The 56,619-nt window shown below is 56.0% G+C and carries 58 protein-coding genes and 3 pseudogenes; 39 read left to right on the plus strand and 22 right to left on the minus strand.

The window, feature by feature from the left end:
- Together LCF40_RS15570 and LCF40_RS15575 are read left to right on the plus strand one after the other, a co-directional pair.
- On the plus strand, positions 1-1,004 hold a 1,004-nt coding region (locus LCF40_RS15570; protein ID WP_224829154.1), incomplete at its 5' end, for an RNA-guided endonuclease TnpB family protein.
- 241 nt (positions 1,005-1,245) lie between these two features.
- Positions 1,246-2,085 (plus strand): hypothetical protein, encoded by an 840-nt coding sequence (locus LCF40_RS15575; protein WP_224829155.1) that lies wholly within the window; start codon positions 1,246-1,248, stop codon positions 2,083-2,085.
- A gap of 407 nt (positions 2,086-2,492) precedes the next feature.
- Here the strand turns inward: LCF40_RS15575 and LCF40_RS15580 are convergent, their stop codons facing one another.
- Positions 2,493-3,179 (minus strand): DUF7509 family protein, encoded by a 687-nt coding sequence (locus LCF40_RS15580; RefSeq protein WP_224829156.1) that lies wholly within the window; start codon positions 3,177-3,179, stop codon positions 2,493-2,495.
- Positions 3,180-3,358: 179 nt separating this feature from the next.
- Here LCF40_RS15580 and LCF40_RS15585 point away from each other — a divergent pair, with 179 nt between their 5' ends.
- Positions 3,359-3,715 carry a winged helix-turn-helix domain-containing protein gene (locus LCF40_RS15585; protein WP_224829157.1) on the plus strand — a complete coding sequence of 119 codons (357 nt, stop codon included), beginning with the start codon at positions 3,359-3,361 and terminating at the stop codon, positions 3,713-3,715.
- A gap of 325 nt (positions 3,716-4,040) precedes the next feature.
- Here LCF40_RS15585 and LCF40_RS15590 read toward each other — a convergent pair whose 3' ends face one another.
- Entirely contained in the window at positions 4,041-4,982 is a 942-nt protein-coding gene (locus LCF40_RS15590; protein WP_224829158.1) for a glycerophosphodiester phosphodiesterase, read from the minus strand.
- 388 nt (positions 4,983-5,370) lie between these two features.
- Positions 5,371-5,691 (minus strand): hypothetical protein, encoded by a 321-nt coding sequence (locus LCF40_RS15595; RefSeq protein WP_224829159.1) that lies wholly within the window; start codon positions 5,689-5,691, stop codon positions 5,371-5,373.
- Between LCF40_RS15595 and phnD the strand changes: the two are divergent.
- The 6 genes and pseudogenes from phnD to LCF40_RS15625 form a co-directional block, all read left to right on the plus strand.
- Positions 5,581-6,714: pseudogene (phnD, locus tag LCF40_RS15600) on the plus strand (phosphate/phosphite/phosphonate ABC transporter substrate-binding protein); the annotation flags it as partial. The gene LCF40_RS15595 and the pseudogene phnD overlap by 111 nt on opposite strands.
- 73 nt (positions 6,715-6,787) lie before the next feature.
- Entirely contained in the window at positions 6,788-7,621 is an 834-nt protein-coding gene (gene phnC, locus LCF40_RS15605; protein ID WP_224829161.1) for a phosphonate ABC transporter ATP-binding protein, read from the plus strand.
- A 1-nt stretch (position 7,622) separates the two neighbouring features.
- On the plus strand, positions 7,623-8,432 hold the full coding sequence (gene phnE, locus LCF40_RS15610) for a phosphonate ABC transporter, permease protein PhnE (RefSeq protein WP_224829162.1): 810 nt from the start codon (positions 7,623-7,625) through the stop codon (positions 8,430-8,432).
- The gene (phnE, locus tag LCF40_RS15615) at positions 8,429-9,220 is read left to right on the plus strand and encodes a phosphonate ABC transporter, permease protein PhnE (RefSeq protein WP_224829163.1); all 792 of its coding nucleotides are present in this window, start codon (positions 8,429-8,431) and stop codon (positions 9,218-9,220) included. The genes phnE (LCF40_RS15610) and phnE (LCF40_RS15615) overlap by 4 nt, the downstream gene beginning before the upstream one ends.
- 322 nt (positions 9,221-9,542) lie before the next feature.
- Complete coding sequence (locus LCF40_RS15620; RefSeq protein WP_224829164.1) at positions 9,543-10,331, plus strand: HAD-IIA family hydrolase; 789 nt, start codon at positions 9,543-9,545, stop codon at positions 10,329-10,331.
- Between the two features lie 139 nt (positions 10,332-10,470).
- Complete coding sequence (locus LCF40_RS15625; protein WP_224829165.1) at positions 10,471-10,962, plus strand: hypothetical protein; 492 nt, start codon at positions 10,471-10,473, stop codon at positions 10,960-10,962.
- A gap of 468 nt (positions 10,963-11,430) precedes the next feature.
- Here the strand turns inward: LCF40_RS15625 and LCF40_RS15630 are convergent, their stop codons facing one another.
- From LCF40_RS15630 to LCF40_RS15640, 3 genes are all read right to left on the minus strand, one after another.
- Positions 11,431-11,874 (minus strand): toxin-antitoxin system TumE family protein, encoded by a 444-nt coding sequence (locus LCF40_RS15630; protein ID WP_224829166.1) that lies wholly within the window; start codon positions 11,872-11,874, stop codon positions 11,431-11,433.
- Positions 11,871-12,443, minus strand: a complete 573-nt coding sequence (locus LCF40_RS15635; RefSeq protein WP_224829167.1) for a DUF7342 family protein — start codon at positions 12,441-12,443, stop codon at positions 11,871-11,873. Before LCF40_RS15635 ends, LCF40_RS15630 begins: the two co-directional genes overlap by 4 nt.
- A gap of 90 nt (positions 12,444-12,533) precedes the next feature.
- On the minus strand, positions 12,534-13,451 hold the full coding sequence (locus LCF40_RS15640; protein WP_224829168.1) for a glycosyltransferase family 2 protein: 918 nt from the start codon (positions 13,449-13,451) through the stop codon (positions 12,534-12,536).
- Between the two features lie 159 nt (positions 13,452-13,610).
- Here LCF40_RS15640 and LCF40_RS15645 point away from each other — a divergent pair, with 159 nt between their 5' ends.
- Complete coding sequence (locus tag LCF40_RS15645; RefSeq protein ID WP_224829169.1) at positions 13,611-14,003, plus strand: metallophosphoesterase family protein; 393 nt, start codon at positions 13,611-13,613, stop codon at positions 14,001-14,003.
- A gap of 304 nt (positions 14,004-14,307) precedes the next feature.
- On the opposite strand, the gene LCF40_RS15650 is transcribed toward LCF40_RS15645, so the two are convergent.
- Positions 14,308-14,775 carry a helix-turn-helix domain-containing protein gene (locus tag LCF40_RS15650; RefSeq protein WP_224829170.1) on the minus strand — a complete coding sequence of 156 codons (468 nt, stop codon included), beginning with the start codon at positions 14,773-14,775 and terminating at the stop codon, positions 14,308-14,310.
- A gap of 358 nt (positions 14,776-15,133) precedes the next feature.
- Between LCF40_RS15650 and LCF40_RS15655 the strand changes: the two genes are divergently transcribed.
- The 3 genes and pseudogenes from LCF40_RS15655 to LCF40_RS15665 form a co-directional block, all read left to right on the plus strand.
- Positions 15,134-15,934: a helix-turn-helix transcriptional regulator gene (locus LCF40_RS15655; protein ID WP_224829171.1), complete on the plus strand. Its 801-nt coding sequence runs from the start codon at positions 15,134-15,136 to the stop codon at positions 15,932-15,934.
- A 259-nt stretch (positions 15,935-16,193) separates the two neighbouring features.
- The gene (locus tag LCF40_RS15660; protein WP_224829172.1) at positions 16,194-16,748 is read left to right on the plus strand and encodes an OsmC family protein; all 555 of its coding nucleotides are present in this window, start codon (positions 16,194-16,196) and stop codon (positions 16,746-16,748) included.
- 10 nt (positions 16,749-16,758) lie between these two features.
- A pseudogene (locus LCF40_RS15665) lies at positions 16,759-16,881 on the plus strand (methyltransferase domain-containing protein); the annotation flags it as partial.
- Positions 16,882-17,087: 206 nt separating this feature from the next.
- Here the strand turns inward: LCF40_RS15665 and LCF40_RS15670 are convergent.
- Positions 17,088-18,410: a hypothetical protein gene (locus LCF40_RS15670; RefSeq protein WP_224829173.1), complete on the minus strand. Its 1,323-nt coding sequence runs from the start codon at positions 18,408-18,410 to the stop codon at positions 17,088-17,090.
- A gap of 448 nt (positions 18,411-18,858) precedes the next feature.
- Here LCF40_RS15670 and LCF40_RS15675 point away from each other — a divergent pair, with 448 nt between their 5' ends.
- Positions 18,859-20,652 carry a CHRD domain-containing protein gene (locus LCF40_RS15675; RefSeq protein ID WP_224829174.1) on the plus strand — a complete coding sequence of 598 codons (1,794 nt, stop codon included), beginning with the start codon at positions 18,859-18,861 and terminating at the stop codon, positions 20,650-20,652.
- A 565-nt stretch (positions 20,653-21,217) separates the two neighbouring features.
- Positions 21,218-22,018, plus strand: a complete 801-nt coding sequence (locus LCF40_RS15680; protein ID WP_425504249.1) for a DUF7260 family protein — start codon at positions 21,218-21,220, stop codon at positions 22,016-22,018.
- Positions 22,019-22,201: 183 nt separating this feature from the next.
- Here the strand turns inward: LCF40_RS15680 and LCF40_RS15685 are convergent, their stop codons facing one another.
- The gene (locus tag LCF40_RS15685; RefSeq protein ID WP_224829176.1) at positions 22,202-23,527 is read right to left on the minus strand and encodes a dicarboxylate/amino acid:cation symporter; all 1,326 of its coding nucleotides are present in this window, start codon (positions 23,525-23,527) and stop codon (positions 22,202-22,204) included.
- Positions 23,528-23,822: 295 nt separating this feature from the next.
- Between LCF40_RS15685 and LCF40_RS15690 the strand changes: the two genes are divergently transcribed.
- Entirely contained in the window at positions 23,823-23,987 is a 165-nt protein-coding gene (locus tag LCF40_RS15690) for a DUF7837 family putative zinc-binding protein (protein ID WP_224829177.1), read from the plus strand.
- Positions 23,988-24,331: 344 nt separating this feature from the next.
- Here LCF40_RS15690 and LCF40_RS15695 read toward each other — a convergent pair whose 3' ends face one another.
- Together LCF40_RS15695 and lrp are read right to left on the minus strand one after the other, a co-directional pair.
- Positions 24,332-24,934 (minus strand): DUF7344 domain-containing protein, encoded by a 603-nt coding sequence (locus LCF40_RS15695; RefSeq protein WP_114578389.1) that lies wholly within the window; start codon positions 24,932-24,934, stop codon positions 24,332-24,334.
- A 253-nt stretch (positions 24,935-25,187) separates the two neighbouring features.
- Positions 25,188-25,649: an HTH-type transcriptional regulator Lrp gene (gene lrp / locus LCF40_RS15700; protein ID WP_224829178.1), complete on the minus strand. Its 462-nt coding sequence runs from the start codon at positions 25,647-25,649 to the stop codon at positions 25,188-25,190.
- 436 nt (positions 25,650-26,085) lie between these two features.
- On the opposite strand from lrp, the gene LCF40_RS15705 reads away from it, so the two are divergent.
- A complete protein-coding gene (locus tag LCF40_RS15705; RefSeq protein WP_114578387.1) occupies positions 26,086-26,508 on the plus strand; it encodes an EamA family transporter in 423 nt (140 codons plus the stop codon).
- A gap of 114 nt (positions 26,509-26,622) precedes the next feature.
- On the opposite strand, the gene LCF40_RS15710 is transcribed toward LCF40_RS15705, so the two are convergent.
- Entirely contained in the window at positions 26,623-27,273 is a 651-nt protein-coding gene (locus LCF40_RS15710) for a hypothetical protein (RefSeq protein ID WP_224829179.1), read from the minus strand.
- Positions 27,274-27,523: 250 nt separating this feature from the next.
- Between LCF40_RS15710 and LCF40_RS23735 the strand changes: the two are divergent.
- Both LCF40_RS23735 and LCF40_RS23740 read left to right on the plus strand, forming a co-directional pair.
- Positions 27,524-27,663 (plus strand): annotated as a pseudogene (locus LCF40_RS23735) (DUF7386 family protein); the annotation flags it as partial.
- 183 nt (positions 27,664-27,846) lie between these two features.
- On the plus strand, positions 27,847-28,041 hold the full coding sequence (locus tag LCF40_RS23740; protein WP_425504251.1) for a DUF7386 family protein: 195 nt from the start codon (positions 27,847-27,849) through the stop codon (positions 28,039-28,041).
- Between the two features lie 188 nt (positions 28,042-28,229).
- On the opposite strand, the gene LCF40_RS15715 is transcribed toward LCF40_RS23740, so the two are convergent.
- On the minus strand, positions 28,230-29,204 hold the full coding sequence (locus tag LCF40_RS15715; RefSeq protein WP_224829180.1) for a DUF8137 family protein: 975 nt from the start codon (positions 29,202-29,204) through the stop codon (positions 28,230-28,232).
- Between the two features lie 205 nt (positions 29,205-29,409).
- Between LCF40_RS15715 and LCF40_RS15720 the strand changes: the two genes are divergently transcribed.
- Positions 29,410-29,673, plus strand: coding sequence for a hypothetical protein (locus tag LCF40_RS15720; protein WP_224829181.1), 264 nt, complete (start codon positions 29,410-29,412; stop codon positions 29,671-29,673).
- A gap of 514 nt (positions 29,674-30,187) precedes the next feature.
- On the opposite strand, the gene LCF40_RS15725 is transcribed toward LCF40_RS15720, so the two are convergent.
- The 3 genes from LCF40_RS15725 to LCF40_RS15735 form a co-directional block, all read right to left on the minus strand.
- Positions 30,188-30,853 carry a hypothetical protein gene (locus LCF40_RS15725; protein ID WP_224829182.1) on the minus strand — a complete coding sequence of 222 codons (666 nt, stop codon included), beginning with the start codon at positions 30,851-30,853 and terminating at the stop codon, positions 30,188-30,190.
- Between the two features lie 98 nt (positions 30,854-30,951).
- Positions 30,952-31,236: a hypothetical protein gene (locus LCF40_RS15730; RefSeq protein ID WP_224829183.1), complete on the minus strand. Its 285-nt coding sequence runs from the start codon at positions 31,234-31,236 to the stop codon at positions 30,952-30,954.
- A gap of 55 nt (positions 31,237-31,291) precedes the next feature.
- On the minus strand, positions 31,292-31,780 hold the full coding sequence (locus LCF40_RS15735) for a DUF8045 domain-containing protein (protein ID WP_224829184.1): 489 nt from the start codon (positions 31,778-31,780) through the stop codon (positions 31,292-31,294).
- 372 nt (positions 31,781-32,152) lie between these two features.
- Between LCF40_RS15735 and LCF40_RS23745 the strand changes: the two genes are divergently transcribed.
- The 4 genes from LCF40_RS23745 (at position 32,153) to LCF40_RS23750 (ending at position 35,189) form a co-directional block, all read left to right on the plus strand.
- The gene (locus LCF40_RS23745) at positions 32,153-32,392 is read left to right on the plus strand and encodes a DUF6176 family protein (RefSeq protein WP_224829223.1); all 240 of its coding nucleotides are present in this window, start codon (positions 32,153-32,155) and stop codon (positions 32,390-32,392) included.
- A 3-nt stretch (positions 32,393-32,395) separates the two neighbouring features.
- Positions 32,396-32,539, plus strand: coding sequence for a hypothetical protein (locus LCF40_RS15745; RefSeq protein WP_224829185.1), 144 nt, complete (start codon positions 32,396-32,398; stop codon positions 32,537-32,539).
- A gap of 478 nt (positions 32,540-33,017) precedes the next feature.
- A complete protein-coding gene (locus LCF40_RS15750) occupies positions 33,018-33,374 on the plus strand; it encodes a DUF6788 family protein (protein ID WP_224829186.1) in 357 nt (118 codons plus the stop codon).
- A 3-nt stretch (positions 33,375-33,377) separates the two neighbouring features.
- Positions 33,378-35,189 (plus strand): MBL fold metallo-hydrolase, encoded by a 1,812-nt coding sequence (locus LCF40_RS23750; protein WP_224829187.1) that lies wholly within the window; start codon positions 33,378-33,380, stop codon positions 35,187-35,189.
- A gap of 7 nt (positions 35,190-35,196) precedes the next feature.
- Here the strand turns inward: LCF40_RS23750 and LCF40_RS15760 are convergent, their stop codons facing one another.
- Positions 35,197-37,839, minus strand: a complete 2,643-nt coding sequence (locus tag LCF40_RS15760; RefSeq protein WP_224829188.1) for a hypothetical protein — start codon at positions 37,837-37,839, stop codon at positions 35,197-35,199.
- 1,304 nt (positions 37,840-39,143) lie between these two features.
- On the opposite strand from LCF40_RS15760, the gene LCF40_RS15765 reads away from it, so the two are divergent.
- A complete protein-coding gene (locus tag LCF40_RS15765) occupies positions 39,144-39,437 on the plus strand; it encodes a MarR family transcriptional regulator (protein ID WP_224829189.1) in 294 nt (97 codons plus the stop codon).
- A gap of 181 nt (positions 39,438-39,618) precedes the next feature.
- On the opposite strand, the gene LCF40_RS15770 is transcribed toward LCF40_RS15765, so the two are convergent.
- Positions 39,619-40,281: an NAD-dependent epimerase/dehydratase family protein gene (locus tag LCF40_RS15770; protein WP_224829190.1), complete on the minus strand. Its 663-nt coding sequence runs from the start codon at positions 40,279-40,281 to the stop codon at positions 39,619-39,621.
- Between the two features lie 225 nt (positions 40,282-40,506).
- Here LCF40_RS15770 and LCF40_RS15775 point away from each other — a divergent pair, with 225 nt between their 5' ends.
- Together LCF40_RS15775 and LCF40_RS15780 are read left to right on the plus strand one after the other, a co-directional pair.
- Positions 40,507-41,289, plus strand: coding sequence for a helix-turn-helix transcriptional regulator (locus LCF40_RS15775; RefSeq protein WP_224829191.1), 783 nt, complete (start codon positions 40,507-40,509; stop codon positions 41,287-41,289).
- A 258-nt stretch (positions 41,290-41,547) separates the two neighbouring features.
- On the plus strand, positions 41,548-41,823 hold the full coding sequence (locus LCF40_RS15780) for a PadR family transcriptional regulator (protein ID WP_224829192.1): 276 nt from the start codon (positions 41,548-41,550) through the stop codon (positions 41,821-41,823).
- 60 nt (positions 41,824-41,883) lie between these two features.
- On the opposite strand, the gene LCF40_RS15785 is transcribed toward LCF40_RS15780, so the two are convergent.
- Both LCF40_RS15785 and LCF40_RS15790 read right to left on the minus strand, forming a co-directional pair.
- Positions 41,884-43,137, minus strand: a complete 1,254-nt coding sequence (locus LCF40_RS15785) for an orc1/cdc6 family replication initiation protein (protein WP_224829193.1) — start codon at positions 43,135-43,137, stop codon at positions 41,884-41,886.
- 584 nt (positions 43,138-43,721) lie between these two features.
- The gene (locus tag LCF40_RS15790; protein ID WP_224829194.1) at positions 43,722-44,018 is read right to left on the minus strand and encodes a hypothetical protein; all 297 of its coding nucleotides are present in this window, start codon (positions 44,016-44,018) and stop codon (positions 43,722-43,724) included.
- A 203-nt stretch (positions 44,019-44,221) separates the two neighbouring features.
- Between LCF40_RS15790 and LCF40_RS15795 the strand changes: the two genes are divergently transcribed.
- From LCF40_RS15795 to LCF40_RS15820, 6 genes are all read left to right on the plus strand, one after another.
- Positions 44,222-44,557, plus strand: coding sequence for a DeoR family transcriptional regulator (locus LCF40_RS15795; RefSeq protein ID WP_224829195.1), 336 nt, complete (start codon positions 44,222-44,224; stop codon positions 44,555-44,557).
- Positions 44,558-44,890 carry a type II toxin-antitoxin system PemK/MazF family toxin gene (locus LCF40_RS15800; RefSeq protein ID WP_224829196.1) on the plus strand — a complete coding sequence of 111 codons (333 nt, stop codon included), beginning with the start codon at positions 44,558-44,560 and terminating at the stop codon, positions 44,888-44,890.
- 145 nt (positions 44,891-45,035) lie between these two features.
- On the plus strand, positions 45,036-46,469 hold the full coding sequence (locus LCF40_RS15805) for a DEAD/DEAH box helicase (protein ID WP_224829197.1): 1,434 nt from the start codon (positions 45,036-45,038) through the stop codon (positions 46,467-46,469).
- A complete protein-coding gene (locus tag LCF40_RS15810) occupies positions 46,456-47,829 on the plus strand; it encodes a DUF790 family protein (protein WP_224829198.1) in 1,374 nt (457 codons plus the stop codon). Before LCF40_RS15805 ends, LCF40_RS15810 begins: the two co-directional genes overlap by 14 nt.
- A 189-nt stretch (positions 47,830-48,018) precedes the next feature.
- The gene (locus LCF40_RS15815; RefSeq protein WP_224829199.1) at positions 48,019-48,501 is read left to right on the plus strand and encodes a hypothetical protein; all 483 of its coding nucleotides are present in this window, start codon (positions 48,019-48,021) and stop codon (positions 48,499-48,501) included.
- A gap of 199 nt (positions 48,502-48,700) precedes the next feature.
- Entirely contained in the window at positions 48,701-49,108 is a 408-nt protein-coding gene (locus LCF40_RS15820) for a Fic family protein (RefSeq protein WP_224829200.1), read from the plus strand.
- Positions 49,109-49,384: 276 nt separating this feature from the next.
- Here LCF40_RS15820 and LCF40_RS15825 read toward each other — a convergent pair whose 3' ends face one another.
- Positions 49,385-49,573 (minus strand): hypothetical protein, encoded by a 189-nt coding sequence (locus LCF40_RS15825; protein WP_224829201.1) that lies wholly within the window; start codon positions 49,571-49,573, stop codon positions 49,385-49,387.
- A gap of 322 nt (positions 49,574-49,895) precedes the next feature.
- On the opposite strand from LCF40_RS15825, the gene LCF40_RS15830 reads away from it, so the two are divergent.
- The 6 genes from LCF40_RS15830 (at position 49,896) to LCF40_RS15855 (ending at position 56,001) form a co-directional block, all read left to right on the plus strand.
- A complete protein-coding gene (locus LCF40_RS15830; protein ID WP_224829202.1) occupies positions 49,896-50,924 on the plus strand; it encodes a Cdc6/Cdc18 family protein in 1,029 nt (342 codons plus the stop codon).
- 112 nt (positions 50,925-51,036) lie between these two features.
- Positions 51,037-51,747 carry a P-loop NTPase family protein gene (locus LCF40_RS15835; protein WP_224829203.1) on the plus strand — a complete coding sequence of 237 codons (711 nt, stop codon included), beginning with the start codon at positions 51,037-51,039 and terminating at the stop codon, positions 51,745-51,747.
- Positions 51,734-52,021, plus strand: coding sequence for a DUF8156 family protein (locus tag LCF40_RS15840; RefSeq protein WP_224829204.1), 288 nt, complete (start codon positions 51,734-51,736; stop codon positions 52,019-52,021). Before LCF40_RS15835 ends, LCF40_RS15840 begins: the two co-directional genes overlap by 14 nt.
- Positions 52,022-52,028: 7 nt before the next feature.
- Positions 52,029-54,128, plus strand: a complete 2,100-nt coding sequence (locus LCF40_RS15845) for a type B DNA-directed DNA polymerase (RefSeq protein WP_224829205.1) — start codon at positions 52,029-52,031, stop codon at positions 54,126-54,128.
- Positions 54,129-54,268: 140 nt separating this feature from the next.
- Positions 54,269-54,550 (plus strand): helix-turn-helix transcriptional regulator, encoded by a 282-nt coding sequence (locus LCF40_RS15850; protein WP_224829206.1) that lies wholly within the window; start codon positions 54,269-54,271, stop codon positions 54,548-54,550.
- Between the two features lie 362 nt (positions 54,551-54,912).
- On the plus strand, positions 54,913-56,001 hold the full coding sequence (locus LCF40_RS15855) for a mechanosensitive ion channel family protein (protein WP_224829207.1): 1,089 nt from the start codon (positions 54,913-54,915) through the stop codon (positions 55,999-56,001).
- Between the two features lie 289 nt (positions 56,002-56,290).
- On the opposite strand, the gene LCF40_RS15860 is transcribed toward LCF40_RS15855, so the two are convergent.
- Positions 56,291-56,515, minus strand: coding sequence for a hypothetical protein (locus LCF40_RS15860; RefSeq protein WP_224829208.1), 225 nt, complete (start codon positions 56,513-56,515; stop codon positions 56,291-56,293).
- Between the last annotated feature and the right edge of the window lie 104 nt (positions 56,516-56,619).

Consider the following 56,619-nt stretch of genomic DNA (forward strand, 5'->3'; position numbering starts at 1 on the left):
GCGAGAAGTGTTCCCCACCCGGCTACTGGGGCAACGAGGACGACGGTCGAACGTTGCGGACCTACGTTCGAAACGACCAGTACACACTGGAAATGGGCGACCGCTCTCGACTCGAGATTCCCGTCGGGAAGGAACTCAAGGAGAAGTACGGCCTCGGACACACCGAGCGTCTTCGCCTCGAAGTTGCGGGCGATCCGAAGTGGGACGGCAAACAGGGCCGGTTGGAACTGTACTACGACGAATCTTCGGGCCAATTCAGGGCCTTTCAGCCAGTCACCGTCGTCAATTCTCGACTGGATTCACCACTGGCGGACGAAACCGCCGCGCTGGATATCGGTGCGAACAACATCGTCGCCTGTACGACCACGACCGGCAAGCAGTACCTGTACAAGGGCCGCGACCTGTTCGAACGATTCCGCGAGACGACTCGGGAGATTTCCCGGCTTCAGTCGAAGCTTCGGGACGGTCGGTACTCGTCGAACCGGATTCGCCGGCTGTACCGACGCCGGACACGACGGCGCGACCATGCGATGGACGCGCTTGCCCGCGACTTGATCGAACGACTGTACGACGAAGGTGTCTCGACGGTGTACGTCGGCGATCTCACCGACGTTCTCGAGACCCACTGGTCGGTGCGGACGAACGCGAAGACGCACAACTTCTGGGCGTTCCGCACGTTCATCGACCGGCTCGCGTGTACTGCCGAAGAGTACGGAATCACGGTCGAAGTCCGCACGGAAGCGTGGACAAGCCAGACGTGTCCAAACTGCGGTTCGACCACGGACACTACTCGGCACCAGGACACGCTGACCTGTCAGTGTGGCTTCGAGGGCCACGCGGATCTTTCGGCAAGCGAGACGTTCCTGAGACGGCACGAAACAGACGTACCACGGCCGATGGCACGGCCCGTGCGATTCGAGTGGGACGACCACGACTGGTCGGAGATACCACACTCTCACGAACGTCCCAAAGAAGCGCGCACGAACCGGAGTATCCACGGGTAGGAGAAAGTCGCTCGCGTGGTGGTTCGGCATGAGCCGAGACCCCCAACGTGAGGATTCCCGCGCCTGTAGGCGCGGTGAGGATGTCAATTCCAGCGACATCGGTAAAGATCCGAGCCGTATCGACGACGAACAGCCCGACGACGAGACGGTCGCCGACGCACTGGGCTTCGAGCTCACCGACAGCGATGAACAGCCCGATTCGACCGCGCACGCGGTGAACGGAGATGTAGCCAGTTCAGCCATGAGCATGGATTCGGAGAGTCTGGACGGTGGCCCCGAGAGCGATGGAATCGACGAGATCAACGAGATCGACGATCTGACTGATCTCATCGGCGTCGTTCGCTCCCAACAGGAGCTGATCGCCCGCCTCGGAACTCGGGTTGCCTCCCAACAGGAAACGATCGACGAGCTCACTGACGACATGGAGGAGGTTACTGATGACGTCGAAGCGGTCACCGACGAGGTTGACGACCTCGAGGAGCGCGTCGACGACGTCGAGGAGACGGCCGATCAGTCCGTCGCCACCAGCAAGGAGATCGCCGCCACCGTCAACGGCGCCCTGGAAGAACGCGACACAGACACCGACGAGACCGAGGGCGACTCAAAGAGTACCGACACCGCTGGGCCAGGCGAAGCATCGTCGCCAATGGACTTCTTCCTCAACTGCCAGCAGTACCACGTCAACCAGAGTCTCTCCGCGAATCGTGCTAGAGCCGTCGAGATCGTCCGCAGACGCGCAGAGTTCGCCAAACGCCGGAACGGCGACGGACGGCTCTTCTTCGATTCTGCGGCCCTCAAGGAAGCGCTGTTGGCGATCATGGGCGAACAGCCCCATCGCGAGACCCGACAGCGGGTCTGGAGATACATTCGCGAGATGGGCGGGCCCGATATCACCGAGAAACAGTCGATGGTCGATCCGACTAACCAGCAATCGAAGAAGGTCGTCCTCGAGATCGACGATGACGCCGATGACCGCTTCGACGAGGGACGATACGTCGGGCTAAACCTACTCGCCGATATGAACAGCCGCGACGTGGCTCAGGGCGGCGTCACACCTGTTGTGACCGGGGTGAACGCCTAAGGGAGGCTCAGAACGGATCCCAGAGGAGGAACTCCTCAGGATCCACCCGAACCCACGAATCGATCCATCCCAGACCACACGGGAATGCCCCATGCAGTAGCAACAGCTAGGGAGGAGCGGCCTTTTGTTCAGAGGGAGCGGAAGAGTGAGTAACACTCTGGAGCGACTGGGACTCGCACCCCCGTCACAACGCCTGTGACGATCGTGACGGTCTGGAGAGCCTCACCTCTTTGCCTTGTGCAACACTTCCGCGATCACCCATCGTCGCTGTTGCACAAGGCACGCTGTCACTCCTCATCGGCGGCCCACTCTAAACACCCGTCGCGGTCAGCTACGGCAACACCTAGAGATCTGCACGAGAGTCGTCGTACCGTTCACATCTGACTCAATCTGAGGCAACCACTCGATCACTCGCTATTATCATTCCGTTCGAACCCGTCATCAATCGGGAAGTCGCCTCGACGCTCCGAACGAATAACGCCGGCGAGAAACCGTGCGAGCTGATCGTGAAGCTCGGATCGTGTCCCATACTCAGTGAGTGCGACCTCGTACTCGAAGGGCACTGCATCAAGGGTTGCACTCGAGACGCTGTGCTCGCGGAAGACATGGAATCGCTGTGGTGGCTTCCTTGGCGTGCCTTCGGCATGACCGAGATCAAATCCTGAGAGCACAGCACCGATCTCGATATCAACGCCGTCACGAACGCCCGCTTTGGGAAGAACGAACACAACAGCGTTGCTCGCCCCAGCGTAGGCTTTCGACTGGCTGATAACGTTCATCCGCTCCTGGTCTGTTTCAGTCGGGACAGTCTCTGTCGGGATATCGGCATCGACGGCGAGAAACGCGTTCACACCAATATCGGTCCGCATCCACTCAACGATCTCCCGAAGATCATCGATAAGGTCGGTATCGGGATCACCAAACGCACCTAACTCGGCGTCAGTGTCGTCGATATCGACCTCCTCCTGCAGAACATAGTCGAGGCTGAACATCGTATACGGGCCCATCACATACACCAGAAACTCGCTATGCGCGGTCGGCTCCAGACGCTCAAGAAGCACTTCCCGCATCGTCCTCCCAGCGTACGTTCGCATTGGAAGAGAGTGATTCCGCTCAGATTATAAACGCACCTGTTCAGCGACATACCTCTACGTCCGATTCAAGGTTAACAGCCGTTAACCTGATATAGGGCGACGGTCTATTAGTACCCAAGATGTCAGACAGTCCCTCCACACGGCGCTCGAATACGACCGACAACACCGACGGAGAGATGATGTCCGTACTCGCAGCCGACCTACTCGACGACAGCAATATCCTCGGCCTCAGAGAGTACCTGGAGTTATTCGAGGAGATTGCCGAGCCCACCCGGTTCGCGATGTGCTATATGCTCCAGACGAACGGGACGATGAGCGCATCGGAACTGGGCGACGCTCTCGGCCGAACTGAGAACGGCCTGCACTATCATCTGGATCGGTTACAGGATGCTGGACTCGTCGAAAACCGAAAGCGGTCGAAGCCGAACGCAGACGGACTTTACTCATATTATGAGCTATCGGGTCTTGGCTCCGACCTCACTGATGCCGCGATCGACTTCATCCAACAAGAGAAACGGGCACTCGACGAATACTGACTTCGGCACGAAGAAAGAGGCGGACTGTCGCTCATCGAGAAACGCTGCCTCGTCGATGTCGTCGCGCTCGAACCATGTCTCATTGCTGGCTGTAAACGACAACGAGTCTGCTTCTATCCGTTCTGTGCACAAGGCAGCACTCGATATCAAACAACGATTCCAGCATTCTGTCCGCCACTTGCAAGAGTCCGCTGTAGAAGAGAAGGGAGGTTCAGTGACGGTCTCGGCTACTCCCCGTCATCGTACCGATCCCTCCGCGGGTCAGTCAGTGGGCTACGCGAGTGAACGCCCGTTGCGCGGAACGACTGACAGGTGTTCCCCGCGATCACTTGTCACCACCCGAACGACCGCGGTTACCTCGGCCTGGCTTATCGTGGTGTGATTTCGTCAGTGCAAAGGTCGCCATGTTTGGGTAGTCGGCGATCAGCCCATCGACACCCAGTTCAAGGGGCTCGCTGGCTTCCCGCCAGCTGTCGATCGTCCAGACGTTGACGTCTCGCCCTTCGCCATGGGCAGTCTCGACAAGGTCACGGTCAAGGGCACCAGTCGAGACGTTCACCGCTTCGGCGTCGAGTTCGCGTGCGATTTGAAGATTCTCGTCGACGTTGCCGCCGAAGATAGGCGCGACGGCGACACTCGAGTCGACCTCACGCACAGCGCGAATCGCGTCAGGATCGAACGAGGACGCGTAATAGTCGCCAGGGTAGCTGGATGCAATGTTGAGTGTTCGTTCGGCGAATTCCCTCCACGAAAGCGGACCCGACTCCTTGAATTCGAGGTTCATCATCACCGGCGGCCGGACCGCTTCGAGGGTCTCCTCGAGAGTCGGAATCGTCTCGCCAGACGAGAGCACTTCGGCCTCAAGAACCGTTTCAGCCGGCGTCTCGCCGACGAGTCCCGATTTGTCGGTAAGGTCGTCCAGCGCCGCGTCGTGGAAGACGACGATCTCCCCATCACTTGTTGCGACGAGATCGATCTCAATCCGATCCGCTTTGAGCCGGGTCGAACCGGCGACGGCAGCGACCGTGTTCTGTGGAAAAACGTCTCGGTACCCACGGTGGGCGGTGATTCGGACGCCTTCATTGCGGTCCCAACCCCAGCCGTCCGCTTCGTCTCTGTCTTCTTCATCTTCCCTATGGTCGTCTTTCCAGTCCGGCCATGCGGTGCCAGTACCACTGAGGCCGACAACACCGAGTGCTGCACCGCCTGCTTTGACGAGGTTTCTTCGCGATACGACATTCCTGATGCCCTGATTTTCTGAAGACATCATCACGCTCGAAGAAGACTGGTAAGATAAATTTTTATGATTTTTGTAATACTTTTATGAAAGTCTATTTAGAACCTGTGGGAGATATTGTGAACTATTCCATCCTCTGTAGATCCATGCGATAACAGGGGGAGGGTTCAGTCGAGAGACCTACGAGACGACTGAATCTTCTGTCGGCGGACTCAGGATATTATGGCATTTGTTCTTGTGGAGTTCGTGGCTGTCCTGGCTTTCTCATGGGTCACATGTGCGGTAACGGCACCTATCCGATGTATACCGAGCGACCATTGGTTTTCTTGATATCGTTGTGGATAGAGTAAAAGAATGGTAATTTAATAGCTTCTGAGAAAGCTGATCCGAAGAATTAAGACACCCCCACTATTGATCATTAGATATGCGTAATATAGATAGACGAACGTTCGTTAGTGGAGTAGGTGCCACTGCAATTAGTGGGATAGCTGGTTGTATCGGTAATGGGAACGGGAACGGCAATGGTGGCAACGGGAACGGAAACGGCAACGGTAACGGAAACGGCAATGGGAACGGGAACGGCAACGGTAACGGAAACGGCAATGGGAACGGGAACGGCAACGGTAACGGAAACGGCAATGAGAACGGGAACGATACCGACAGTGGAAATGGCGGTAACGGAAACGGCAACGGTAACGATACTGATAGTGGCAATGGCAACGGTGGGGCCGCTGATCACACGGATCCCTCAACATATCCTGAATTCGATCCGTCGAGCCCCGAGTTCCCACAATTGACCAGTACGCTGATGGAGGCTGGCTATGAGACAGGCTCGATGACCGACCTCGAGCGGATGCGCGAAGACCAGCGGGACGAACCGCGCTACGGTGACCCGGTCGCCGAAACGCCAGACAGCGAGGGTGAGCTTATCAATCCGGACACGCTCCAGTTTTCGCTAGTCCCGACCGAGGACCCGACAGTATACGAGAACACGCTTGAACCACTACTCACGAACATTGAGGAGGAAACCGGCAAATCGGTCGAGTATGCGACGTTGGACTCGTATGCAGCTCAGGTCGAAGCGATGCGCTCCGAACGACTTCACATGGCCGGCTTCTCGACAGGTACCGTCCCCTACGCGGTCAATATCGCCAACGCCGTCCCCTTCTCAGTACAAGTCGACGGGAGCGGCGATGAAGGGTCATTTGGTTATCGGCTATGGCTGATCACGCAGGTCGACAACGAGGAACTGGGTTCCCTCGAGGACTTCCAGGGTGATCCGATGCAGAACGTCGCCCACGCCGACCCGACGTCGAACTCCGGCAACCTCGCGCCGCGAGCGCTGTTCGCTAACGAGGGCGTCGTCCCGGAGGAGGACTACGAAGTGAGTTATTCGGGCGGCCACCAGCAGAGTTCGCTGGGCGTCGCCAATGGGGATTACGAGGCGGCCCCGGTCTGCTCGACCTGTTATGCCCGGGTCGCGCGGGACGATCAGCTCGATCCGGAGGGAATCAAGGTCCTCTGGGCCTCGGAACCGTTCCCAACAACGGCGTTCTCCTACGTCAGCACGCTTCACCCCGATATTCAAGAGGGCGTCCGAGCGGCCTTCCTAGATTACGACTACCAGGATACGGCTATTGCCGAGGAGTTCGAGGGCCGTGGCACCTGGGTGGAGATCGACTACGCGACCGTCTGGGACATCATCCTCCAGACTCATGAAAATCAAAGCATCGAGTACGAGACCGGAAACATGGGCGAATAACCTAGAGTCACACCCATTCAACGGAGGCGGCTTTCCCTAAGACAACGAAAACACACTGATAATTTACTAGCACATGCTTTCAGTAACTGACCTGCAGAAGACCTATCCGTCGGGTGACGAGGCGCTCAAGGGCGTTTCCATCGACGTCACCGGCAGCGAGACCGTGGCGATGATCGGCCCCAGCGGCGCCGGTAAGAGCACGTTCATCCGGTGTGTGAACCGTCTCACCGAACCCAGCGGCGGCAGCGTCGAACTTGACGGCGTTGAGGTGACCGCTCTCAGTAGCGATGACCTGAGAGAAGCGCGCCGCGACATGGGAATGATCTTTCAGGAGTACAACCTCGTCGAACGGCTCACCGTCATGGAGAACGTCCTTTCCGGCCGACTGGGCTACGTGAGCACGTGGCAGGCCTTTCGGCGGAACTTCCCGCCCGAGGACGTCGAACGGGCGTACGAGGTCTTGGATCGGGTCGGTTTAGCGGACCACGAGAACAACCGAGCGGACGAGCTTTCGGGTGGCCAGCGCCAGCGCGTCGGCATCGCACGGGCGATCCTCCAACGGCCGAAGATTCTACTGGTCGACGAGCCAACCAGCAGCCTGGATCCGGAAACCTCGAAGGCCGTGATGGACCTCCTGACGGAGATCGCCGCCGAGGACGACATCCCCGTGTTGATCAACATCCACGAGGTCGACCTCGCCCAAGAGTACGCCGAGCGGATCGTGGGGCTCCGGGACGGCGAACTCGTCTTCGAGGGGACGCCGGACGATCTCGACGAGACGGCGAAGGGGCAGATCTATCGTGGTGAGGAGATCCCCGACGTCACGACCGGCGCCCAACAGTCGGCGACGACCGATGGTGATGCCACCGAAGGCGCGACGGAAGAAGGCGAAATCAGGCGAGGCTAGCATGGCGACGGAACAAACCGAACGACGTGAATGGACCCGCCCGACGGCGTTTTACAACCACTACGTCAAGTGGACAGTCTATCTCGTCATCACCGTCTTCCTGTTGTGGAGCGCCTGGAACATGCGGATCTCTTTGGATCGCATGCTCCAGGGGTGGGATGCCGCCGTGGAACTGCTCGTTGGTATGTTCCCGCCGGAGTTCACGCCGTTCAAAACGGATCTCCTGATCGAGGGGATGGTCGAGTCCCTTGCGATGTCGGTGATCGCGACTATCGTCGGCGTGATCATTTCGATCCCAATCGCGTTCATGGCTGCGGAGAACATCGCACCGCGACCGATCTACTGGCTCGGCCGCGGGATCATCACGGTTTCGCGGGCGTTTCACGAGCTGATCGTTGCAATCATCTTAGTCAAGGCAGTCGGGATCGGTCCGCTGGCCGGCGTTCTCGCGCTGTCCTATAAGACAATCGGGTTCTTCGCGAAGCTACTCGCCGAGGAGATTGAGGACATCGACACCGGCCAGATGGAAGCGACAGAGGCCACCGGTGCGAACAGCATCCAGACGTTGCTGTTCGGCGTCGTGCCACAGGTCATGCCCAGGATCGTCGGCCTGACGATCTACCGGTGGGACATCAACATCCGCCACAGTACGATCGTCGGCATCGTCGGTGCCGGCGGGATCGGTGCGACGCTGTTGAACGCCTTCGACCAGTACGACTACGACTTCTTCATGACGATCATCCTCGCCATCATCGCGGTGGTTATGATCGGTGAACTGGTTAGCACCTACGTTCGGGGGCGGATCCAATGACGGACTACCGGACCTGGGAGCGGCGGACGCCGCGCCAGCGCCTCGTGCGGTTCACGCTCGGCCTGCTGACGATCGTTGTGGCGGTGGTCGCCTGGACCCTGCTGGACGTCAACTACAGCTATCTGACGTCCTCACCCGAGGAGTTCATGGATCTCTTCAACCGGATGTATCCGCCGAACATGACCTACTCCGGCGAGATCCTCTCCCCGCTGATCGAGACCGTCCATATCGCGGTCCTTGGAACGGCGTTAGCGATCGTGTTGTCGGTTCCGGTCGCGTTGCTTGGTGCCGCCAACACCACGCCGAATAGGGCCAGCTTCCTCCTGGGGAAGTTCATCATCTCCGCGTCCCGTTCGGTAAACGTCATCATCTGGGCGCTGGTGTTCGTGATCATCTTCGGATCCGGAGCCCTGGCTGGCGTGCTCGCCATCGGCCTTCGCTCGATCGGTTTTTGTTCGAAGCTGATCGCGGAGGCCATCGAAGAGATCGATCCCGGTCAGGTCGAGGCCGTAAAGGCGACCGGCGCCAATTCACTCGAGTCGGCGATTTACGCCATCATGCCCCAGATCAAGCCCGCCATCGTCGGTGTCTCGACCTATCGGTGGGACATCAATGTCCGTTCCTCGACGATCATTGGCTTCGTCGGCGCCGGCGGCATCGGCGTCGAACTCAATACAGCGATCAACACCTTCCAGTGGCAGAATGTGCTGACCATCCTGATCGCCATCCTTGCGCTCGTCGTCTTTAGCGAGGTTGTCTCCGCGTACCTGCGACGGAAGGTCCGCTGAGCCCCGTTTTCCGTTCGGTGCCCGCCGTTTGTTTCCCCCACACAAATACTAACTGTCTAGACTTCTACATCATGTCAGTAATCAATACAATGACGGAGCTGGATCCGATACTGTCGGAAACGGCTGCTGACTAAATCATGAATCGGCCACGCGTAGGGATCAAGACGGGTTACAATGGAAGGACAGACCACACGTCCAAAATCGAGGTGAGGAGGATGAACGTACAACTGGTGTCAAGTCGACCGAGTAGGACCCTCGACTGGCATTGGTGCCGAACGCGATCCGTGACGAAAGAAATTCGACGAGACGATCCCTGGTCACAATGAGCGACGGTACCTACGATGCAGCAATTCTCGACCTCGACGGAACGGTCTATCTCGGCGACAGACTCGTTCCGGGCGCTGCCGGAGCAATTGAGGAATTACGGGGCCGGGACCTCCCCGTCCTCTTCTTGACAAACAAAGCGATCGAACGTCGCGCCGACTACAGCGAGAAGCTCGAGCACCTCGGCGTCCCAGCGACCCGTGAGGACGTCATAAACTCCGGGTGGGTGACCGCACGATATGTCGTAGAAAACTACCCAGATCAGGAGGCGTTCGTCATCGGTGAGGAGCCCCTAATCGAGGAGCTAGAACGAGCGGGGATCGATATCGCTCGAACCGGCTCTGGCGACCTTCTGGTTGTCTCTATGGATCGAGAATTTACCTACGAGAAACTCGATATAGGGATGAAGACTCTTGAAAGTGGTGCGCCGTTTCTGGCAACGAATCCGGACCGGACCTGTCCGACCCAGTCAGGGGCGATACCGGATGCCGCTGGCATGATAGGTGCGATCGAAGGCGTTACTGGACGTTCCGTAGATGCGATGCTCGGCAAGCCATCAGCAACGATGCTCGAGACCGTGATGGGGAGGCTTGACACCACTCCCAAGAAGTGTCTGTTAATCGGTGATCGTCTCGAGACCGACATCGCTATGGGTGAACATGCGGGAATGACGACCGTCTGTGTTCTTTCGGGAGTCACCGACCATGCTACCCTCGCAGAAAGCGACATAACCCCGGACTACGTCCTCGAGTCAATCGCCGATATTTGGCGGGTCTTCGAGGACTGAGAGATCAGGTGATTCGTTCGTGGCATCCTCCTCGTTGGTGATTCGAAGCATATGTCTGCCCTGTGAGACTGAGACCAATTCACTGCGCGAGGGCGTTCAACCAATCTACGAAGACGACTCTCAGGGGAAGGTGTAGGAATTGCCAATCGATCCAGACGACATCGAAGAGACCGCCGATCAACCCGTCGCGACCAGTAAGGAGATCGCCGCTACCGTCAACGGCGCCATAGAAGAGAGCAGTACGGACACCGACGAGAGCGGATCCAAGTCCGACTCCAAGAGCGCCGATACCGCTGGGCCAGGGGAGGCCTCCTCGCCGATGGATTTCTTCCTGAACTGCCAGCAGTACCACGTCAACCAGAGCCTCTCGGCCAATCGCGCGAGAGCCGTCGAGATCGTCCGCAGACGCGCGGAATTCGCCAAGCGACGGAACGGTGACGGACGGCTCTTCTTTGATTCGGAGGCCCTCAAGGAAGCGCTGCTGGCAATCATGGGCGAACAACCCCATCGGGAAACCCAACAGCGGGTCTGGCGGTACATTCGCGAAATGGGTGGCCCTGATATCACCGAGAAACAGCCGATGGCCGATCCGACTAACCCCCCAATCGAAGAAGGTCGTCCTCAAAATTGATGACGACGCCGATGATCGCTTCGACGAAGGACGCTACGTCGGACTGAACCTACTCGCCGATATGAACAGCCGCGACGTCGCCCAGGGCGGCGTCACACCTGTTGTGACCGGGGTGAACGCCTAAGGGGGGCTCAGAACGGATCCCAGAGGAGGAACTCCTCAGGATCCACCCGAACCCACGAACCGACCCATCCCAGACTGCCTGGGAATGCTCCGTGCAGTAGCAACAGCTAGGGAGGAGCGGCCTTTTGTTCAGAAGTCGTGGAAGAGTGAGTAACACTCTGAAGCGGCTGGGACTCTTACCCCCGTCACAACGCCTGTGACGATCGTGACGCTCTGGATCGTCTCACCTCTTTGCCTTGTGCAACATTCCGGCCGTAGTTGGGTCCAGATGTTGCACAAGGTAATTACCAGTCTGTGCGAGTACGGCAGCTCGACCCGAAGATCCTCCCAGAACCATGTCCTCTATTATTCGTTCCAGAACGCACGTTGTCGATCTTCGATCTCATCGAGGACCCGTGAGAGAACGTCACGCCAATCCGCCGGGTGGGACGTGTCCGTGCCAGGAGTCGGCGCCTCTGGCCCTGGGTGGAGGTGATCACGGGCGTTGTGGCTAGATGGGTGCCGATCCCACCGATGATCGAACACCCCGTCATCGTGCTCCTCGTGGTAGTGCAGCGAGAAATCACCATTTTCGAACCACACGATCTCAAGACGAGCGACCTGAACAGTCGTCGGGTAGAACCGTCGGTCGTACACACAAACAAGGCGCTCGGGAGCAAATGTTGGTTGGCTATCGATCCGAGCGAAGCGCTCGTCAGCGGACCACCGTTCCTCGATTACGTCAAGTCGATCGAAATCAACCGGTGCACCGCTACCCGAATTGGACCCGTCGTCCGACTCGTCGGTCATACGGCCGGCTGCTGGTCGGCAGCGTCCCCCGACTCGGCCGTCAGAGCCCGTTCGAGGAGTTGGATCTTGCGTCGAGCAGTCTTCCACTCGGAGACCGTCTTCCACACGTCTTCAATAGACTGGCCGGTGTCAGCCGCATACGCCGAAAGAGAGACTTCATCGGGAGACTCGACGTCGAATTCGTCAGCGAGAGTCTCCACACGTTCGGTCTCGGTCTCCAAGAACTCAACGAGTTCATCCGTCGTATGGTTCTCTCGAAGGGTCTGGACGCGTCGCCAGTTCAAGTATGACTGATTGCGTTCATACGTTGCTGGCGAGTCAGTGACCTGCGTAACGATGCCCATTCGCTCGAACCACTCGAGGTACTCCCGGGCAGCATCCACACCGTGGCCAGCCCGATCGGCAATCTCACTAGCGGTTGCCGGGCTCTCTAGCCCAAGCACGGCATCGAAAAAGTCGTCTCTCGTTCGCGGTCCGCTGACGAGATCCGATGACGGGGTCAACGCATCGAAGTCCGGTGAATCAGCCGGGTCGACACCTGCCTGACGGTCGGAACGTGGGGTTTCCATACCAAATCCACGAGGTGAGACGGAATAAATCTTGTTCCGACGGAATAACCCCACACGGAGTGGAGAATCGGTTGGGGGGACCTCACCAGATCACGACTCGACGACCCGGACATCGAACTTCTCCACCCACCGGTATCGTCGGCCACCCCAGACGAACGTCCGGCGAACGAGTGCATAGAAAACCAGGGGTACGAATACGAACAGTGCCGGGTAGGCCAGCACGGCCGTCCATCGGCGGACGCCCAGAATTTCGTTGACGGCGACGTGAGCTGCCGTCAGAAAGACCGCCATGTAGAGCGGGACCAGAATCGCCACTGCAAGGACGAACAGCGAGACGAGACAAGTCCCGGCGACGGTGCCGGGGAAATGCCACCGGAGAATCTTCGTCCACCGGACCGGGCGCTCGACGGCCTCGTGAAGGGACCCTCCGATCGGGACGATTCGCGTCCGGCCGACCGTCGTCACCTCAAGGTACTCCATGAGGAGGCCATCGTCGCTGACGGTCCGCCGAAGCTCATCGAGAAACGCTGCCTCGTCGATGTCGTCGCGCTCGAACATGACCGCGCCGCCCCAGATCTGATTGCCGAGATAAAGCCCCAGCGAGCCAGCAGACGCATACAGCGGTTCGAGCACCACCGACAGGGGATCCCGACCGACGAAATACGGCACCTCCGACACCGGCCCGTACTCCGCATAATCCGAGTTCATCGTTGCCAGCCAGTCCGGGGGATGATGGAAGTCGTCGTCCGTCCAGACAAGTCGGTCATGATTTGCGGCATTCATCCCGGCAGCGATGGCGTTAGCCTTCCCCGAACAGCGTTCGGGTTCGCCGGCGGCGATGAGTCTGACGCCCTCCGGATAGACCTCCTGCTCGGTGACCGGATCGGCCTCATTGTCATGGATGACCAACAGTTCGTCTCCCTCTCCAAGTTGGGCGGCCAGTTCGGTGCATGCATCGGTCCACCTGGTCGTCGGCAGGAGGACGCTCATCGGTGGCCGTGCAGCCATGGGAACAACGTCTGGTGGCGCAACGAAAAACGAACCGATCACTCCCAGTTGGGTACGGTCAGGGCGAATCCCACCCTGTACCGGCCCACACCGTGATATCCAGAGACATACGGTTCGTTCGTACCAACCTACATGTACCTCGGGTTCAGTGACCAGTTTATGGACGCAGTCTCGACCCACAGTCGACGACGGTTTCTCGGATGTGCTGGCGGGGCACTCCTCGGCGCGGGGGTTGCGAGCACGTCAGCGAGTGCCGAAACAACCACCGAGATTACCATCATCCACGATTCGTATTTCAACGGGCTGTACAACAGCGCCGAAGACCCGGACAACATTGCAACCTACTTCGGGTTGGTCAATGCGCTCCGTGAGAGAGCGCTGAATCCGCTCGTTCTTGGGAAGGGCAATGACCTCTCACCCTCAGTGATGACGACGCTATTCGATGGGGCACACGTGATCGACGAACGGATCCCAGAGGAGAAAGTCCTCAAGATCCACCCGAACCCACGAATCGATCCACCCCAGACCGCCTGGGAATGCTTCATGCAGTAGCAACAGCTAGGGAGGAGCGGCCTTTTGTTCAGAAATCGTGGAAGAGTAAGTAACACTCTGGAGCGACTGTCGCTTGCACTCTCGTCACAACGCCTGTGACGATCGTGACGCTCTGGATCGTCTCACCTCTTGGCCTTGTGCCAATTCTTGGCGTTTTCAGCCACTAATGAGACACGTACCACGGGCCGGTTATCCACACTGAAGGGTTAATCTGTTCGAGAGCGTGGCGGTCTCATTTTCAAGAAAGAGTTCGCCTCGTTTCAGGTAGCCTCCCACCTTTGTCAGCAAAGTCTCGGATTGACGCTCAGCCGTACGTATCGTGAATCGTCGCTTCGTCAGCGGCCAGCTTCTCGATGCCCGTCTTGAGACCGTGTGTAAGCACAGTCTGACCCAGATCAGTGAGGGTATAGTACGAATAGGGGTCTTCAGTCCCGGTATTCGGATCACGTCGGTTCGCGATGAGAGCCGACCGCTTGAGTTTGCGCAGATAATAGTGGAGTTCGTTCCCTTCGCGATCGAGGGCAGAAGCAAGCTCACTTGCGCTGAGTCGTTGTTCCTCACTCAGCGTACAGAGGATCCGGAACGCGGGTTCGGACGAAGCCACATCATACATCTCCAGATAGTCCTCGACCGTAAACAGACTGTCCTCCGGGAGGTCGATCTCGAGCGTCGGTGTATCGTCGTCGCCGTCATGGCTGCTGTCTTTCCGAAGAACGCCGCCATCCGATCGTGTGGAGGAGTGGTCGGTCATCTTCGATTCCTGTATCCTCATGTTCGGCCCCGACCAAGTTAAATATGTTTACTCCGGTGGAAGTGGACCGGAATCGCGTGGGTTTATCCTGGTAGCCGACAGTCGCTCTGAACGAATGCGAGACCGTCTCCGTGAGGCGCTTATCGACAGCGATTATATCGAGACGGAGGCCAGCAAACCCGATTTTCTCGTCTACTTGATGGGCCCGTACAAATCCTATCCCCCCTACGAGTCGTCGGCATCGGCTGAGGTAGCGTGACTCGTCTCAATGTGTCGAACACGACCAGAGACATCGCTTCGTCGAGAGGCTGAGCCATTCCGCTCGTGTAGTAAGACGATGGACCCGATACAGTATTAGTATGGCAGGTGTATACACACCATGGAATCCGCACTCGACGACATCGAGTTTCTCGCTCGGTCGCCGTCACGCGTCACGGCGCTCGAAATGCTCGCTGAACATCCCCGGAGCCGAGACGAATTGCAAATGCTAACCGGCGCCTCACCCTCGACAGTGGGACGGATGCTGCGGGCGTTCGAAGAGCGCCACTGGATCCGAAGGGATGGCCACCAATATACTGCGACCTCATTGGGCGCGTTCGTAGCGACCCAGTTCGAAGATCTCACCGAGCAGATCGAAGCCGAACGAACGCTTCGCGAGGTCTGGCAGTGGCTTCCGTCCGAGGACGATGGCTTCACGATCGAAATGGGTGCTGATGCGACCATCACGATCGCTGATATCAACGATCCATATCAGCCCGTCAATCGATTCGTTTCGTTGCTTCGCGAAACGGATCAGTTTCGATTCGTCGGATTCGACGTGGCGTTGCTTGAGCCGTGTCGAGACGATCTCGCCGAGCGGATTCTCGGAGGAATGGAGGCTGAGATTATTGATCCACCGAGCATCGCGAACTATATCCTCACGACCTACCCGAAGCACTGCGCTGATCCACTTGCAAGTGGCAATCTCACTGTTTGGCTCCACGATGATTTGCCTCCGTATGGGATCAGTTTATTCGATGACCGGATCGGGATCAGCGGGTACAACCAGGAGAGCGGGACCGTTCACGTCTTCCTCGACACCGACCACCCGATGGCCCGTGAGTGGGCCCAATCGATATATGAGGAGTATCTCCGCGATGCTCGACCACTCGCATTGGATTCTGAGACGAAATATGCGTGATGAGCACGAACGCGACCCGTTTCGAGCGAGGTCGTCTATATCGTCATACAGTTCTCTCTACCTGATCTATTTTTGCAGTCAATGAAAGGAGGTCACTCTCTGCATTCCGGCCACACTCTGCATGCAGGTCACGAGATACCTACATCATGTCCGCCAGCGCAGTCATTCACTGACGATAGGTACCAGAGAACACAGCCCGTAGACACTGGAAACAGGTGTATCGTGCGGTCGAACAGTGGTCGGATAGAAATTCAAACCAATGTCAGCAGAAACAAATGGAGTAGATGTCGAACGGCTCGGACAGACAGTTGAAGCACTCACTGATGACTCAACAGGGGGCCAATTTCGATTTCGGGCAAATACCGAATGGACCGACGGTCTGCGATGTGTGACTGCGATCGATGATTTCGATCAGGCTGGCGAGCAGATCCACACCCAAGAGTTCGCGATCGAGGGCGACGAGCCCGAACAGATCCTCGGCCAGCGAACGGCCCCGAACGCGGTCGAACTCCTGCTCGCCGCCCTCGGGTCGTGCCTGAGTGTCGGGTATGCAGCGAACGCCGCAGCGATGGGCATCGAGCTCGACGAGCTCCAGTTCGAGATGGAGGGTGACGTCGATCTCCGTGGGTTCCTAGGGATTTCCGAGGAGGTCCGCCCGGGATACAACACCATGACCTGCACTGCCTACATCGATGCCGACGCGTCAGAGGAAAAACTCAACGAACTCCGTGATCGAGTCGAAGCGACCTCACCCCTGATGGACAACATCATGAACGCCGTCCCGCTCGAAACGGAGGTCGTTTCGAGCTCCTGAGGTGGGACGGATGGCCCAAACACTCGACGTCGAGAAGTTAGAACGGGAAGTCAAGAACGTTTATCGGGATGTCGCGGAGACTCCGGACGGAGAGTTCCATTTCGAAATGGGACGAGATCTCGCCGAGCGCCTCGATTGCGTAGCGGTAGCGAGCCTCTCTAGAAGGATCGGTCGTTGCTAATGAATCTTCTGTGCGTCTTCGATCAGTCGGTCCAATAGCGGCGGTGACGAATAGTCGAGGTGTTCGCCGAGTTCGTGGCCAAGCTGCCTCAATGAGGGGCTTGCCGGAGATACCCTCGATGACCCGACTCTGACTGTCCGGATCTCTTCATCTAACCATCACTCACAGCCTTCTTGGTCGCCTTCAGTGGTCTCCTCGGCAAGGGTCGTTTCGTGAGCGGCGAGATTGACGCCAAGGATCGTTAGATCGTAGCCCGCCTGGACGATGAGCTGGATGTATGATCTCTTGCAGACGGGTCCCCACGAAAGGGATGTATTGAGTGCCATCCCAACCTGTACATAGGGAATCAACAGCTGGTCGAAGACGCTAATCGATACCCTCGGAAAGATAATACCGAATCCAGCGTGGACGGGTTGGCCAAAATAGGCCCCCGAATCGGCGCTTTCGGGGTCGATCTTCAGCGTCCCGATCGCCGCTTCCGGAACGACCTCAGTCCCGTCGTAGACAAACCCGGTATCACCACCGAAGCTGAACCGCGACGTTGCGGTCGCTGAGGCGTTACTGACGACATTGATGCGTGCCTTCAATTCGATCGATGTCGTGACCGTGATCGGAATCGCCCCGACCATGAAAATGTGCCGGAACATGAACCCGCCGGGAAGCGGAATCTCCGTTTCCTCCTCAACACCGGAGCCTGCGGCTGCGATATCGATTTCGATCTCGCCCTCTAGCTGGTTCGCCTCGACATCCATCGCCGTTAATTCGCTATCCGCATACTCCACCTGCCCGGTGGCTCGAACGGCCTTCGCAGTACCGATACCCGTAAATCGAAGGTTCGCCTCGCTACCCGAAGGAGACGTCATTTCGGCTTTGAGCCGGACTTCATCACCCATCGGTGTAAGACCGAAGACGTAATCGGTGGTCCCCTGTGTGAACTCGAGTTGCAGGACCTCTCGGTCCCCATTTTGCACTCGTTGGAACGTCGGTCGTCCCATCACCTCCCCCGCACGGTTCGTCACAGCGACGTCCGCAAGCGCGACCGTGCTCGACGCTGGCGACACGCCGAGACTGTTCGAACTGCCCAGAACCGAGTCTTCGGCAGCAACCCGGTCAAACTGCTCGCTTGTGTAGCTCGAGGTGAATCCGAGATCAGCGTCCCAGCCGACAGTCCCGTCACTGATTGCCTCATTGAGCGACGCGAATTCAGTGTCGACCACCAGTGTCGATCCGCGTTCCTCGACAGAGTTCACTCGACGAAGTGCCAATCCAGAGATCCAGAGGACTGACCCTTCCTCGAAATCGACACCTGACGATCGTAGACGATCCGCGTCAAAGATATACTGGTGAGTCTCGAGATCATACGTCTCTAAGGCGGTTAGATCCTCACCTTCGAGAAGAACGGTTTCAGAGGTAAGATCGACATCGAAGGTCGTATCGACGTCACCGGCCGGCAGAAGAAACGGGTCTGCATCATCGCTCACGAATGGGTCTCCCGTACCTGGACTAGGGTCCGATCCATTTCCAGTACCTCCGCGAGATGGCGCATCGCCCCCGCTAAGACACCCAGCCATACTGGCCGTACCAGCGGCAATCGCGTGAAGAACATGCCGTCGGTCGAACCACCCTTCATATTGTTCCGTCGTCCGTTCTTTCATAATCGCTACCAGTACGATATCGGACAATATGAATATATCTGTGGTTGTATATTGGTCTCAAATTCGACTGGTTTCTATAGATCGGGGTGTGTGAATAATTCCTGATAGCCAACTCATCCCCATATACACGAAGAATTATGGGCTGGAAACGTGGTTTACAGAAATCGATCGACGGAGCGTACTAATATGATCCTATATATAAATTTTCTGGATTAGTAGCTGTCAAACACTGATAAATACATTGATATATATCCTCACCGAATAATGATCTGCAATGGGAACAACTGATCATCTACCGGAGAAGGGAAAGGACATTACGAACGAAGGGTCGAAAAAGTCACCCACTCGGCTGTTTCAGAGTGGATCGACTGGAAGACGCGGATTTCTTGCTGTCGTAGGAACGGCCGCTGCTGCAGGGTTCCTCTCGACGGGAACTGCAGGGCAGTCGGCTGGAACTCTCGAGAATGATGAGGTCACGCTCATGCTCAGTATGGGAAGTGGGGTCGGGAGTTTTACCCTACGAGCGACGGAGCTCGATGATGGCTATCTATTGTACCCATCAGCAAGTACGACGTATCTCACGGTCCAGGTGGATGGGACGAATTACACGACATCGAGTGCGGGCGAGCAAATGGACCAGTATCTCACGGACGAGCCAGCTGTCGATGGTGAGTCTGTCGCTATGGCCTGGCAGTTACCCGAGGGAGTTGTCGTCACCCAAACGATCGAGCTCGTCGGACCGCTCGCGGAATTCACCGTTGACGTAGAAAACACGAGCGGACAGGCCCACGACGTTAACGTTCGGTATCTCTTCGACTACCAGGTACAACAGCAAGACGGCAGCCCAATCTGGCTCCAGAACGAGGTCTTGACCACTGAACGGGAATTTGAGGACCTGACATTCGATTCCTGGAACACGTACAACCAGATCCCGGATCCGACGCTCACCGGTCTCGCAGAGATTGAAACGGAGCCCCAGTTGATCCAGTTCGTCTCGTGGCCGAGCGCAGTGGGGGTCGCCTATGATTACGAGATTGACCCCGATCGGCAGTTCTTCGATCCCGAATACGAGTCGGGAGACAGTGCTGGGCTGCTCTATTGGGAGCTCGGGTCTATCGCTGCGGGTGGCACGAGAAGTGTCGTTACCCGATACGGGCTGGGTGAGCCGGGTGAGGCGGCCGAGACGTTCAACCTGCGATTCGAGGATCAGGAAAGCGAGGGCGATAGTGTCGTTGTGCAGTCTGTCTACCTTCCGCAAGCGGGATTCGTCGTTATTCACGGCGAGGATGGCGACGTACTCGGTGTCTCGGAGTATCTGACGGCTGGTCCTCACGAGGACTTGGAAATTAGCCTCGATCCGGCCCTAGAGACAGATGCAACGCTAGTTGCGATGCTCCACGAAGAAACGAATGACAACGAGGCATTCGACTTCGTGGAGACTGATGGTGCAGAGGACGGCCCGATCACCGATGGGGAGGGCAACGCTGTTACCGATGATGCGTTGATCACGCTCCCGGGAGACGAACCCGAAGAGCCTGAGGAGGAGACCGAGGAGGAGGAGGAGGAAGAAGAGCCCGAAGCAGAAGAGGAAGAGGAACCTGAGGAGGAATCCACCGAAGAAGAGGATGAATCGTCGGATGATTACTCACGGACATACGAGGCCCACCTGTCCGGAGAGGACCACGGGATAGAGACGGATGCGGGAGGACGTGTAACCTTCACCGTGGATAGCCACGATGAGGGAACCGACATTCACTACGAGGCGACGGTTCAGGATATCTGTAACGTCACGCAAGCACACATCCATCTCGGTGCTGCATGCGAAGATGGTCCAGTCGTCGCTTGGCTCTACCCCGAAACCGGCATGGAGCCTGCACTGATGGCAGGTTCTGTCTCTGGTACGCTCACTGAAGGGACGATCACTGAGGACGACCTCATTGACGCGTGGGAAGGGGCTACCATCGAGGATGTTGAGACAGCTTTCGCAGAAGGTGAGGTATACGTCAACGTCCACACCGAAGATCATCCAAGCGGTGAGATCCGCGGCCAGATCCAGTCCACTTCGTAACTAGAGGCGTGTCCCGACACGGACTCTCTGGCGGGCGGTTTCCCCCACCGTACCGCCCGCTCATGCTGTTACTAGCCTTGATAGTATCGATCAGGACGTCGTCTACAACGCGTTGCATGATCTCGAGCGGTACCGACAATTTCTGGTGGAGGTTCGTGACCACCTCGAATCGATCGGCGCGCTTAGCGAGGAACTCTAATCGCTGACTCTGTAAACCGTGATCGATAGTGCCGGATTCGAGTAGTAACAATCATTTCCTTCCGCATGAAATCGGACACTGGAGACGGTGTAGCCCTTTCGGCTCGTTTCGCTCGCTTAGGAACGAGGCTTAGCACCCCTGATTACGGCCACTCAGGTCAGAATATGTGTTCCTGAGAGATCTCATCCACACACTGATGTCCGATAGTACACATGCTAACAACAACGGTTATTACCAATAAAAGTGTTCACCCTATACAGAATGGTCCCAGCTACGTACGGCGAGCTCGCCAGGGCGAATCCGAAGCGACTCATGTGGTGCCCGAGTTCGCGATAACGAGTAGAAAAGAGGGCAACCCACTAGTTCATGTCTTCAAGAGATTCTGATCAGGATATAGACGGAGTCATACCTCACGCTCGCGAGCTTTGTCAAGAAGAGCTTACACTGACACACAATGAGAAACAGGCCTTTGAGGAGTTCGCCACTCGAGTCCAAGAGCTCTCCACGACGTCTACCCGTTCGACTGCCCCAGCGCAAGCGACTACTGGACCCAGTACCTCCACACTTGACCCGGTACAGATAGCCGACGGGACGAGCGATGTCCGAGAGGCATATCGTAAGACGGTGATGTCCGTGTCACATTACGAAGAGATGTATGGTGAAGCACTTGCCGAAAACGTGAGTAAGGAACTCAATCCTGAGATTGCGGCCGTTCTTGAAAACGATACTCCTCTCACGCAAGAACTGTGTCAGTATGCGAGCGCCCTGGCGCACGAAGCACAGACTCAACGGGAACAATTCAAAGAGACCATTATCAACGAAACGCAATCACTCGAAATCGCAGAAGAAGAACTCCACGCGATCGAATCAGCGCTCGAAGAGATGAACGTGCGGATATTATCTGAACAGTCCTACATCGAATTGGAGAGAGTATGGGAGCAACTGGATGAACTCCAGGACCGAACGGAAGCAATTTCGAAGGAGCGTCAAGAAAGGGTTCATGCGATCGTCGTTGACATGCGCTCCAATGGTCCAATCACGTTGCAAACCTACCTCTATCAGCCGTTGTCAACTTCCTTTCCTGTTCTAGCTGAGTGTACAGACACGCTCAGGAAGATACTGATGGCCAAATCGTCCGTTATCGACTCACTTACGCGGCGAGTATAAGAGCCCGTCCAAAAAGGGGTTTTCAAAATCAGATGTTAGAAACCCATACAATACCGCTCATCGTTGCTTCTTGGGTTCGTTCGCTCAGTCACCAACACGAAAATTGGTAGGGCCAAAAAATTTGAGTTGATTCCTCGGCCTTTAGATCGCCTATGGCATTAATTGAGTAAATTTATTGATAAGCTATTCCATAGCCATGGTGCTCCCATCACCTTGGGATCCATCAGCATTACCCCAAGTGCCTTCTGTGAAATCAATCGCATCGGTCCACTTACCAACGACGGACGACACTGCGAGATCGCCAGTAACATTGTTCATTGTTGCGATGCGGCCCAGAATCGGATCCACACCAGCGACAAAGCCAACAATCTCGAGAGGAAGCCCTAACGCGTTCAATATCACTGTCAACATGATTAAGCCCGCTCCAGGGACACCCGCGGTGCCGATGCTGATCAGAATGACAGTAAACAGAATAATAACCTGATCACCGATCCCGAGCGAGACGCCGACGAGATTTGCAGCGAACACTGCGGTCACTGCTTGCCGAATCGCCGCACCGTCCATATTGATCGTCGCCCCAAGTGGCAGACCGAAGCCATAGACCGACTCATCGATTCGCAGGTTTTCTTCTGCATCAGCGATCGTCACGGGAAGCGTCCCACTCGATGAGCGGATCGTAAAGGCCGTCAACATGGCGTCTTTCGCGCCATCAAGAAAAGCAAGCGGCGATTGACCCAGAATTCCGACTATCATGAGACCGAGATACGTAACGGTCATATGGATACTGATTCCGACAGCGATCACACCAACAAGCGCACCGAGCTGCACGATCGTGCCGAGTCCTTCGGTCCCAATCGAGGTAGCCATCAGCGCGAACACGCCGATGACGCCGTACTCTAGAACACCCCAGACGATCTTGAACAGCGCCTGCGTGCCAGCATCGATAAATGCAAAGAAGCCGTCGATAGGCTCCTCTACGGACCGATCAGTGGCTGTCTCGCGGACCATCGTCAACGCCAACCCGAACACGATAACAACGAATATCGTCCCGAGAATATCACCCTCAACCATTGCCGCCAATGGGTTCTCGGGAACGATTCCTAACACGACTTCCGTAACTCCCGGTGGTTCGGCTTCCTGTGCTTCGCCACCGGTGAACTCCACTGCCCGGCCAGGATTAAACAGATTCGCGACGGCTAGTCCGATGCCGGCTGCGATTGACGTGGTGACGATATAGAGCCCCACTGTCAGCCCTCCGACCTTCCCCAAGCGTGACGGAGTGAGCTTTCGCATTCCACCGAGCAGAGTGAAGACAATGATCGGGATGATGAGCATTTCGAGTAGTCGCAAGAAGAGATCCCCAAGCGGACTCAAGACACTCGCTTGTTCACCGGCGACTGCACCAAGTGCAGTCCCGAGTACGAACGCTGCAGTGATACGATAGATGATCGGGATAGAGCGATAGGCGCTCCATCCACGACCGAAAATCGACGCTTGAGTTGTGCTCATCGTGTGAATTTGCGACGGCGGCTATCAATCGGTGTCGTTGCCGGTGAAATCTCCCGATACCTATGAGCCTGGATCATCAGAGGTCGCTAGTGCCCCCAATCTGTTGTGCGTTCGATAAAATAGAACGTTCTATATTCCCACCATTCCTAATATAAATATGTGTAGGTCTGTTTCTTTCTCTGACTATCACCGCCCTATTTACGTCAGACAATGGTCAATGAACCGTGAAGAGATACTAGCTGGTAATCACCACGCGCCTCACTTGAGCTCGCGCCACCCACGAGGAATCCATCCCATGGCCACAAACGAAACCCACGCACTCGGCTCCTGTCCGCGGTGTAGCACGGAGATCAAACCCCTGCACGTGCTCATTGAGTACGAGAGTACACCAGGAGAACAAAACATGTTCGCCGAGTGCCCGGCGTGCCAGGAAGTCGTAACCCCCACACCAACGCCATGATACGACTCGCCACCCGGGTGAAACGTGCTGTGCGCCCCGACGACGCTGTCGAAACCATTCGCGAGTGTCGCCATTGTGGGACGAGTGTTGACTCAAGCTCGTCCGCGTGCCCAACCTGTAATACGGCTGAAATCGCTACATATACGATTCAGGAGCCATAGTGAAGGATGAACAATAATTTTGTCAGGACTTCAGAGGGTTGAGAGATATACGAAATCGATTGCCGCTCTCAGTCTCGTTTCAATGTGAAAGTGGGTGTAACTTTCTGAATACCAATCTCTATACGCTATTTAACTCATGTATTCCCTGTCGGTACACAAATCATGCCAATTTCAGCCATTATCTCACCTTGATGCTCTTTCATTGATCCTCAGTTTAGTTTGATTCGAAGCGAGAAAGTGGGTAACGGAACTGAGTACAAGCGCACTAACGACCAGTCCTGAAACGAGATGTATCGTTGCGATTGACAAGACGGGGATACTGAGATACGCACCTGCCATCCACACCATCCCACCACTACTCACAAGCGCATACCATTGCGACCATCGATCCGGTCGCTTCTGTACTATTGTGAGATACTCTTGCAGAGAATCTGCGTTCTCCGAGAGAGTGATCAGACCGCGGTCTTTGTTGTAGTCAATGACTCCCGCGTCATCCATTTTCGGGAGGTGCGTCTGGTAGAGAGCGACGTAGACGCGTTTTCGCTGGTCGGATTTTAATTCACGTACCTCGATGTCATTCTCCCAGGCGGCGATTTCTTCAGCAAGCTCACTCAACGTTATCGTCTCATCAGCCTCCTGGAGATATGCAAGCACCTGGCGTCGACGACGGTTTTTCAGCAGATCAAAAATCACGTCCTTCGAGAGCTGATCTTGTGAGGGTGCGTCTACAGTGTCTCTAATCTCTTCAGGGAGTTCGTCTGTAGAATCGAAATCGAGTACGGGCATTAGGTATCCTCCTCAGTTATCGAAACATCGCTCATTCCGCCCGATCTGCAGGCGGCCTGATCAGAAAGCTCCCCTGGGAGCCACATACCAGTGGTAGCAGTCGCCTTTTGCGTTATCGAGTGGTGATGAGTGGTGGGCACAGGAACCGTTCTATGGTGGCGTCTGTAGAAGGTATAAGCAATAAGGGGCGTTTGCAGATCCTGCGACTCTGGTTTGATATCTAAGAGTCATGCAACGACGAAATTCATTGCCACTACTCGTCGCGGATCTCGAGATCGAACTGCTCGTTTTCGGTGACGGCGTTAAGGACGACGCTGGTGTTGGATTCGTTGATATCGGAATCGGCCAGTAAGGCCTTGATCTGGTCGTTCATCTCGTCGGTGTCCCGAAACCGCCCGATCGCGATCACGTCGTAGTCGCCGGTCACCTCGTAGACGTTCGTCATCTGCTCGAACTCACGCAGTCGGTCGGTAATATCGGAAAGGGCACTACCTTCAACTTTGAGCTGAATGACTGCGGTGACGTCGAAGCCGAGCGCGTCGTAATTGATCTGTGGAGTGAATCCCTGGATAACGCCCTCTTCTTCGAGGTCCGAGAGATGGTTCGAGACGGTCGTCACCGAGACGTCCAAGTCCTCGGCGAGACTCCGGAGGCTTGCCCGACCGTCACCTAACAAAGCGTTCACGAGTTCTGCGTCGAGGTTTTCGTACGTCATCAACTACGGCTATAATACCACCCCACTATAATCTGACGAACGGTCATCGGAAAGAGACCCAAGTGAATAATCACAGAGTATTGGGAGATTATGATATTGCCGTGTATAGAATCGGACCTCTGGCACAGCAAAAAGACTCGCTAGTAACCACGGACGTGTCCATCAGGAAATCATAGACCGGAATCCGACCTTCCGAAACAACCGAACGGAGAGGCCCAGTGAGCAGGCTCGTCGACCGGGGAACGTTGGAATAATCACTAACCATCGTACGATAAATCGTATACTCGTACTGGAAAGTGACACGACGTTTGCTTTCAATTAGATGGAGGGAGCTGTATCAGATGATGAATGACCAAAACCCATCTGTATCTGTATATCAGTACTGGGATATCTTCGGATCGGACGGACTAATACGGCTGCAACTGGTCCATACGATATGAACAGCGAGTACCTCTCGTGGGCGTTTCTCGGTCTCTTGGCGTACACGTTCGTCGCACCGCTGATGAAGGTAGCGACGAGCGACATTCCGAGCAACGTTGCCGTCTTCATTTCGAACCTGATACTCGTTGGGGCGGCCGCTGTGGTCGTGCTCTTCACGAACGAATCAGTCACACCGTATCTCACCCATCCGAAGGCCCTCTACGCCTATGCGGCCGGTCTCGCGCTTGCGGTCGGCATTATCGCCTACTACCGTGCGCTCGCGATGGGCCCCGTGAGCGTTGTCACACCGATTTTCGGGATGTTCCTCGTCACGAGCTCACTCATCGGGATTGTCGTCCTTGGCGAATCGCTCACCATCAGAAAAGCTGCCGGCATCGGGTGCGCCATCCTCGCCGTCTATCTTACAGCCGTCGAATAGTGTAACCAATGATTAGCAGTACGTCGGCAGTTGAGCCAAGATAGTAGGGTGAAGGAATTGGAGTGCTACCGATGAACCGACCGATCCACGTGACGTAGGAGGGTCCGAAATCGATTAGTTCGAATCTTGGACATCGGTAACGATGTCTTCGAGGCGACTTCGGAATGGACCTTCGCCGTCGAGTACCTCACCGGGACGGACACGGTATGTTTCTCCGAGTTTTGAGGCCCGAATAGTCCGGTTGTCGTCTTCGATAGTGGTAGTCATCCCGCCATCGTCGAGGCGCTTCTGTAGGGTACGGACGGTCTCAGATGGCTCTTGAGAAGCGTCCGATGTAGAGGGTTCGGCGTCGGTGTCAGCGTCCGCTGGACCGTCGGTTTCACACTCGCCGGTTCTGGATGAGGACGTCGCTTCATCGTCAGTCTCTGTTGCAGGGTCGGTTGCTTCGGGTGGCTCACCAGATTCGAGTCGAGGGGCAGGAAACGAGTAATACCGGAGATCGCTGTCATCCAGTGTTGGATAAGAGATCGGCGCATTGCGATCCCAGTCAGGAAACGAGTCGGTGAGAGTATCCTCGAACAGGACAGTCACAACTGGTGCATCCGATGGGTAGTCAGGATTGTCCTCTGCAAGGGTCGTGTCCAAGCGAGGAAGATCCCACTCCTCAGCAGGAGTATCGCGAGTGTTCACGACGATTGCGGGATCGGGATCATCGTCATCGCGATCGTGAACAACATCGCCGATGGTCCAGCGGGAGTCGGTCATAGATGACTGCTGACAACCGGATTGAATAAGCGTTTCTGCTCCGTTCGGGACGACGGGATTAGTGCCGGGATCATCCCATTCATGACTTGGTGACACGCTCTTCCGCAATCTGGCGAACAGGACGTATAACCGGGGGATGCGATCGGTCTTCCTCAGCTAAAATGGTGTTTCAAGCCGTAATATGGTGGAGGTTGTTGTGTGTTAGCATATTGTTTCGCTGCGTTGAGCAAGAGCGTCGATTCATATGCCGATGAAACGAACCACCCTCAGACTCAGCGACGAGCGCCAGCGATCCTCAAGGAAGCCAGCGCGATTGTCGCCGACAGTCCGGAGGACGACCCACCGATGTCAGATGTGATCGACGCGGCACTCACCCATCTCCTCGAGACTCGGCTTTGCACGTAGTGCGGGTGACATATATATTGCCGAAACAGCCATGAAAGGCAGTCTACTGACGTATTTCCCCTAATGAGCGGAACGACGAGTTGCCCCCGACAGGAGCGACCGGCCCACGTTTTCGTACCGATCGGTGTGCTATCAACGAGATCGGGTGCTTGACCAGCGTCAGAATATCTGGTCAACAGCCACTCTTCTGCTGATCTGGCGATACAAGTTGTAGCATCTCCAACATGCAAAGCCGAGCTCGAGAGTGAAACGAACATCCAGAAGGCTCGCGACGAGCATCCGCCCCACGCCATCCAGTCGATCGCGAACACGAGTGTCCTAGCGCTGCGCTACCGGACGCGAGTCGAGAGCCGGTGGCGGTAGGAGTTGAAAATTGCAGCGCGTTTTACCTGATTCTCCCGTTACATCCAGGTGCGAACTGACCATCAGTGATTCTTCCTGTTCCGAGAAATGTTACAGTGGCCATGCGGGATATACAGCGCGGCTGTGGCACAGACTAAAAGGTAATCTGTGAGGTTTGGAATTGGTTAGTACGGCACATGACTTGGAGATCAAGGATCAGATGTATCGTCGAGCGGTATGTCTTCAGGGGCGTCTATAACAAGGTCAGCCTCGATCACGCAGGTTTGGAGACGCGTGATCACATCAGGAGCGAGTTCGAATTCGGAGGGAAGTTCATCGTGCCAGTCCCAATAGCGTGTGTAGATCGTCACCTCGCTCTCCTCAAAGGGAACGGCTCGAAGGAAGAATAGCCGGGAATCGATGTCGGGGTCCTGAAGAATGCGTTCGACGAGACCAGCGGCTGCATGCTGGTTGGCGTAGAACGCTTGTTCGAGCGTTGATTGGCTCCATTCCGGTTCGGAACTGTGAGCCACCTCGTGAATGCGAGCGGCCACATCGTGATCGGAATGGCCGATTCCCCAGCCATAGGCATACGAGGCCTCCCATTCAAGATAGCCGAGCGAGGGCTCAGACAACGCCAGTGGTTGCCGGTCTTCAATAGGAAGTTCGCGATCGGCGAAGACTTGAAGGTAGTCAAGTGCCTCGGCGGGGATTGATTCCACACCGTCTGTAACGCGTCTGCGGATCACATACCGGCCGCACACATTTGCAATCAGATGGCACAAGCCGGGTGGCGGCGTCTCGATGCGAGGATCTGAAGTATCGAGTAACTTGCTAAGCACCGGCCAGCCCTCCGCTTTGACAGTCTCGTCTACGTGTGTGGCCAGTGGTTCATAGTATGTCCAGACCAGATCGCGAAGGGTCTCGAAATCTTCCCATTCGAGTGTCTTCCACAGCAGATGCGTATATTCATCGATCGCCTGAATACTGGTGTCTCTCGTGAAATCGCGCTTGAGAGACACCTCTAATGCAGACGTATTATTTATCGTGAGTGAGTCGAGCGACTGCTCAACCCGCCTCTCGTCAATCCGGCCGAGTTCCTCTCGGTCGTGGTCGTGGTACAGGTGGGATCTGTAGTTAGATTCACTCTCGAATGACTGCTCGCAGTACCGGCAGTCGGGCATACCTACACTGGCAGTAGCGCGTCACAGCACATAGAGATACCGCCGAATCTGGATGAATCTTGATTATTCTTCGAATGAATGCAGTCAGCACCCAGTTGACTCTCTTGGTCGAGAAATGTCTCCAAAATCAAAGACGGTGGATGGATCCTCAAGACCTCACTGACAGGGAAAACGTGTGAATAGCTGGCGATCATAGAGGCTTCCAATGGTCGAAGCGTCCTACGATATTATGTTAGTGTACAACTCGGAAGCGAAGGATATCGAAGTGACCGGCGAGACGGAATGTCCGGTTTGTGAGGAACCAGTATTTCCAGACTTGACCGAAGAGGTGATGGATGCTGCTCTTGACTACGGGATTGAGGCACCCTTCGACTGTCCGGACTGTGACACTGCTCTTGTGTTCATCATTGAGCCGACGGCTACTGGCGAGGTTGGGCTGGGGATCTCGGTCGTCCGCGACCCAAGATAACCTCGCTCCACAGTGAGGCGCGATCCGCCGTGTCGCTGGGTGCTACGGGATGATACCGTAGTGGTGGAGCAGGGTGGCAAGTCCATGGGGGAATGTCTTCAATACCGCCGTACCGCTGTTTGAGCGTTTCCAGTTCATCTGTATAATGATCGTTTAACGTCTGTGCTTCTTGGAGGCCAGTGTCGGTGAGCTCCCAGACAGTTGTTGATCCGGAATCTTCCTCGGAGAAGAGCATGCTTGTCTGGCGTTCACCAGCTTTGGTGATGAGATCGCGCTCATGCAACGATTGCAGTGCCTCTTGGACGTCTGGTTCGACAGCGTCTTCGAGTTCCATCGTGCGTTGGAACGTCGGATGTCCCGGTATTTCGGTCATATCGGCGAGCTAGGCGCAGTCAACGACGAATTGGCCTGTTGTGTGCTGTTTGCTGCGATAGCCGTGTTTGTAGCGCCCGTCTTCGGCGGCAAGCTGGTGAATGATTACGTGTTCGATCCAGGTTTCTGTTTGCATGGCGGTTCAGTGAGCGGGATCGGTGGACGTGTCGTTCAAGCGAGGGCCTGTCTCGGGGTTGCCGACGAAGATGACCCTGCTGGGCTCGGTTGTTTTCACGAGGACGGTGTCGTCGCTGCTGTCACGTTCGTACAGTGCCGCGGTCTCGTCTTGGTAGTCAAGCAGGTATTCGCCGCCGCGTTGGCCGGAAAGACCGAGGTGAAGCGAAGCTGATCCGATATAGTCGCCGTTGGGCGTGACGGGCAGCGGAAAATCCCGTGGTGGTCGGTCGTCGGGAAGGCAGACGTGAGTAACTTCAATCGGTGTGCGCCACTTGTAGAGTTTCAGGTAATCCCCAGGTTGGAACCACCGCAGATTGCGTTCCCAGCCCAAGACGCGTATCCCTGCATAGTCGTGACGGTACGGTTCAGCTGCGAAGCCTGCTTCAGTGAGTGTGCCGTCCAGACAGGGGATCACATCGGGCACGCGCTTGTGATAGAAGGTTTCATCGCCCACGGTTTCGGTGTGGGTCGCTTCTGCTTCTGTCTTGACCTCGATCATGGCATCGTTCTCGTACGGGATGAGCGTGTCTGTCCGGAGTTGGAGATCAGGATACCAGTTGTCCTGCTCGATCGTGACGACGCGGGCATCATCGAAGGTCTGCTGAATGACGGTCTTGACGGCGTCAACCAAGTCGGTATAGACTGCTTCTTTCGCGTTTACCATAGCTGGAGCTATCGTGTCTTCAGGGGGAGCATGCTTCTATACATTTTTTTTCATCCGAATAGCATTCAGTCGTTCTGTTTTTCCACCAAGAGGATGGGGACATCGTATTCAACATCACCGGTGTCAATAATGACATGCGTGCGCTTCTTCTTGGCGATTCTGCCTGTGAACTTGATCTCATCGTCCTCAACTACCTTGACCGTCTCGCCTTCGGAGAACCGGGGCATTTTCTCAGACTGGATAGCGTTCCGTTTCCCCCGCATCCGTTCGACAACGTACTTGTTGAGGTCCTGCAGCTCGTCAAGGGAAAGCTCATCTACCGCCTCGTAGAGTTCCTCAAGCGTGGCCATACACACGGCTACTGGTTGGACTGGTTTAGGAGTATGGTGAGCAGTCAGAAGGGTGTTACGGCAGTTCGTGGCCGCAGTTCGGACAGAAGGTTTCACTTCCGTTTAACAGGTGGGTGCATTCCAGACACACCCGGTTGCTCGGTGATTCGGCAACGTCAGCCAAGAAATCAATCGGCGTAGCCTCCTCGGCCCTGGGCCCGTGACCATAAGCATCGCCACGAAGCGTACTGATCCAGATCACGCTCTCGTCAACAAGACTCACGTGTCCCGCTATCTCGAACCGGGTACCAATCTTGTACACTCTTGACGGCATGCGGTCAAGATTCGACCGTAGCTTCTGATTCTGCTCAATGTCCCGCTCATACACGTTCTCAACAGGTGTTGCCGTAACCCTCCCAGGAAAATTGGAGAGGGGTCCGAATCGTTCCTCAACTCGTTCCACCTCAACAGGAATGCCGTGCATTTCATATATTTTTTCTAATAGATCTAGAATGCGGTCATGGAACTCTTGTAGCTGCGCGTCGGCGTAGTACCGTAGTTTCATCTATAAGATGTCTGCTACCTGAATTAACCATGTTTGCGTAAATATTGGTTTTGGATGCGGCTCAGATGGTATGTCAACCATCTGTATTCGGTTAATCCTACTTCCGCGATCGCTCTTCCGAAATCTGGCGAACAGGGTGTATAACCGGGGGAAACGACCGGTCTCCCTCAGCTAAAACGGCGTCTCAAGCCGTAATATATCAGGGATTGTTGTATGTTAGCACATCGTTTCGCTACGTTGCGCAAGAGCGAGAGAAGTTATGGTAGACGTTGTCCTCCTCCGGTTGAGGGTGCGATCCGGCTGGCCACGGCGAGTCATGGAGTTTCTTGTCCGAGTTTTTGCTTCGAACAATTCATCATGCAAGATGGGGGAATGATCGGAGATGCGTTTCGAGACTGGCTCAATGCTCAACTTGAGCCGATTCTGACCGTTGAAGGAATGTACACCGAATCCGCCTTTCTCTGTCGAGATGACGGCAATCTCTGTTTACTCTGGTATATGGAAGCTGAAGACATCGGGCCCGTCTACAAAGCGTTTGAAACGTCGGATCACCCCCTGACAAACGAACGGTCATGGGCTGGTTCTTCGAAGAACCCGAGAAGATCCTCATAACTGATGTCAAAACTCGTTGTCGAGATAATCGATAACGTCGGAAACGTAGCGTTCGAGGCTATCCTCTTCGACCCACTCCGCGACGTTCTTTGGCAGGAGGTGTTGCTGATCTTGATCGTATCGGATAAAATTGAACGTCACGGGTGATTCCTTACGCTATACAGGATTTTCTGCTAGATAAGGTCTACGTCATGTGAGTTCTCTGCCGATGTTTCTTGGACAGGCTCAAAAGCGACTATCAACTACTCCTTCACGCGTGGGCTCCCAATAGACCGTGACTGGTGAGTCCTGAACCTGTACGCAATAGCTGTTTCAGATTCGCGTCCGGCAAAACCAAGCCATCCTGATCCCTCCGACCTGTGCCCACCCAGAATGACGCCCAGACACCCCCACCTGGCGATCACACAACTAGTGGAGCCTCCAGTAAGTTCCTACCCGGTTACGTAGCGAGTCCTACGGCAAACACGCGGGGAGTACTCTGCTGTCAAGAGTTCCGCTCAATCTATCAGGTCTCTAACTGGGTACGGATTAACTGGCAGGTCCACTAGACGAACAAAAGGCGTCTTCACTGTTACCTTGTGCAACATCTTTATGGAGAGAGACGGCCAACTGTTGCACAAGGTCAATGGCTTCACTCACCCCGCCGGAGTCACTCCCGAAGTACATCGCGGACGGGCTTCCGAAACAAGACGATGAGACGCTTCGCGACACACAGGAGTACATCGACCAACTCATAGCCGATCGCGAACGGCACCGAGAAGAGCCCGTCACCGAGGACGAACTCCCCAATGACGTCGACGTCGTTGAGGAAGATTCGGATGGAACCGTCTATCACGAGTATCGGACTTGTGGCGATGATACCTGTCAATGTATGAGTGGCGGCTCAAAACATGGCCCCTACGCCTACCGAGCGTATCGCGACGGTGACACGGTTCGCAGGGAATATCTCGGCAAAGCTCCGGACACCAACACAACTGCCTAACGAATGCCCATCAATACGGACCACCCTTGGCTTCCCGCGGAGACCGACGAAACCTTCGATCCACTCGATCACGCTGACGTCTCACCTGACGCAGAAACACCCCTCATCATCACCCCCCGTGGTGGTGCTCGGGAAGTCGGTCGAAGCTGCTACCAAGTCGACACCGAGCACGCCACGTATCTCGTCGATTGCGGTCTGAATCAAGGCACTGGTAACCAATTCCCCGATGACCGTGGTCTCGGCCCCGAAGCCATCGACGCCGTCTTTCTCACCCACGCCCATATCGATCACTGCGGCGGCCTCCCCGTGTTCGAAGCCCGTGGCCTCCTCGAGGATGATGCCCCGATCGTCGCGACACCCCCGACTATTGACCTTGCCACGCTCCTCTTGCGTGACTCGCTGAAAATCCACCAACACGAAACGACGCATCGCGATCGTCAATTCACCGAACGCGATGTCACTGCCGTCATCGACCGGTTCGAACCCGTCTCCTACGGCGGCGGACTCGTCGCCGGCGTTGCCGACGTCCCCGAACAAGAGCCGCTCGTCTTTCGATTCGGGAACGCCGCCCACCTGCTGGGATCGGCCTGGCTCACGCTCCAGAGCACTGGCCAGAAGGTCGTCTTCTCTGGGGATCTCGGTGGTCGTGCCGGACACCTCCCCTCGATCGAGACGCCACCGCAGGCCGATCTCCTCATCTGTGAGTCGACCTACGGTGGAACCCACAGCCATACGTCGATCAACGATGCGCAAACGACCCTCTTCGAGGCGATCGAACAATCCGTCCGAAACGGATCCCCCGTATTGATCCCGACGTTCGCTGTCGGCCGCGCGCAGCTCCTGCAACTCGTGATCGGTGACCGACTGCACGAATTCCCTGCTGAGCTGCGCCAGAAGATGCGCCTCGTCGTCGACGGGATGGCCCAAGAGGCGACCGAGATCTATCACGAATACGTCCAGGACGACACGGTCATGGACGAAGCGATGGTGAACCGGGTCGTCGAAAGCGGGTACGAGACACCGTTCCAGCCTGATATCGCCGAGTTCCCTGAGTCAGATGCCGATCGACGAACACTCCTCGAGGATGCTGGCGGAACCGGCACTGTCCCGATCGTCATCGCACCCTCGGGGATGCTGAGCGGGGGAAATTCGCCACGGTATCTCACCGAGTTCGCGGCTCGATACGACCGTGCAACACTTCTCTTGACTGGATACCAAGCGTCTGGAACCCTCGGCCGAACGCTCCAGAACCAGGTCAAGGCTGACGACGACGAACTCACGTATACGACCGAGGCAACGCCCTTTGGAACTGATTGGCCCACTTCGGAGACCGTCCAGTGGACGACGATCGACACCGACGACGGCCCCGACCGGGTGACTCGAGCAACGATCCCGTCCGAGTGGCTCCAGACGATCCATGGGTTCAGCGGACACGCCGCCCAGGACGGCCTTCTGGAATACGCCCGGCAGGTGAGCCCGAAGACGATTGCACTGATCCACGGCCCCGAATACGCCCAAGCACAACTCGCCGAACACTTCACCCGAAACGTCGAAACTACATCTCAGGTGACGCGGTCACGGCTCCTCACGCCGATTCCACTCTCACGAGAGGGGACAGACGAACTCGCGACGCCGGTCCTGACACCGGAGCAAGTCGAGGGGACCTCGAGTGACGTTCGTGAGCAGGTCCGTCAACTCCGTGAGCACGTGGCTGCATTGAGCGAGGAACTCGCCACCGCCCGGAACGAATCCAGGCTCTCGGAAGGAGACGTTCGAGCTATCGTTCGCGACGAACAGGGCGAACGGTCGGAGTAGCACGCGATCACCTGCCGGTTTGAGCGCCCGCCAATGGTTGCTGAGAGACGGTCTGCCCCATCAACACTGGATCGTATCCTGGATCGGGTTCTGGCGACTCACACGCCCCCTCGATTACTGGGAGGACCGAACCGAGCCACGGCCATTCCTCCTCGAGGGCGTCGATCGCCCCCTGTCGATGATCCGCAATCGCTTCCGGGTCGTCTCGATCGGGGAGCGTGAATCCCCAGCAGAGGACGTCGTCGGGATCACCGAAGCGAGCCGGATCATCGACGAGACTGGTGGCGAGTTCATACAGCACATCCATCCTCGAGCGGAGGTCGAGAGATGGGACAAGCGGCCGACCGTCCGGTTCATCAACGAAGAACCACGGGAGGATATCACCACCATATCGCTCATCGTTGAACGAGAGCGACAGCCGCCACCCTCCGGGGGCCTCTCGAAGCAGATCGGCGAGGACGAACCCCTCACGGTTATCGCGAAAGCTCTGAGTCGTGATCCCTGCCCGGCGAGCGATTTCGGCTCCAGAAAGCGGGTAATCAGCACCAAGCAGCACGCTCAGTGCCTGTTGCATCGAGGGCGCCACGTCACCGGTCGCGAGAAGACGGGCGGGATCGAGAGTAGCAAGCGCCCGCCGAATTTCATCGACGTGGATCTCTCGCGGTCGGTCCTCCCCACCGAGGCCGTAGTACATGGCCCGAGCGACGTCGTAGCTGGTCGCGACGAACGCATGGAACAGCGATACGGCCTCTCGGGTTGGTTCGAGGCCCTTTCGCTCACAGAGACGCCTCACGGCCTGAGAGACAACGCTACGAGAGGCGGTCGTTCGGATCGGGATACAGACCCCGATCTCGGGAGCATCATCGTGGAGATCGCCCGGAGACCGGAGCGCCGAGCGCAACTCGTCCTCAAGGTCGGAGACGCCAGGGCCGACGACCACGAGTGAGCCGACGAGCTCACCGAGCGGATCGCGAGCATCGACTGTCAGGCCCATCGCCGCCTCTCGATGGTCTTCTCGCTGTTCGTAGAGGTGTCGGTAGGTGACGTGATGGCCGTACAGCGATTCGATCGCACAACTATGGGCGAGCGTTTGGCAGAGCGTTCGCCGGCGAGCAGAGTCGGACCAGTTGCGTGAGAACTCGGGAAGACGGACCTCCCGACTTAGATCGACGCCAGCGAGGTCGAGTAGTTGGACGATCGAGCCAGCGAGTCCCTTCGCAAACTGCGTGATCTCGCCGCGTTTCGCCGATTCGTCGGTGTAGTCGCCGTTCGCTAGTTCTCGAGTGAGTTCGCACAATCGCTCTTCTTGCTCCTGATAGAACTCGACGAACAAGCGAGGATCTTCGTACCGTTCAGCCGAGAGACCGCCGATATTCCGTGCGTCACTCAGAATCCGTCGGCTGTGGGTCGCGAAGAGATCCTCGAGAACGTCCTCCGTGAGCACGCGGTTCCACGTCCAAGGGCTCGCTAACGCTCGAGCGATGCACGTTGTGTACTGCATAGGGTTGGTGTAGGTTGCAGAGACGGTGAGTTCGTCACGAGCCTCCCCGTAACTCCACCCCATCACCCGATCGTCCCTGTCTCCATCTCTCCCTTTCAGCATCTGAATAGGCGCGTCAACGAGGGCAATCTCGCTAGAATGAGCTGCTGCACGGGCGGCTTCAACAGCGGGCGTCTCGGTGTACACCGGCTGAACGTGCTTCGGGAGGTACTCGGCGGTCCCAGCGACCGCGTCTCCTTCCGCTTCAGCCTGTCCGTCCCTCGTTCGGTCGGCCTCGGTGCCGTCTCCCCCGTCTTGAGCGTGCGGGTTTACACGGCTATACTCGGACGGATTTGGGGGGTCTCTCACGCTGGGTAGTTCCCCCTGTTTGCCGATCTCCGAGTCTAGCGCTTTGAGGTACTCGAGACCGGCTTTTCGAAGCGATAGTCCCCGTCCGTCGCCAGGGTAATCGACCCGTTCGGCGAGACCGAGGTCGCGATCGAGTTTCAGACCGACCTGTCGCCGGTTCGCCTCAGAGAGTCGGAGCTCTCGCGAGAGATCGTCATAGCTGAGCATTTCGGAGTTTTCGGCCCGGAGCGCCCGGAGGACGGCCGTTGCCGTCCCATCGGGGTCAAGCGTCTCGCGGGCGTCCTCGACGCGATCAGCAACCGATCGAGGCGTCCCAGGTGTAGGGGACACGCGTGGATCGAACGGGTCCGTAACGCTCACTGGGAGGTGGTCGCGGTGCCTTTCCCAGAGGACCCGTCCGGCCTGGCCAGTCGCGACGAGATACACTCGGCAGCCTTCGGCGAGCGCGAGACAGAGCTCGAGAACGTCGCGGCGCTGGTCGGCCTTTCGGTCGGTGAATCGTCCGTCCAAGTGGATCGCTATCTCGGGAGTAACACTGCTCGCGGTGAAAATCGGGATCGCAGCACGGTCGAGATCGTCGCGAGACGAGCGCAGGTTAAGCGGAGATGTTTGTCCCGAGCCGAGCTGCTGACAGAGCCGCAGGAGGTTCCACAGATCCTTTTCGCGGCCTTCGACAGCGCCCACACAGAGATCGGCAAAGAGGCCATCGAGTGCCGTTACCCCGAGCTCTTCGAGCGCTAGTTCTGGGGCCTGCTCGGTTCGCGTGAGGTCACCGATCGCCTCGACGAGCTTCTGTCCCATCGCTGTACGCGAATCGAACAGCTCCTTGTGAAGCCGAGGGGCCGTCCAGTCGACATCTGGACCGATTGTAGCATCCGCTCGATGCACCCCGTCCCGTCGGGCGCTAATCCCTGGGTCTATCGCCGTTCGTCGGTCTTGCTGTTGCTCTCTCTGTAAGTTCGTGGGCATCCATGTGCCCGAGTTAGGCGCTGACGGCCGGCGTCCGTCATGCCAAAGCGACTAGCAGCCCTCAACGCGGATCGCTCCGCAAGAGCGTCCAGACCACTCTCTTCGGAGAGAGTGCTGCGGCTCTTTCTGGGGAGGAAAGCTTTTGTGCTTTGGCCGGGAAGAAGGAAATGTTCCACGTTCCCTTCTCCGACGCGAGTGGTTTCCTGAGCTGTGCCGCAACTGTTCTCAAGACATTTATAAAATGATTGGGTTCCCTGAGGGTGGATCGCAGTCCCCAGCGGAACGGGGTTCACGAGTTGCCTCCGGTAAATTCGGAGTCCCCGTCGCACTGACGGAAATGGTGGGCCCAATGAGTGAGGGCGATTTCCTGGCCACACTTCGGGCAGGCGTTCGTATTCCCACCATCAACGCAGAGTGAGTGACACTTTCCACAGTGCCGATCTGCTCGTTCCTCGGCCTCGGATTTGGGGACCGCGATATACGCCCCTCTATTGTTGCAGATGGGAGTCTGGGAATCAGCCGTACTGTGGTAGAGCAACTCCCCATGTGGATTGCCCTGTGGGAGGAGAACGATCGGTTCGTCCAGCTCGCTCTCTGAGCGGTTGCTTTGTTCGTCGTCTATCGGAGGGGCAACGGTTTTGTTAGCCGGGGATGATGTTTCTGGTGGCGTCATGGTAATCAGGGCCGACAGCGCTCGCCACCAGTGTCAGACTCCGGTTGAGCGAGTGCTGTCGTGCTCGACGATGGTTATGATCGGTTCCTCTCAGAGGGATCGATCCGCCGAACGACGCCCTCCGTCGGGAGCAGGCACTAGCCACCAAGGTTCCAACTAAGAGACTAGTCTCTGCTCCCGGTTCCGGAGTATCGCCGCTCGCCGGCCGATCGCCAACCGATGGCAGTAACGAACTTACCTTATGAGCGTGTAGCAACATATGTCGTTCCTTCTGAACGGCAAACAGGGCGCTTGATGGATTCCAAGCGATCAGCGCCCTCGTTTCCTGCGTAACTGTTTGTCGATAGCATTTTGCTTGCTTCGATATTCTTGTTCACCTTCCTACTTATGTCTTTATCTGGAGTTATTTTCATATCTAACGGGGCATAAGATCTATCTAGATCGGATACACTATTGTCTTTCCATGCGGCGTTGTATCGAAGAGATAATGAAGCAGGTTGGGTGGTTCTCGAAAATCGATTACGAGATAATGGGGTTTTTTGAGGAGCATGATTTGGAGATGTCCCCGAAAGTTTTGGCGGCAAACCTCGGGTATCATCCGTCCTATATGGGGCGTCGACTCCGAACACTTCGGGATTCGGAGCTGTTAGTGCAGTTTGATAACGGCCACTATGCTCTCTCTGATCTTGGCCGAGAGTTTCTAACTGGAGAGCTCTCCCAGGACGAGATCGAAGCTCTTGATCCTGAGAACGAGTGAAGTGTGTAGACTGATCTATCTCTCCGCAAACCGCAATTGGGTCGTTGCTGTACCTCGATTTCATTCATCACCGGCTTGGAATCCAATGGTAATAGTTGTATCCGGCGCCACACTGTGAACCCCCTTGCAACACTCCCTTATAAATCACGGGTCAATAATTTAATAATATCACCTATATAGTTCAAATACGATATGCTGCGATTGCTTCTATATTCAGCACTGACGGCAGCTCGCGATCTGGATCAGCAGCCGCCAAAGCGGCCCGGGCGACGGGATAGAGTGGGAGTGGACGAGCAACACCGAGGCGTTTGGAAATGGGTTTGATCTGATCGAGGAGGCGAAATCCTGCGTTGACAACCTCTGAAAAGTGGGGCTGACCTTCCCCGTAGATGGGGCCAGGTCGGAGGGTTGTCGTTTGAAGATCGAGATCACTAATCGCGCGTTCGGCCCGCCGCTTTGACGAAACGTATTCCTCACGAACGGTTGGAGGTGCAGCACTTGCCGAGATGAACACGAATGAGCCAACGCCCGCACGCTCGGCTTCGAGTGCCGTTAGAATCGTTGAATCACCATTGAAACGCTCGTAAGACTTGCCATCCGCTGGAGACTCGTGAAGTGTTCCGATTGAGTGAATGACCGCATCGCAGCTGTCAAGTTGGTCACGCCATTGATGGGGGCTGAATACGTCGCCTACGGTCCACGAAACTTGGTCAATCCAGTCGGCTGTTCCATCGGGACGACCACCTCGAGAGACGCTTCGCACATCGTAATCAGCCGCGAGTGCAAAACGGCAGATTTCTTGGCCGATGAATCCACTTCCGCCGATGACGAGGAGTCGGTCCATAAAGTCTCATTTTACGCTGGAATCCTATCAGTTCCGGCCGCGCAATAGACAGTCGGCATCAGGTGCGGATCGGTTAGTCTTGTACGCCATCGTAATTCACCGGTTAGATCCACTAATATCCTAGTTGATACATAATTAAGATATTTTTCTATAGAGTAATTGTATGCTAAAGAACTATCAAATTTATATGGATACGGTTCGAAAGTTGGTTAGGAGAGAATTGCTATGTCCACCAATACAGCAGACCACATTGAGTTTCTGACCTCTTCGGAAAATCGGATTGATTTGCTCCGTGAATTGGCTCAACAATCTGGGCGGAAATCGGAGTTAACACGTCGATGTGAGGCCTCACGCGCGACGGTTCATCGAGCGATCGAAGAAATGGAAGACCGTGGATGGGTTACTGACGATAACGGAGAGTATCGTCTTACACCCATCGGCACTACACTCATTGAGCACTATGACGAGTTCGAGGAAGCGTTTTCGACAATACTCAGTAAGAGAAGTTTCTTTGAATATTTTGAGTCAGATATTGAGATGCCGAAAGAAGTAGCCGAGAAATTCAAATTAACGACAGCATCACCGGGCGATCCGCACGCGACTATGCGAGTGTTCAGAGATGCAACAGACTCAGAGGTGGGACGATTCGCAGGAGTCGTACCGGTTCTAAGCCCGGGATACAATCAAATCGCGAAAGAAATGTTCGACTCAGGGACAGAAATGGAACTCGTCGTAGGTCAGGATACCCTTGGAGCGATGCAATCTGGCTATCAGGAGGGTACTGAGGCAGCTCTGAACTCTGACAATTTCACACTTTACGTGTATCCAGAGGACTTGCGAATCTCGGTCGCGTTGTTCGATCGTAGCGCTGCAATGATCGCAGCCTTCGACGATGAGGGACAACTACAGAGTGGGTTGGATGGGTCAGATGAGGAAGCCATCGAATGGACAGAGCAGGTTTTCGAGTCAATCCGTGAACAGAGCTTGCCTATTACGCAGCCACCTTAATCCTCGGTAGTTCCCGATTCCGGCTCCGATTCCCGCCTCTATGTTCCGAGTAGGAGATGCTTCGATGGCGAGGTGAACCGTCGATGAGACCGAATGTGAACTACGTGATCTCTAGCGGCTCTCTCTTCGCTTCAAGTTCGTGAAGGCCATACTGCCGGTAGTACGAGTGGTATTCTCCGTCTAAAAGACAGGTATGAGCCGCTGACAGCGTATTTACTGCACATAACAATATCCTGGTCAGTAGGATATCAGAGCCTCATGCATGATCTCACCGGCTTTCAACGCGACCTCCTGTACGTCATCAACGGATTCGACCAGCCCTCGGGCCAATCCGTCAAAGAGGAACTTGAAGACCACTACGATGGGGAGATCAATCACGGACGGCTCTATCCAAATCTCGATACGGTCGTTAACAAGGAGCTCGTCGAACAGGGCGAGCTCGATCGGCGAACGAATTACTATGCGATCACGGAGGCAGGCGAAGACGCGATTCAGGAGCGACGCGAGTGGGAGAGTCAGTACATTGATCTCTGAGCATCGAATTTACAATTCAGCTGATCAGGATGGTCTCAGAGGTCAGATATCGACAAATTCTCAATGAGAGTCGATCGTCATTAATCCTCTCTCACGAGCGTTCTTTCGAAGCGAGTCCAGATCAAGATTACCGGTCATATGGAGGTTTTCGAGTGTGGAGAGGGCCGCATCGATCGTGACGTCAAGTTTATAGACATAGTAGATACCACCACTTCGACCTTCGTTTTGCTTCGCTCGATCCAGAATCCCAAGCATCGAGAGTTCAGCGAGATGATTGTGGAATGCCCGTCCCCCAAGCGGGTCACGATCGGTAGTTTGAGCAAGATCCTGGTATTGATCGTACAGTACCTGTTTCTGTAGTGGAAGAGATTCGGGTTCGGCAACGGTAGATGCAACAACAGCTAACAATGTGAGGTGCCCGTGGGAGGTGAGCTCTTTCATGCTCTCTTCGATGCGCTGTTTTTCGAGAAGTTGTTTCGCATCCCGAACGTGGTCTTCAGTCACAGTCGGATCGCTTTGACGTCGTGCGAGGTCGCCAGCTTCAAGCAAGAGGTCAAGACTCTGGCGAGCACTCCCTTTGTCTTGGGCAGCAAACGCTGCACAGAGGGGAATGACGTCACCCTCAAGCACTCCCTCTTTGAACGCTAGCGTTGCCCGTTTTTCGAGGATGTTATGGAGATCAGCGGCTTCGTACGGTGGGAAATGGAGTTCGCGTTCACAGAGCGTGTCTTCGACTCGGGGATCGAGCTTTTCCCGGAACTTGAAGTCGTTACTAATCCCGATGATTCCGACGCGAGCCTGTTCGATTTTCCCGTTGCTTCGAGCACGAGGAAGCTGATAGAGGATACTGTCGTCCTCACCGATGTAGTCGACTTCGTCGAGCACAATGAGGATCGTCCCGCCAAGCTCATCGATTCGATCCCAGAGCTTCTCGTAGACTGCGTTTAGTGGATACCCCGTCCGGCTTATTTGATTCTCTGAATCGCGGAGCTGATTGACGAGGGAAACAGCTACACGATAACTGCTCGTTAGATCCTCACAGTTGAGATAGACTGTCCGAATCGTTAGATCTTCATACTTTTTCGCATCTTCTTCTAGATGTTGGAGCAGATATTTTGTTGTCGCTGTCTTCCCGACTCCCGTTTTACCGTACAAAAAGAGGTTGCGAGGCTGTGAACCATTGATCACGGGCTGGAGATATCCAGTGTACTGCTCAAGTTCCTCATCCCGTTCTTCGAGCGATTGAGGCTGATAGTCATCGTGGAGGATATTTTCCTCCTCGAAGACTTCCTCAGATCGCTCAAAGAGTGCCATACGATGCTAATTGAAAGTCTGCGTAATAAAGCTTGGGTGCAATCGTTGCAAACGATGCAGTCGTTTCGATCGTTGTGGGAGACAGACACCACCCATTCAAACGTTTCTCCCCTCGAGAGTCCCCTTCCCAGCCAAAATTCGACGAAGAAGGTTCTATCTAAGGCCTAGATTTATAGCAATATAGCCACAACAAGATCCGCACTAGGAACAGTTGCAGAAACGATTGAATGGGTGGTGTCCCCCCTGTAATTCTGCAGCTTATTCAGCAGTTTCTCACCATATCCTGTTTGTAGAGGCCTCTATTGGACTGTTACGTTTGAACAGGGGGTGTGTTTCCCGGATCTCCTCTCCCCTCTTCTACCCATGAAACGTTTGAATGGGTGGTGTGTGTCTCCCAGTGGGTCCGCATGAAACGATTGCAGCACTGGTCTCCTGCCTCCAACCACTAAAGGCCTCTATTCGGGTTCCTCACACCTTCTAACCTAAGAAAACGATTGAACAGGTGGTGTGTCTGTGGTCTCTACAAACCCCGCAATTCCTAATCGCTCATTTTGTCGAGGCTCCCAATTGATTCCGACTGCTCGCTAATGATGCGAGCGATTAGCAGTTGCAAGGAGTTCTTCCACAAATCCAGCGAGAATCGTCTCATGATCATCAGTACGCCCATCCGCGGGGGGTTCCCACAGTTCGACATCGATTGCCTGGGCTGTCGTTGTAGAACCCTCTGTTACGGTGACTATGAAAATCGCTTGCTGATGGATGACGACCGTCCGATCCTCGTCGATGTCAAGAAATTCGATACCAGCCGATTCAAGTCCAGTACGAAGGTCGAGTGGTTCCTCAAAAGAACGCTGATATACAATTTCGTCGTCGCCTGTCATACTATGTACTTCTTCCTGTGGGCACAAGTATGCCTAGCCACTATTCATAATGCTTTCTTGTCATTCCACCGCTGGGGAGGGCTCGCGGTCCTAATACAACGCCTGAGGATTGGCCTGCTACCATCACGCGCTATCACATGGATTCATGCCTCCCATAAGCTCCGGGGCACAAGGTTCATGTGCCTCAATTTCGTAGCAAGAGTATGGCTGGAAAGGAGCGTTCTGACAATGGGGAGTACGTGGAGACGACAACTCCAGAGGACGTCCTCCTCGTAATGCGAGATGCTGAGTCTCCGTTCGTCACAGTGGGCGACGTCGCCGAAGCGATCAAGTGCTCCCGCGAGACGGCCCGCCGCAAGCTCACCGAGTTACACGACAGTGGTGACATCGAACGCCGAGAGATCGGTGCGAGTGCCGTCGTGTGGTGGGTCCCGGACTCGGGGAAAATGGCGAGGATCAGCCGACGCCACGGCGACGATCACTACGGAGAGAATCCTGATTGGTCCGACGAGCTTCCGAACCTCGGCGAAAACGCCTGAATGGCGTATGCTCACGGCTCGGTCGTCATCGTCGATGATCCGTATAAACGCGGTCGCCGACCGTTTCTCGTCGTCTCAAATGACACCCGCCCCTACTTCGGCGAGGACTATACCCTCGCTGTAATGACGACCACGGAGTTTTCCGAAGCCGTACAGTTGAACGCTAATGATATTACCGAAGGTCGACTCAATACGTTCCCATCGTTTATCAAGCCCTGGTCGGTCCACGAGTTCGACCACGACGAGATTGACCGCCGGGTCGCCCACGTGTCGAACGAAGTTCTCGACGACGTCGCGGACGCCGCATACGGCTTCATTGAGCCGAAAGACTGACTGAGATGGTCAACCACCCCTATTTTGAGCGTCAACGTGAACCGAAAATTCGTTGCATGCGAGTGCGAAGGTCGACGATCTCGGATATAGCACGGCAACTCTAGTAAGGTATTCCCCACCTCCCGATGACGGACTCACAGAGGCGATGAAACTCGAGTTCGACGACGGCACACTCCTCCTTCGCGGAGCCCCCGAAACGGTTCCGTATGCAGAGTGGGATGACCGCGTCGATGAGTATCGTGCTCAAGCATATCGGTATCGAGCGCTACTCGAATGGGCTGGAACGTGGGATGACTCCCACGGACAAGAAGCCGCTGCTGATGAGCAACGAACGCTTCAGCAGGGGTTCGAGCAATCCATCGAGGACGCTGCCCGTGGCTATCCCGATCTTGACCTCACACCCGCCCTCCACATCGAACCGCGTGACTACCAGCAGGCCGCTCTCGATGCGTGGATCGACCACGGACGTCAGGGGAGCGTCGTCCTTCCGACGGGGAGCGGGAAAACCTTCCTCGGTCTCCAGGCGATCGCTGACGCCGGTGTCAGCGCACTCATTGTGACGCCAACGATCGATCTAATGAACCAGTGGCATGCCACGCTCACGAACGCCTTCGGCGACCAACTCTTAGAGCCGATCGGCGTTCTCGGTGGCGGTTCTCACGACGTCACTGCGATCACGGTCACCACCTACGACAGCGCCTACCGCTACATCAACGAATACGGCGACCAATTCGGCTTACTCGTCGTCGACGAGGAACACCACCTCCCCGCACCGACCTACCAGCAGATCCCCGAAATGACGATCGCGCCGTATCGCCTCGGACTGACCGCCACCTACGAGCGCCCCGACGGCAAACACGAACTCTTAGAGGATCTCATTGGGCCGATCGTCTACCAGGAGGACGTCGACGAACTCGCCGGCGAGTATCTCAGCGAGTATGAGACGATCCACATGTCGGTTGAGTTGACGGCCGACGAACGCGAGCAGTACGACGAAGAGTACCAGCTCTATCGCGACTACGTCGACAGCCACGAGTTCGACCTCTGGAAAGAGGAAGGGTACGCTGAGTTCCTCAAGCGGACCTCTTACGATCCACAGGGCCGGCGGGCACTCGTCGCGAAGCAACGGGCCGAGCGGCTCGCCCGTACAGCCGAAAAGAAACTCGACACGCTCGATACCCTGATCAAGCGCCATCACGATGACCGCGCGATCATCTTCACTGCCAACAACGACTTCGCTTACGACATCTCCCAGGAGTTCATCGTTCCCTGCATCACCCATCAGACGGATACCGAGGAACGCACGGAGATTCTCGAGCGATTCCGCACTGGAGAGTACTCGATGCTGGTGACCTCACAAGTTCTCGATGAGGGAATCGACGTCCCCGCTGCGAACGTCGGGATCATCCTCTCGGGGAGTGCCTCGAAACGCCAATACGCCCAGCGGCTCGGCCGCATTCTCCGACCGACGGACGATCGCCAGCCGGCGCGCCTCTATGAGATCATCGCCGAGGAGACGATGGAGACGTACGTCTCTCAACGCCGCCGTGAGGGGGTGACGACCAGTGCTGACAGCTGATCTCGCTCGCTCGCGCACGACCGATGAGGAGGTGACACCACTATTCATCGGCCCCGAGGACGATCGCTACCGGCAGACCGCCGGGGAGCTCATCCAGTTGTTCGAGGCGCATCTCGACGAACCGAAAGGCGATCTCGAGGACGCGATCGACGAACTGACCGTCGCGGATACCGATTACAAGATCGTTCAGGGCCTAGCGAAGCTCCTGAAAGACGAGTGTGAGTTTGAGGTCGTCGCCCCTGCCAATCCGCGAGAGATTCGTCGGCACCTATTCGAGAGAGCCAACGAACAGTATCCGATCGTTCGCCAGCCCACGCTCGGCGAGGACACCCAAAAGCTGGAAATGTACAGTGGGATCGCCGACGAGTTGGGTATCTCGCTCGAAGAGTGCTATCGGGGAATGTATGCCGATCTCGAGGACAACAAACGACTCGTCCGTATCGGGACGCGGACGGCTGAGCAGTACGCGAGCGGTGAGGATACAGAGGCATCGATGTCGACGACTGCGCTGACGGGCAGTAGCGACGAGGAGTACGAACGGACGGATTTCACGGTTGACTGGTTGCTGACTCGGTATAATCTCGCGCTCGCCCAGGCAGTGCTCTACGATGCGACGGAGATGCGTATTCGCGTGTGGGACCACTTCGGGACGGTGTTCAGTTACGTGAAGCTGTTCGGACTGATGCACCGGATCTATCCGATCGACGCTGAGGGCGAGCGCGTCGCGAGTACCGATCAGGCTGTTGGGTACGAAGCCGTGCTCGATGGCCCAGCATCGTTGTTTTCGCAATCCCAGAAGTACGGGATCCGAATGGCGAACTTCCTCCCGGCACTCCCGCTCTGTGATCGGTGGGAAATGACCGCCGAGATCCTCATCGACGAGGCACTCGGCGAGACTCGAGAACTCACGCTGGACGATACTGACGGGCTGGATTCGCATTACAGCGCGGGAGAGCACTTCGATAGCGACGTCGAACGAACGCTCGCCCAGAAGTGGGAGCGGGCGACGACTGACTGGGAGTTAATGCGCGAGGATGATGTGTTCGACCTCGGTGCAGAGGTGATGATCCCCGACTTCGCGATCGAGCATCCGGACGGTCGCCGGGTGATTCTCGAGGTCGTCGGCTTCTGGACCCCAGAGTACCTGGAGTCGAAACTGGAGAAGATTCGGCAAGTGGAGGCTGACAACTTCGTGCTCGCTGTCTCTGAGCAACTGGATTGCGCGAGCGGAGACTTCGGAAGTGCTGCTGATCGCGTGCTGTGGTTCAAGACTGGTATTCACGTTTATGACGTGGTTGAGCTGGCTGAGACGTATGCACGAGAGTCTGGGCCATCAGCTCCTACGGAGATGGATATCTAAGGGGACAGCTGTAGTATATGGCCCCTCTCGCCATCGAGAGACATCGTTATCCGGACCTTGTGCAACAAACTGGCGAACCAATCAAAGAATGTTGCACAAGGCGAAGATAGGCAGTGATTGCTCACTGCAGGTGCGTATCGATCGCTCCTTCTGCCGAACTGTTAACAGCTATGCAGTTCAGTTGAGAGTATGGCGCCGGTCAGTACCGGGCAAATTGGACGGTGGGTTGTCGGTGATAAGCGCCCGCGTCGTGCCCTTGTTGGCGCGGTACTCGGGTTACTGGGACTTGCATCAGGGGCATTCTTTCTCGGACTGGATGTCGGGCTGTTCGACGTCGGTGGGGGCTGGATTGTGGTTGTACTCGGGATCGCATTCCTTGGTGGAATATTCAGGGCAGGCCTTGGGTCAACCGTTGGTTCCCTCTGGCTCATTGCCATTTGGTGGTTTGTCTTTCCGCCGCTTGTCGGCTATTTCACAGGTGAATGGACGACGATGGCGTCTCGTTACATGCATCCGAGAGTGCTAGGGTTCGGGTACACCTCCGCACGCACTGAATTGCTTGGCGGACTTGAATACGGCGTGCGATTTGGGCTGCTCTTTGCCGTCATCTCGGGAACCATCGCCTACATCCTCGGTACCGTCATCAACGGAGTCAAAACACGACTGGTATGAACTCTGAAGACCTGTATCGAGCACGAGATTCGGTCAGGAACCGGTTGAATTGAAACGCATCAGTTGCTCCTTCGAGGTGCGTGCTGACCGCATCCCTACAACATATTGAAACGAAGCGAGACGCTGAGCAGCGGCTCGAAGAAAAGCACGAGAGTATGAAAGGCAGTGTAAAGATGCTACAGGCCACACTCGACGACGAATGACAGAGTCCCCGGAATTCCCCGATCCCGAGGACGTCCTCGCTGCGCATGATGAGATCGAAGACGATTACGACCTCACACACACCGGCGCTCGCGTGGTCGCTCCACGCCTCAAGATTGAGCGGCTTCTCGATGAAATCGACGAGCATGATGGGCTGTATCTTCGCGCGGGTTACCTACTCAAGAAGCTCATTACGTCCCATTACTTCGAGGACGGCAACAAGCGAACATCGTGGATGGTCGTTCGGGACTACCTTGCAGAGAACGGCAAGGAGCCCGCCGACCTGAGGGAGACTGTTCGAGTATTGAAACGAATCCGAGCATTCGATCCCGAGGAAATCGCCGAGTGGCTCGAGACGGGGGAGATTGACCGAGATAGGCTATACCCCCGGGGTGGCGAAGATTGAATACGCGTCGAGCACAAACGGAGAGCAAGTAACCATGAGCCAGGACCTCCAAGACGACGATCGCGAGGAGTACCGGAAGCGTATCCGCAAGCTGATGGAGGAAGACCGGGAGATTCTCGACGCGCTCGACTAACGCTCACTGGACCCCGTCACCGTCTGCCATGTGGACTAAGCAGATAATTCCGACAGTGACTAGACTGATTCTTGTGCTCAGTATGGATGCGAACGTCTCCACTCCGTCAGCACCCCGACGCTAAAGGTTACGCACTTCGACGGTTACTCGGCAAGCAGATCATACAACATCAACAGTCCAACAGCAAGGGTAACGATACCACTAATGAGAGCGTACATTCCGGTATCGTACACCAGAGTATATGCACTTATGCTGAGGACAACCACCGTTCCGATGGCCTGTGCAGTTCGTGTCCCCCAAAAATCAATCACTTGTTGCACGAGTGAAGACATACACGAGCATTCTTGTCGTTGATCCATAATCCTTCTTGTGCTGATCGATACGCGTAGAGCCTGTAGCAAGCACGAGATTCACCTCTAACAGCGATGAAATCAAAATCTCTGTCAACTCTACCTTGACGACGACGTCTCTGCGTACGAGAGGGTAACACGAATCGACAACCCACAAACGACGAATCTTCCGTCACCGCCCCCAGAGTGGGATCAATCGCGACTCGGCGAGTTCTCGTCATATGTTCGAGGTCGCGTGGACTTTCGGAAGTTTCGGAAATCACCCGCCACCGTTTATCACCCCTCCCGCTGAACGGGTCGTGATGTGATCACCGACGCTCGGGTCTTCCAGGACGAATTCGTTCCCGAGACCGTCGTGAACCGGAATGCCGAACTCAACCGCCTCTCGGGGATCATCGAGCCAGTCCTCCACGATGATTCCTCCGAAACTGCCTGCCTGTTCGGACCGACGGGTGTCGGGAAAACCTGTTGTGCCCAGTACGCCCTTGAGGACCTTCGAGAAACAACGTTCGATGTCGAAACGGCCTACATCAACTGCTGGCACAACTACAACAGCTATCGCGTGCTCTATCGGCTTCTCGACGAACTCAACCAGACGCTAGACATTCACCGCCAGTCCACCCCTCGGGATGAACTCTACGAGCGCCTTCGGAACGCGGATACCCACCCCTATGTCGTGATCCTCGACGAGGTCGATCAACTTGAGGATCAGGACGTCCTCTACGACCTGTATGCATTGCCCCATCTTTCGATGATTCTCATCGCGAACGACGAACAGGAGCTCTTCTCGGGTCTCGATGATCGCCTCTACAGTCGGCTCCGTGGGAGCGAGTGTGTCGAGTTCGAGCGGTACGGCATGGACGAACTCGTGAGCATCCTCGAACAACGCGTCCAGCGTGGGCTCAACGACGAGACACTCGACCGAACCCATCTCGAACAGGTGGCTGACGCGGCCGCCGGCGATGCACGGGTCGCGATTGGCATCCTGCGGACGGCCGTCCGCCAGGCATCCCGCGACGGTGCGACCCAACTTTCAAGCGAAGATATTGACGAGGCAATCCCCAAAGCACGGACGGAGCTCCACCGGAAAACGATCGATCAGCTCATCGAAGATCAGCAACTCCTCTATGAAATCATCGCTGATCACGGTGAGATCACGCCAGGGGCCCTCTATGAGGCCTATGAGGCTCAACGTGAGGCACCGAAGTCTCGTCGGATGCTTCGCAACTACCTCTCGAAGATGGAACACTACAACATCATCGAGGCTGACGGCCAGAAACGCAGTCGCGTCTATCGGGTTTCGGAAACCGATTTCGGAAACGCTGGTTCCTAACCCCAGAAACGCCAGACTGAACGGCGATCTGTGAACCTCCAGAGAGCGTTTCGGAACCGCCGGAAACGCCACGCCGGCGCTTATCGGAACTCCTCGTGATTGCTGGAGTGAGATGTCCGATCACATACGGTCGAATCGATCGAACCCAATCCCCGAACTCCCCTCGCTTGGATCGGGACTGCAACTCCTCGAGGTCGATGGCGAGCCGAGAGGCCCGCTGCATACCCTCGTCGTCGATCAGGTCCTCACGAGCCAGGGCTCGGCCTACTGGGTCGATACCGGAGGGCATGCGACGACCCAGCCACTCGCGCGGATCGCGCCCGATCCCCGGGTCCTCGACCGGATACAGGTGGCACGTGGATTCACCCCGTTCCAACACTACACGCTCATCGATGAGCTCCGCCGCGAAATCGACGAAGAGACTACACTGCTCGTCGTTCCCGCAGTAGATAGGTTCTACCGGGAGAACGATCTCCGTCTCGACGAAGGCGAAGCACTGCTCGTTCGGGTGCTCGCGATGCTCGCTCGGTGTGGCCGTGAACACGATATCCCAATTCTCGTGACTCGGAGTCGCGATGACGAGTTCGCGGCGCCGGTCGAGGCGAGTGCTGCGACGACGATCGAATGCCAGTCAACGACGCAGGGGCCCCGATTCGTCGCCGACGAGTTCGAGACGCTCGTCTATCCAGCCTCACACGGCCAGCTCCAGACGACGCTCGCGTTCTGGCATCGGATCCTCGACGCTCGCGAGCTGCTCTACGAGCAGGCCTCTGGACCTGTCGCCCCATCCAGTCCGGAGGTGGTCGTCGATGGGGCGAACTAACGCGACGTATCGAGACACGCTACGGGCGCTCGAAAATCAGTGGACCGACTATCGGCGGGGACTCCGCCGTGATGAACAAAACCAGTTCGATCGCCTCTTCGAGTACGCACGAAGCCATGCGGATGCGAGCGGCTACTTGAACCACCCAGAGCCGATGTACGCACTCCTCGTTTCGATCGCCCTCGAACAGGAAGCACAACTCGAGGAATTCGACAGCCGACTTGAGACACTCGAGGAAACAGTCGATCCCGAGAGCGACGGGATTGAGAGGTAACCGCTCCATGCCGTTCAAAATCGACTATATCGATGGGACCGTCTACTCGTGGACAACCGACGCAGACGGTGCCTCGTACACGATCCACGACGACTACACACCTTCTCTATACGCGAGCGCCGACGCAGACTCGGAGGCGACACTCGCGACTCTTCGCGGGAATCTCGAGCATCATCCCGCTGTTATAGAAATGGCTCTCGAGCAGTGGCGACCGGGCTTTCGCCACGATCACGAAGACGTCCTTCGGATCGACGTCGATCGGATCGACGCTGTCCGGACCGTCGCCTCGTTCATTCGCGATCGGGGACAGCCTGGTGCCTACCGCTGTTTCAACGTCGACTTCTCGCGAGAGTTTCGCTACTGTCTCGAGACCGGTGTCGATCCGACGCCGGCCTCAGAGCTCTCGACGCTCAAGGTCGACGTCGAACCCCCACAGCTAGCGGAGCCGCCGATTACCGAACTCACGATCGATGGAGAATCGTTCTCAGGTTCACCGGAGGCGATCCTCCAGACCGTTCAAAACCGCCTCGAAACCGTTGATCCTGATGTCTTGGTGCTGTCCTCGGCGGATCTGATCCCGACACTCAGCGCGAGTGCTGGTGAGTCCAACGTTGATTTTCAGTGGGGACGGGTACCTGGCTGGCAGCGCCTCGCTGGTCGATCGACCTACGAGAGCTACGGAAATACGGGCCACTCGCCCGCACGGTACAACGTTCCCGGCAGGGCGATCATCGATCGGTCGAATACGTTTTTCTACGACCAATCGGGCCTCGACGGCTGTCTCGACCTCGTCTCGCGGTCGCGAAAGCCCCTCCAGGAACTCTCGTGGGCGTCGATCGGTAACGTGCTCACGGCGATTCAGATCCGTGAAGCTCGCGAGAGGGATGTGCTGGTCCCCTGGAAATCGTGGCGCCACGAGTTCTTCAAATCGATGCGAACGTTGCATGACGCCGATCGCGGCGGCTATACGTTCTCACCGGAAGTCGGCTTCCACGAAGACGTGCACGAACTCGACTTCTCAAGCTTGTATCCCAACATCATCTGTACCTATAATATCAGCCCGGAGACGATCCGATGTGAGTGCCACCGTGATCGGAAGGACGTCCCCGGGCTCGAGTATGCGATCTGTGACGAGCCAGGCTATCTCCCTGATGTTCTCCAACCGTTGATCGACGATCGTGACGAGATCAAAGCCGAGATCGCGGAGACCGATGATGAAGCTCGCGAAGCCCAACTCCGGAGTCGCTCGAGTGCGATCAAGTGGATCTTGGTCTCGTGTTTCGGTTATCAGGGCTTCAGTAACGCCAAATTCGGGCGCATCGAGTGCCACGAGGCGATCAACGCCTACGCTCGCGAGATCCTGCTCGATACGAAGGCGGTCTTCGAGCAACACGGGTGGCGACTCCTCCACGGCATCGTCGATAGTATCTGGGTCACACCGATTGAAGGTGAGTCACAGACGCCACTGGAAGATCTGGCTCGTGACATTTCCGAGGAGGTCGGTATCCGCTTGGAGTACGAATCCGAGTTCGACTGGGTGGCGTTCGTCCCGCTTGCGGATAGCGACGAAGGTGCCCTCACGAAGTATTTCGGGAAACGGAGCGACGGGGAGTACAAGTATCGGGGGATTGCGTGCCGACAGCGAAGTACGCCCGAGTGGATTGCCTCGATGCAACAGGAATTCATTCGGACGCTCGACGCCCAGCGAACACCCGAAGCGGTCTGTTCACACCTTCAGCAAGCGCTAGGCGAACTTCGCTCCGGGGCGGTCGATCCAACGGACTTGCTCATCACGAACCGAGCCTCGAAGCGATTAGGTGACTATCAGCAATCAACGCGGACGGTCGCTGCGCTGGAACGGGCGACGGAGGCAGGATTCAATCCCCAACCAGGCCAGGACGTCTCGTATGTGGTCGTCGACGACGAAAAGAACTCTCGAGAGCGGGTCCAACTGGAATACGAGGACCTCGATCGCTATGATCAGGACTTCTACGCGGAGATGCTGATCGATGCCACGGAGACGGTCTGTGCCTCGCTTGGCTGGCGCCGTGATCGAATTGACCGATACCTCGCTGATCACATCAATGGCTCTCTCCAAAACTACTGATACGAGTTCTCTTTAGGATTGGATAGCTTCCAAAGAGAGCTAACGAACGCCACAGAGGGCGTGGTCCCTATTCGGTCGGTTCACAGAATTCATAGGTATACTTCCGAACAGTTAACTTGAATTGGGTCTTAGAGATCGGCATGTACGACTTGACCGGCTTCCAGCGGGACCTCCTGTACGTTGCGGCTGGATTGGACGAACCCCATGGTCTGGCGATCAAGGACGAACTCGAGAACTACTACGAAGTCGAAATCCACCACGGACGCCTGTATCCGAACCTCGATACGATCGTCGACAAGGGACTTCTCGAGAAAGGCGAGAAAGACCGCCGAACGAACGTCTATTCGGTCACTCGTCGCGGACGGCGTGAAATCGAAGATCGACGCAACTGGGAATCCCAGTACGTCGAGGACCTCCTCTAACGAATCCGTCCTCCTCCTCTGCTCAGGATACAACTCATATCTGGCCTTGTGCAACAGAAATCCCCAATTTCAAAGGAGCGTTGCACAAGGCCCAAGAGCACCGCCTGACCCAGACCTGATTTCAGGTTCTCTATAGGATTGGATGGTTTGACCGAAAGCGATTATCTCGACGTTCTTCGATGACAGGTTGGGCGGTTAGCAGCGTTACCAAAGATGAGGTACTGAGTCTGCACGGAGCCGACCCGCATACATCACAATCAGAGTCGTTTGAATAGGGATATCAAGATTGATGTCGCTCCCCGCAGTGGTGACTACTACCCGTTTCACCTTGCTGGCTATCAGCACCTCTCTACGGCATTAGTATGATCGACGTAGGCTCACTCCCCGAATTCAGTATTCCACTGAGTGACCAACCCTGGGCACTCGTTGTGGGGATCCTTCTCGGGTCGGTGCTTCTCTCTTGGGTGCTTGAATGGGGTGGGGCTTACCTTCTCAACCGATCCACACGCTGGTCAGAATTGTCGATTAGCCAAGCATTCATCGACGAGATGCGGATCCCGCTGCATGTGTCAATCATCACCGGTGGAATCCTGCTGAGTTTGATCGTCCTCGAAAGTCTTTCCTCAACTCCTTATCTGGTTAACTTCCTCACATCATTGGTCATTATCCTATGGATGCGGGCACTCGTCCGGATCGGTGCTGAGTGGATTGAAGTCGTCAATGCAGCCGACAGCGATTACGAGTTCTCACCAGTTTTCAAGAACTTCTGGACCATTTTTCTCGTCCTCATCACTGGTAGCGTTCTGCTCGTCATTTGGGAGATCGATATCACTCCAATTTTGGCCTCCGCTGGTGTGCTCACCATCGTTTTAGGGCTGGCCGCGCAGGAAGCCATCGGGAACTTGATTGGCGGTATCTCCCTTTATTTCGATAATACCTACAAGACAGGTGACGTCATCGTGCTCGAGGACGGACGACGTGGCGCGGTCACCGATATCGGAATCAGGAGTACAACGATTCTCACACGGGATGACATCCTCATTACGATTCCGAACTCGGTTCTCAACTCGGCATCTGTAATCAACGAATCCGCGCCGAAACATCGGAAACGAATCAGAGTCCCGATCGCCGTCGCCTATGGAACCGATCACGAGGAGGTTGAAGCGATCCTGCTTGACCTCTGTGAGGACATTCCACTCATTTTGGAGAGCCCGGACCCTCAGGTGATGTTCCAGGAATTCGGTGACTCAGCTCTTCTCTTTGAACTGTGGGCGTATGTCGGGCATCCATTTAGTGAACCACGTGCGACCGATCACATCAATCGGCGCGTATACGAGCGATTCAACGAGGCCGGTATCGACATCCCGTTCCCACAACGGGAAATTAGTTACCTCTCCGAGGATGGCGAACGGATGAACGAGACTCTCCGAGGAGAACAATACGAAGAGTGACCGAAGACATTCAGGGCGAGGGAGTTGACTCTAGCTGCCCTGTGCGATGATCAGAACAATAATCGCTAAATAATCCGTCTGAAAAAATGTGAAACGCTTGCTGTCGAGAGAGTCTCACAGAGAGAGCATATCATATAACAGTCCTCTACAGATATCATTCACAAGGTGTGTCCCGAATAGAGCCCTCAACTCCTGAGGCTAACTGAGTCAGGCAAGAAATGACGACCGTATAATTGCTGAATAGAGCGTGTGAGGCGAATTCTATGAGACATTCATAGAGATCCAAACTCTATTCAGTTTGTTTAAGGGTATATCCAGCGTCTTCAAGAGCGGATTCCACGTGGGGTTTGTGTGCTGACTCTAGATTGGTTTTTGCGCGGACGATCCCCTCGCCATTATCATATGAAAATTGATATGAGGCGACAGCAAAGTCGCCTCCACTATCGATACCCATGACTTCGACGATCACCTCAGTCGTGTACTCATAGAGTTTTGTTCCAGTTACTTCCTCCATTCGTCCTCCATGACAATGTTTGTGGTGCGGGTTTAAATTCGTAAGGAGTCTCAACCAAAATCTTCATGAAATCTTGATCTCGATGCCCGATGATTCTTCAAGAA

It is taken from the genome of Saliphagus infecundisoli (assembly GCF_020177375.1).
Taxonomy (GTDB): domain Archaea; phylum Halobacteriota; class Halobacteria; order Halobacteriales; family Natrialbaceae; genus Saliphagus; species Saliphagus infecundisoli.

Excerpts from the sequence above, each read along its gene's own strand:
- LCF40_RS15575 (WP_224829155.1), top strand. The coding sequence starts at position 1,246 with ATGAGCATGGATTCGGAGAGTCTGGACGGTGGCCCCGAGAGCGATGGA.
- LCF40_RS15580 (WP_224829156.1), bottom strand. The coding sequence starts at position 3,179 with ATGCGAACGTACGCTGGGAGGACGATGCGGGAAGTGCTTCTTGAGCGT.
- LCF40_RS15585 (WP_224829157.1), top strand. The coding sequence starts at position 3,359 with ATGTCCGTACTCGCAGCCGACCTACTCGACGACAGCAATATCCTCGGC.
- LCF40_RS15590 (WP_224829158.1), bottom strand. The coding sequence starts at position 4,982 with ATGTCTTCAGAAAATCAGGGCATCAGGAATGTCGTATCGCGAAGAAAC.
- phnC (WP_224829161.1), top strand. The coding sequence starts at position 6,788 with ATGCTTTCAGTAACTGACCTGCAGAAGACCTATCCGTCGGGTGACGAG.
- phnE (WP_224829162.1), top strand. The coding sequence starts at position 7,623 with ATGGCGACGGAACAAACCGAACGACGTGAATGGACCCGCCCGACGGCG.
- phnE (WP_224829163.1), top strand. The coding sequence starts at position 8,429 with ATGACGGACTACCGGACCTGGGAGCGGCGGACGCCGCGCCAGCGCCTC.
- LCF40_RS15620 (WP_224829164.1), top strand. The coding sequence starts at position 9,543 with ATGAGCGACGGTACCTACGATGCAGCAATTCTCGACCTCGACGGAACG.
- LCF40_RS15630 (WP_224829166.1), bottom strand. The coding sequence starts at position 11,874 with ATGACCGACGAGTCGGACGACGGGTCCAATTCGGGTAGCGGTGCACCG.
- LCF40_RS15635 (WP_224829167.1), bottom strand. The coding sequence starts at position 12,443 with ATGGAAACCCCACGTTCCGACCGTCAGGCAGGTGTCGACCCGGCTGAT.
- LCF40_RS15640 (WP_224829168.1), bottom strand. The coding sequence starts at position 13,451 with ATGGCTGCACGGCCACCGATGAGCGTCCTCCTGCCGACGACCAGGTGG.
- LCF40_RS15645 (WP_224829169.1), top strand. The coding sequence starts at position 13,611 with ATGGACGCAGTCTCGACCCACAGTCGACGACGGTTTCTCGGATGTGCT.
- LCF40_RS15650 (WP_224829170.1), bottom strand. The coding sequence starts at position 14,775 with ATGAGGATACAGGAATCGAAGATGACCGACCACTCCTCCACACGATCG.
- LCF40_RS15655 (WP_224829171.1), top strand. The coding sequence starts at position 15,134 with ATGGAATCCGCACTCGACGACATCGAGTTTCTCGCTCGGTCGCCGTCA.
- LCF40_RS15660 (WP_224829172.1), top strand. The coding sequence starts at position 16,194 with ATGTCAGCAGAAACAAATGGAGTAGATGTCGAACGGCTCGGACAGACA.
- LCF40_RS15675 (WP_224829174.1), top strand. The coding sequence starts at position 18,859 with ATGGGAACAACTGATCATCTACCGGAGAAGGGAAAGGACATTACGAAC.
- LCF40_RS15680 (WP_425504249.1), top strand. The coding sequence starts at position 21,218 with ATGTCTTCAAGAGATTCTGATCAGGATATAGACGGAGTCATACCTCAC.
- LCF40_RS15685 (WP_224829176.1), bottom strand. The coding sequence starts at position 23,527 with ATGAGCACAACTCAAGCGTCGATTTTCGGTCGTGGATGGAGCGCCTAT.
- LCF40_RS15690 (WP_224829177.1), top strand. The coding sequence starts at position 23,823 with ATGGCCACAAACGAAACCCACGCACTCGGCTCCTGTCCGCGGTGTAGC.
- LCF40_RS15695 (WP_114578389.1), bottom strand. The coding sequence starts at position 24,934 with ATGCCCGTACTCGATTTCGATTCTACAGACGAACTCCCTGAAGAGATT.
- lrp (WP_224829178.1), bottom strand. The coding sequence starts at position 25,649 with ATGACGTACGAAAACCTCGACGCAGAACTCGTGAACGCTTTGTTAGGT.
- LCF40_RS15705 (WP_114578387.1), top strand. The coding sequence starts at position 26,086 with ATGAACAGCGAGTACCTCTCGTGGGCGTTTCTCGGTCTCTTGGCGTAC.
- LCF40_RS15710 (WP_224829179.1), bottom strand. The coding sequence starts at position 27,273 with ATGACCGACTCCCGCTGGACCATCGGCGATGTTGTTCACGATCGCGAT.
- LCF40_RS15715 (WP_224829180.1), bottom strand. The coding sequence starts at position 29,204 with ATGCCCGACTGCCGGTACTGCGAGCAGTCATTCGAGAGTGAATCTAAC.
- LCF40_RS15720 (WP_224829181.1), top strand. The coding sequence starts at position 29,410 with ATGGTCGAAGCGTCCTACGATATTATGTTAGTGTACAACTCGGAAGCG.
- LCF40_RS15730 (WP_224829183.1), bottom strand. The coding sequence starts at position 31,236 with ATGGCCACGCTTGAGGAACTCTACGAGGCGGTAGATGAGCTTTCCCTT.
- LCF40_RS15735 (WP_224829184.1), bottom strand. The coding sequence starts at position 31,780 with ATGAAACTACGGTACTACGCCGACGCGCAGCTACAAGAGTTCCATGAC.
- LCF40_RS23745 (WP_224829223.1), top strand. The coding sequence starts at position 32,153 with ATGATCGGAGATGCGTTTCGAGACTGGCTCAATGCTCAACTTGAGCCG.
- LCF40_RS15745 (WP_224829185.1), top strand. The coding sequence starts at position 32,396 with ATGTCAAAACTCGTTGTCGAGATAATCGATAACGTCGGAAACGTAGCG.
- LCF40_RS15750 (WP_224829186.1), top strand. The coding sequence starts at position 33,018 with ATGGCTTCACTCACCCCGCCGGAGTCACTCCCGAAGTACATCGCGGAC.
- LCF40_RS23750 (WP_224829187.1), top strand. The coding sequence starts at position 33,378 with ATGCCCATCAATACGGACCACCCTTGGCTTCCCGCGGAGACCGACGAA.
- LCF40_RS15760 (WP_224829188.1), bottom strand. The coding sequence starts at position 37,839 with ATGGGACAGAAGCTCGTCGAGGCGATCGGTGACCTCACGCGAACCGAG.
- LCF40_RS15765 (WP_224829189.1), top strand. The coding sequence starts at position 39,144 with ATGCGGCGTTGTATCGAAGAGATAATGAAGCAGGTTGGGTGGTTCTCG.
- LCF40_RS15770 (WP_224829190.1), bottom strand. The coding sequence starts at position 40,281 with ATGGACCGACTCCTCGTCATCGGCGGAAGTGGATTCATCGGCCAAGAA.
- LCF40_RS15775 (WP_224829191.1), top strand. The coding sequence starts at position 40,507 with ATGTCCACCAATACAGCAGACCACATTGAGTTTCTGACCTCTTCGGAA.
- LCF40_RS15780 (WP_224829192.1), top strand. The coding sequence starts at position 41,548 with ATGCATGATCTCACCGGCTTTCAACGCGACCTCCTGTACGTCATCAAC.
- LCF40_RS15785 (WP_224829193.1), bottom strand. The coding sequence starts at position 43,137 with ATGGCACTCTTTGAGCGATCTGAGGAAGTCTTCGAGGAGGAAAATATC.
- LCF40_RS15790 (WP_224829194.1), bottom strand. The coding sequence starts at position 44,018 with ATGACAGGCGACGACGAAATTGTATATCAGCGTTCTTTTGAGGAACCA.
- LCF40_RS15795 (WP_224829195.1), top strand. The coding sequence starts at position 44,222 with ATGGCTGGAAAGGAGCGTTCTGACAATGGGGAGTACGTGGAGACGACA.
- LCF40_RS15800 (WP_224829196.1), top strand. The coding sequence starts at position 44,558 with ATGGCGTATGCTCACGGCTCGGTCGTCATCGTCGATGATCCGTATAAA.
- LCF40_RS15805 (WP_224829197.1), top strand. The coding sequence starts at position 45,036 with ATGAAACTCGAGTTCGACGACGGCACACTCCTCCTTCGCGGAGCCCCC.
- LCF40_RS15815 (WP_224829199.1), top strand. The coding sequence starts at position 48,019 with ATGGCGCCGGTCAGTACCGGGCAAATTGGACGGTGGGTTGTCGGTGAT.
- LCF40_RS15820 (WP_224829200.1), top strand. The coding sequence starts at position 48,701 with ATGACAGAGTCCCCGGAATTCCCCGATCCCGAGGACGTCCTCGCTGCG.
- LCF40_RS15825 (WP_224829201.1), bottom strand. The coding sequence starts at position 49,573 with ATGTCTTCACTCGTGCAACAAGTGATTGATTTTTGGGGGACACGAACT.
- LCF40_RS15835 (WP_224829203.1), top strand. The coding sequence starts at position 51,037 with ATGTCCGATCACATACGGTCGAATCGATCGAACCCAATCCCCGAACTC.
- LCF40_RS15840 (WP_224829204.1), top strand. The coding sequence starts at position 51,734 with ATGGGGCGAACTAACGCGACGTATCGAGACACGCTACGGGCGCTCGAA.
- LCF40_RS15845 (WP_224829205.1), top strand. The coding sequence starts at position 52,029 with ATGCCGTTCAAAATCGACTATATCGATGGGACCGTCTACTCGTGGACA.
- LCF40_RS15850 (WP_224829206.1), top strand. The coding sequence starts at position 54,269 with ATGTACGACTTGACCGGCTTCCAGCGGGACCTCCTGTACGTTGCGGCT.
- LCF40_RS15855 (WP_224829207.1), top strand. The coding sequence starts at position 54,913 with ATGATCGACGTAGGCTCACTCCCCGAATTCAGTATTCCACTGAGTGAC.
- LCF40_RS15860 (WP_224829208.1), bottom strand. The coding sequence starts at position 56,515 with ATGGAGGAAGTAACTGGAACAAAACTCTATGAGTACACGACTGAGGTG.